Consider the following 57,671-nt stretch of genomic DNA (forward strand, 5'->3'; position numbering starts at 1 on the left):
GACCGACCGCTATCGCGAGCAGGCTCACTCCTACAAGTGTGCAGCGTCACGGCCTCTATTTGGTGCATGACATATTCTTCACGCACCAAAACCTTCCAGAATTCTCCCGCCTGTTGAAAGATCAAGCGCACGCCGACAGCCATTTCCTACGTCCCGTCGGATTGGCGCGGCCCTTGCTCTAGCCTGAGCATTGTCCATTGCCGGAAGCTTCCCGATGCTGGTGATTCACCGCAGAATCGACCCTCAACCCGTCTGGGCCGCCGAATTGCACCTGACCTTCGACGCGCGCAGCAAAAGCCGTTTGCGCTGTTTCAGTGCCGAGGGCGAAGACGTCGGGTTGTTTTTGGAGCGCGGTCAGCCGCCGCTGTATGACGGCGAGTGCCTGCAGGCCGAGGACGGCCGCATCGTCCGCGTCTGCGCGCGCCCTGAACAACTGTTGCACGTGACCTGCGTCAACGCGTTTGAACTGACTCGCGCGGCGTACCACCTGGGCAACCGTCACGTTGCCCTGCAAGTCGGTGACGGCTGGCTGCGGCTGCTCGACGATTACGTACTCAAGGCAATGCTTGAACAGCTCGGCGCACAGGCCGAAGCCATCGAGGCGCCCTTCCAGCCGGAACACGGCGCCTATGGGGGCGGCCATCATCATTCACGCCACGGCGACGAAGATTTCAATTACGCGCCGAAACTCCACCAGTTCGGCGTGCGCCTGTGAATCCGGCCTGGGCGCTGCTGCGTCTGGCCAGTCCACAGCTGCCGATTGGCGGCTACAGCTATTCCCAAGGTCTGGAAATGGCGGTGGATAACGGCCGGGTGAACAACCCGGACAGCGCGCGACGCTGGATCAGCGACCAACTGCTGCTGAATCTCGCGCGCTTCGAAGCACCGTTATTGCTGGCGCATTGTCAGGCGGCGGCGGACGAAGACTGGGCCGAACTGCGGCAACTCTGCGAGAGCCACCGTGCCAGCCGCGAAACCCGCGAATTGCATCTGGAGAGCCGCCAGATGGGCTATTCGTTGCAGCAGTTACTCAACGGTCTACCGGAACTCGACGCGCCCGCTCGCGACTTTCTCGAACAGATCATCGAACCGCATCTGGCCCTGTGCTGGGCCTTGGCCGCGCGCGCCTGGGGTATCAGCCCACAGGACGCTCTCGCCGCATGGCTGTGGAGCTGGCTGGAAAACCAGCTCGCCGTGCTGATGAAAACCCTGCCACTGGGCCAGCAAGCCGCTCAGCGCCTGACCAGCGAACTGCTGCCGCTGCTGCAACAGGCGCAGCAGGGCGCCACCCGAATCAATTCCGAACACATCGGCAGCGCCGCTTTCGGCCTGTCACTGGCGTGCATGGCCCATGAACGCCAATACAGCCGGCTCTTCCGCTCTTAGGCCCTTTATTTTGGAGAATAAAATGCACACCCAACCTCTGCGCGTCGGCATCGGCGGCCCGGTCGGTTCCGGCAAGACCGCATTAACCCTGGCTTTGTGCCTGGCACTGCGCGAGCGCTACAACCTTGCCGTGGTCACCAACGACATCTACACCCGCGAGGATGCCGACTTTCTAGTGCGCAACGAAGCCCTGGCGCCCGAGCGCATCATCGGCGTGGAAACCGGCGGCTGCCCGCACACGGCGATCCGCGAAGACGCCTCGATCAACCTCGAAGCGGTCGATCAACTGAACCGACGTTTTCCGGGGCTGGATCTGATTCTGGTGGAGTCGGGCGGTGACAATCTCTCGGCGACCTTCAGCCCGGAGTTGTCCGACCTGACCATTTACGTGATCGACGTTTCCGCCGGCGACAAGCTGCCGCGCAAGGGCGGGCCGGGCATCTGCAAATCCGACTTGCTGGTGATCAACAAGATCGACCTCGCGCCACTGGTGGGCGCCTCGCTGGAAATGATGGACAGCGACACCAAACGCATGCGCAACGGCAAGCCGTTCGTGTTCAGCAACCAGAAAACCGGTCAGGGCCTGGACGAGATCATTGCCTTCATCGAACGCCAGGGTCTGCTGACTGCGGCCTGATTTCAGTTATCAACAAGGAAGCTTAGCCATGACACTTAAACACCTTCTTGGCGCTGCGGCGCTGCTGCTGACACCGGCGCTGGCCTTTGCTCATCCGGGGCATGGCGACAGCGGTTTGATCGCCGGCATCAGCCACCCGATTGGCGGTCTCGACCATTTGCTGGCGATGCTGGCCGTCGGTTTATGGGCGGCGCAGCAACAAGGCGCGGCGCGCTGGGCGCTGCCGTGCACTTTTGTCGGCACCATGCTGCTGGGCGGCCTGCTCGGTTTTGAAGGGCTTGAGTTGCCGGCGCTGGAGAGCGGGATTGCCGCTTCGGTATTGGCGCTGGGCCTGGCCGTGGCACTGGCGGTGCGTCCGCCGCTGGTGATGGCGGTGGCGGCGACAGCGCTGTTTGCGCTGTTCCATGGCGTGGCGCACGGGCTGGAGTTGCCGCAGATGAGCAATCCGTGGGCGTATGCGGCCGGGTTTGTTGTGGCGACGGCGGTGTTGCATGCGGTCGGTTATGGCGTGGTGCGTGTTCTGCCCGTGGCCGCTGCACCGCTGGTGCGGTTGGCGGGTGCAGCTTCGGCGGCGACCGGCGTCTGGTTGTTGGCAGGATAATTTTTTAGCGCCTGCACTGGCCTCTTCGCGAGCAGGCTCGCTCCCACAGTGGATTTGTGGCGTATACAAAACCTGTGGGAGCGAGCCTGCTCGCGAAGGCGGTCTGACAGACACCGCGTCTCATCAGGCTGCCGCTCTGCTACCATGTCGCGCAATCGCCCCAGCCCGTGACGACGCCCGCCCATGCCCCACGCTTGCCGCTCCACCACCCAGCCCGAATTGACCGCCCTGTTCGGCGATGTGCAACAGCACTTCCTCAACGTGATCGTGCCGCTGTGGCAAGGCCCGGGCTGGAACGCCGACATGGCGCTACCGTACGAGGCACTGGACGCCACGCACCAACCATTGCCAGCGCAACGCTACCGGGCGATGGCCTGTGCGCGGCAGTTGTATCTGTTTTCCAGTCTGATCGGGGTTGTGGATAACGCTGACGTCCGTGCGGCGGCGTTGTTTCGGTCCTTGCAACGGCACTTCCACGATGCCGAGCACGGTGGCTGGTTCTACAGCATCGATGCCCAAGGCAAACCGTTGGACGTGCGCAAAGATCTCTATACCCACGCTTTCATCCTGTTTGCCTGCGCGCATTTCTGGCAGAAGTCCGGCGATCCGCTGGTCGAGTCGACGTTGAACGCCGCCCTTGAAATCATCGGTCGACGCTTCGCTACCGGCGATGGCCTGTACGAAGCATGCCTTGAGCGCGACTGGATCACCCTGCAGACCGGCCCGCTGCAAAACCCGTTGATGCACCTGGCCGAAGCCTTTCTGGCGACCCTCGCCGTGCGTGAAGACCCGCAGACGCAAAAGGCGCTGCTTGAGTTATGCACAGCCATGCACAAGCATTTCGTCGATCCGCAATATGGCGTGCTGATGGAGAAGCCGCTGGGCGCTGTGGATAACTGGTACGAGCCGGGGCATCAGTTCGAGTGGTATTTCCTGCTGCAATCGTCGGCGCTGTTGCGTGGCTCGAAACTGCATGGCGCGCTGGATCGAGCGTTTGCCTTTACCGAGCAGTATGGCGTGCTGCAATCGTGCGGCGCGGTGCGGGCGATGCTCGATCTGCAAAGCAATGGACGGCCGAGGGACTCGACGCAGCGGATCTGGGCCCAAGCCGAATACCTGCGCGCGCTGACGTTGCGCGCTGGCAGCGAAGCGGTGGTGTTGCGCCAGTTGCAGGCGTTGCGGCAGCGGTTTCTGCATGCTGGCGGGTGGCATGAATGCCGGGATGAGAACGGTGAGGTCAGTCGCAAGGACATGCCTTCGACCACGCCATATCACTTGGCGACTTGCTATAGCGGACTGGCTGAATATCTGCGCTGACCTGATGGCAAAGGGGATTTACTGTGGCGAGGGGATTTATCCACGCTGGGGCGCGCAGCCCAGCGGGGATAAATCCCCTCGCCACAACTGTGTTCTCAGCCGAAATCCGGGTCAGATCAGGCAATCCACTTCTTGTCGCCTGTGAAGCTGATGGTCAGCCACCGCGCCGCATCCGGCTTGCCCAACTGCGCCGAAATCTGCTCGCGCAACGCGTCCAGCTGCGTGACATTGCGCAGCGGATAATCCGCCGCCAACACCACATGAATTTCGATGAACCGCGCCCGACCGTGCTTTTGCACGTAGGACACATAATCGTCGAAACCATGCGTGACCTTCGCTGCGTCCATGACCTGACGCACCTGATCATCGAGGACGTCCGGGGCAATCCCCAGCACATCGCGTAACGCCGGGCCGAGGATCTTGAACGCCGGTGGCAACATGGTCAGCGCCAGTACGATCAGTATCAGCGGGTCGACATACACCGCCCACTCGCCGTAGCCCTGGGACTTGAGCAACAGCGCCGCAAGGAAACTGATCAACAACCCCACCGAAAGCATCGCGTCGACCAGCCAACTGATGTTGTCGAACTGGATCAGGCTGGATTTGAGTTGGCGATTACGGTGGCGCACGTAGAAGAAATAGGCGAACTCGACCACGGTAAACACCGCGGCATAAACGATCACCAGACCCAACTCGATCTCACGCCCTCCGTTGATGATGCCGAACACGCCGTTGAGAAACGCGTAGATGGCGATCAACAGCAGGAAACTGCCTTCGATCAGCAGCACCATCGGCTCCAGGTGCCAGAAACCGAACTGGAAGCGCTGATTGCTTTGTTTGGCGATCAACCTGGCGGTGATCAGCATCAGGACTTTGATGAAGGTTGCGATCAGCGAAAAAAAACCATCGAACAGGATGGATTGCGAACCTGAAACAAAACCGGTGACGATCCCGGCGATCGCCACGGCAAACATCAGAATGGTCGATTGTTTGAGCAGTGTCTGCTCACCTCGGTTACTCACTTTGACTCCTCGAAAAACCTGAAACACCGCAGGGTGCGGTGGGGTTGTTGCGAGGGGAGTTTACCTTATCAGCGGTTTTCGCCCGATTATGTGGCGAGGGAGCTTGCTCCCTCGCCACAGGATCAGGTATCAGGTCTTGTTACGTTCGATGGCAAACCCGGCCCAGGTCTGGCTCACCGGCATCAGCTCCAGGCTGTTGATGTTGATGTGCGCCGGGGTGTTCATCACCCAGAAAATCGTCTCGGCGATGTCCTGCGGCTGGATCGGCTCGGCACCGGCATAGGTCGCGTTATAGCGCTCCTGGTCACCGGCAAACCGTACCAGCGAGAACTCGCTTTCGCACAGGCCGGGCTCGATGTTGCTGACCCGCACGCCGGTGCCTTGCAGGTCGCAACGCAGGTTCAGCGAGAACTGTTTGACGAACGCTTTGGTCGCGCCATACACGTGGCTGCCCGGATACGGATAGTTGCCGGCGATGGAGCCGAGGTTGACGATACCGGCGCCACGCCCGTGAGCGATCAGGCGCGGCAGCAGCAGGCGGGTGGCGTACATCAGACCTTTGACGTTGGTATCGACCATGGTGTCCCAATCGTCCAGATCGCACTTCGGCGCCGGGTCCACGCCCAGCGCCAGGCCGGCGTTGTTGATCAGGCCGCGCATTTTGGCGAACGATGGCGGCAGGTTGGCAATCGCCTCCTCCATCGCCTTGCGATCACGTACGTCGAGAACCAGACCGTGCACTTCAGTCTGTTTCGACAGTTCGGCACACAGGGCATTGAGGCGTTCCTCACGACGACCGGTCAGCACCAGTTTCCAGCCGGCCTCGGCAAAACGACGGGCACAGGCTTCACCAAAACCGGAGGTCGCACCGGTAATAAACAGGGTGTTGGACATCGTGTTCTCCTTGCTTCGGCCACCGCGGCGGCCCTTGGAATAGAAAATCAGCAGGCAGCATGCCCGCCCGCGCATTCACGGGCAACACCTACAATCTGTACAAAAAACGACCAACCGCGCTAACGCCATAGCGACCGTGGCCTGTAGCCATGTGCACGCATGTTATCCACAGTCTGCTCCACAGTTTCCGGGGGCAAGTGCAACGGCGCCAAGCCGCGCCCCACAAGGCTTTGCGGGCGAAATGGAAAGTATTTTGCTTGACCCTGAGGCAATGGATGTGCGGGACATGGCATTTTGCACGACCGATGGCTCAACATCGTGATCGCGCGAGGCCAGCAATTACGGCGCTCAGCGCAGTCTTTCCAGAGTTTAATCACAGACTTATCCACAGGCTCGACTACGCGGGAGCGGGCCGGTCAGCCGGCCTATAAAAAGGTTGACAATGGCGCCTTACGCTTGTCTGAAAACGCCTGATCAAAAAACAACCACAACTCTGAAAGCCTCGCCCCATAAGGCCTGCGACCACATACACCCACGTTATTCACAGCCAGCTCCACAGCAAACGGGGAAAAGTCAAAACTGTGGAAAAACAGCCGTTTGCAGCGTCTATATGTCGCGCTTTGGCAGGTTGGGGAATTTGTTTTCCACAATTCTGAACTCGCGCAATTCCCTTGTAGGAGTGAGCCTGCTCGCGATAGCGGTAAATTGGCCAACATGTGAAGTGACTGACCCACCGCTATCGCGAGCAGGCTCACTCCTACAGGGGGTTGTGGCGAGCTTGGAGATAAAAAAGCCCCGGGACTTTCGTCGCCAGGGCTGTGTATAACCGCGGAAAAACTCAGTGCCCGCCCAGATAGGCGTTACGCACTTCCTCGTTCACCAACAGTTCCTGGCCGGTGCCGCTCAGACGAATCTCGCCGTTGACCATCACGTACGCCCGATCCGACAACTTCAGCGCATGGTTGGCGTTCTGCTCGACCAGAAAGATCGTCATGCCGGTTTTCGCCAGCTCGCGCAGTGTCGCAAAGATCTGCTTCACCACGATCGGTGCCAGCCCCAGGCTCGGCTCATCGAGCAGCAACAGCTTCGGCCGGCTCATCAACGCACGGGCGATGGCGAGCATTTGCTGCTCGCCACCGGACATGGTCATCGCCCGTTGCGTACGCCGTTCTTCGAGCCGTGGAAACAGCTCGAACATGCGCTGCATGTCCTCTTTGGCGTACTTGTCGCCAATCGGGATGGTGCCCATCAACAGGTTTTCCTCGACGGTCATGTCAGGGAACACCCGCCGTCCTTCCGGCGATTGCGCGATGCCGTTGGAGGCGATGTAGTGCGAGGACTTGTGGGTAATGTCGACGCCTTGATAAAGGATCTGCCCGCCCGCCGCCCGTGGCTGGCCGAAGATCGACATCAACAACGTCGATTTACCCGCGCCGTTGGAGCCGATCAGGCTGACGGTTTCGCCTTCGTTGATCTGCAGCGAAACGCCTTTGAGCGCCTGGATCGGGCCGTAGAACACATCGAGGTTTTTCAGTTCGAGGATCGCTTGGCTCATACCAGTTCCTCTTCGTCGGCGCCCAGATAGGCCGCAATCACTTTCGGGTCGTTGCGGATCGCTTCCGGCCCGCCCTCGGCGATGACGATACCGTGGTCGAGAACCACGATGTGATCGGAAATGCTCATGACCATGCCCATGTCGTGTTCAATCAGCACCACGGTCAGATCGTGCTCGTCGCGCAGCAGCCGGATCATCGCGCTCAGCGCTTCGGTTTCCTGGGGGTTGAGGCCGGCGGCCGGTTCGTCGAGGCAGATGATCTGCGGCCGTGTGCACATGGCCCGGGCGATTTCCAGGCGGCGTTGCTGACCGTAGGACAGCTCACCGGCCAGACGGTTGGCACAGTCCACCAGGTCGACCACTTCCAGCCAGTAGAACGCGCAATCCAGCGCGTCGCTTTCGGCCTTGCGGTAGCCCTTGGTGTTGAGGATGCCTGCGAGCATATTGCGGTTGACCCACATGTGCTGCGCCACCAGCAGATTTTCCAGCACCGACATTTCCTTGAACAGGCGAATGTTCTGGAACGTGCGAGCCAGACCGGCGCGGTTGACCAGATGGGTGCCGCCGAACATTTTGTAATACAGCCGGCTGAGGAAAGATTTCGGCGAGACGAAGTCGGTCGGTTTGAACGACTCGCCCAGCAACTGGATGACGTTAGTCTGCTGCCCGCGCACGTTGAGTTCGATCTTGCCGCCCGAGGCCTTGTAGAACCCGGTCAGGCAGTTGAACACCGTGGTCTTGCCGGCGCCGTTGGGGCCGATCAGGGCGAAGATCGAGTTGCGTTTGACCTTCAGGCTGACATCGCTCAAGGCCTTGATGCCACCGAAATGCATCATCAGTTTTTCAACAGAGAGTACGACTTCACTCATGGCGCAGTCCTCTCGTAGTGAATGGCACCTTTGCGTGGTTTGACCCCGGAACGGCTGATGCGGATCAGCCCGCGCGGTCGCCAGATCATCATCAACACCATCAGGATGCCGAACAGCAGCACGCGGTATTCAGCGAAGCCGCGCAGCAGTTCCGGAGCGACGGTGAGCACGAATGCAGCGATGACCACGCCGATGGTCGAGCCCATGCCGCCGAGCACGACGATGGCGAGGATCAGCGCCGATTCGAAGAAGGTAAACGAGGTCGGGTTGACGAAGCCTTGATAGGTTGCGAAAAACACCCCGGCCAGACCCGCCGTCGACGCACCGATGGTAAACGCCGAGAGTTTGACCAGAACGTGGTTGAGGCCCATCGAGCGACAGGCGATCTCGTCTTCACGCAGGGCTTCCCAAGCCCGGCCGACCGGCATTTTCACCAGGCGATGCTTGACGTACAGCACCGCCAGCACCACCAGGAACAACACCGCGTAAATAAAGTAGTACTTCACGTCGGGGTTGTAGGCGATGCCGAAGAACTCGTGAAACGGCACCCCGCCATCCTTGGCGCGCTTGCCGAACTCCAGACCGAAAAAGGTCGGCAGTGGCGCCGGCATGCCGTTCGGTCCGCCCGTCAGCGACAGCCAGTTGTTGAGCACCAGACGAATGATTTCACCGAAGCCCAGGGTCACGATTGCCAGATAGTCACCGTGCAGGCGCAACACCGGGAAACCCAGAATGCAACCGGCCAGGCCCGCCGTGATCGCTGCCAATGGCAGCACCGTCCAGAATCCCAGACCCAGATACTGGTAACCCAGCGCCAGACCGTAGGCGCCGATGGCGTAAAACGCCACGTACCCCAGATCGAGCAGGCCGGCCAGACCGACCACAATGTTCAGCCCCAGCCCCAGCAGCACGTAAATCAAACCGAGGATGACCACGCCGAGCAGGTAGGAGTTGGAAACAAACGGCACGATGATCGCCAGCACAATGATCAGCGGGATGATCCAGCGCAGCCGCGATTTGTAATCCGCCGGCAGCACGTGAACGCCGGAACCGCTGCTCTCGAATCCGTCGAGGATCTTCAGGCCCTTGGGCGTTTGCAGGAACAGGCTGAGGGCGAACCGACCAGCCATGACGATGGCAATGATCCAGGCCACGCGGGTCGGTTCGAGGCTGAAGCTGTAACCGTCAAGTACGACACCGACAATCGGCCCGAACACGATCAGCGCAATCAGGCCAGCCAGAATCGCCTCGACCAGGCTTTTTTTGATATCGATGGATTTTTCAGTGGTTGCAGACATCGCTTACACCTTCGACACAAGAGGACGGCCCAACAGGCCCTGCGGCCGGAAGACCAGTACGAGGACGAGCAGCGAGAAGCTGAACACGTCTTTGTAGTCGGAGTTGACCAGACCGGAGAACAGCGACTCGGAGATGCCGAGGATGATCCCGCCGAGCATCGCGCCGGGCAGTGAACCGATACCACCGAGTACCGCCGCGGTGAACGCCTTGATGCCGATGATGAAGCCGGCATAGAAGTCGAACGTGCCGTAGTTCATGGTGATCAGCACACCCGCCAGTGCCGCCATGGCTGCACCGATGATGAACACGTAGGAAATTACCCGATCGGTGTTTATCCCCAGGATCGAGGCCATCTTGCGGTCTTGCTGGGTCGCGCGGCACATGCGGCCGAGCTTGGTGTATTTGATGATGTAGGTCAGTAGTCCCATGCCGACGAACGCGGCGATCAGGATGAAGACTTTGGTGTAGGTCAGTTGCACGAAGCCGGTTCCGACTTCAACACGCCAGGCACCGGTCAGCAGCGTAGGCACGCCCTGTTGTTTGGCGCCCTGGGCGATCTGTGCGTAGTTCTGCAGGATCAGCGAGATACCGATGGCGCTGATCAGCGGCGCCAGCCGGGTGGAGTTGCGCAGGGGTTTGTAGGCGACTCGCTCGATGACCCAGCCATACACCGCCGTGACGACGATGGTGAAGATCAACGTGCCGAGCATCAGCAGCGGGAAGGATTCGATACCGAAGTACGCCAGCAGAGCCAGACTGATTGCCGCCAGGTAAGCGGAAATCATGTAAACCTCGCCGTGGGCGAAGTTGATCATGCCGATGATGCCGTAGACCATTGTGTAGCCGATGGCGATCAGGCCATAGACCGACCCGAGGGTCAGGCCATTGACCAGTTGCTGCAGGAAAATACCATCCATAACGCAATCTCACGCAGTGAGAACCTGCGCACCGGGGCGCGCGGTTCTTCTAGGAAAAATACAGATGTACGTCGGAGCAATGTCGGAGAGCGATCATCAGCCGCCACCGTCCCCTGTAGGAGTGAGCCTGCTCGCGATTGCGGACTGACAGGCAACACAGGTGTTGAATGCTCAACCGCGATCGCGAGCAGGCTCACTCCTACAAAGGAACCGTGGTGATCAGATGATCGCCTCAGCCCTTACTTCTGCTTTTCCAACTGGTGATATTTGCCATCCTTGTCCCACTGGTAAACCACGTAGTCGGAGACTTTCAGGTCGCCCTTGGCATCCCAGGTCTTCTCGCCCATTACGGTTTTCACCGGGTTGGCCTTGAGCCACTTGGCAGCCGCTTCGCCGTCGTTTTTCTTGGCACCGTTGAAGGCTGCCGCCAGGGTTTGCACCGAAGCGTAGGCGTACAGGGTGTAGCCCTCAGGCTCGGTACCGGCCTTGCGGAACGCGTCCACTACGGTTTTGCTGTCTGGCAGCAGGCGCGGGTCGGCGCCGAAGGTCATCAGCACGCCATCGGTGAATTGCGGGCCGCCAGCGGTGGTGACAAGTTCGTCGGTGACAATGCCGTCATCGGACATGAACTTGACGTCTTTGAGGCCTTGCTCACGCAGTTGACGAACCAGTGGACCGGCTTCCGGGTGCAGGCCACCGAAGTAGACGACATCGGCGCCAGCGCCACGGATCTTGGTGACGATGGTGCTGAAGTCTTTCTCGCCACGGGTCAGGCCTTCGTACAGCACCGGCTTGACGCCGCGTTTTTCCAGCTGTGCCTTGGTGGCGTCCGCCAGGCCTTGGCCGTAGGTGTCCTTGTCGTGCAGCACGACAACCTTTTTGCCTTTGAGCATGTCGACGATGTAGTCGCCGGCAACGATGCCTTGCTGGTCGTCACGCCCGCACATACGGAACATGGCGCTCAAGCCACGCTCGGTGACTTGCGGGTTGGTCGAGCCCGGGGTGATCGCGATGATCCCGGCCTCGTCGTAGATTTCCGACGCGGGAATGGTCGAGGAGGAGCAGAAGTGACCGACCACGCCGGCGACTTTCTGGTTGGTGAGGTCTTTGGCGACCGTCACCGCCTGCTTCGGTTCGCAGGCGTCATCGCCCTTGACCAGGACGATTTTTTCCCCGTTGACGCCACCTGCCGCGTTGACCGCGTCGGCCGCCGCCTGTGCACCCTTCATGTACTGCTCGCCAAATGCCGCGTTGGCACCGGTCATCGGACCCGCTACACCGATCTTGATATCAGCTTGAGCAAACGCCGAAACACCCAGCGCAGTAGCCACTGCGAGGGCCAGAAAGCCTTTCTTGTAAAACGTCTGGGACATGAGGTGGTGCTCCAAGGTTTTTTTTAGTTGGCACTGCGACTTCACTTCACTCAAAGCTCAGAGCAAGGCCCGTGCCATCGGTTTTTTATTCGGCAAAAAGTCGCTGTGTTGTTGTTATTTCGACTGTTTCGTTCCCATTTTCATTGGGCGTGCAACCGTCTAAACCGCGGAAGGTGAAACCATTTATTTTTTCAGGCGCAACCCGCACGCGCCATCATTGCAACCGCAGCGGCAAACGACGTGCAACCAGCCTGTAACAGCCCGCGTCACCGAACTGCACACTGCTGGTGCGAGACTGCTACAACCCGCACCATTACAGGCTAGTCGCTCGATGCAAAAGCGCTGCTTGCGGCAACAAATTTCAACACTCAAATGACAATGCGCAGGCACTGGCCCGCGTGATACAGCGAAAATCCGGCCTCGTACAGGCAACTGCGCAGGCCAACGCCCGCCAAGGGCTGCATCGGGGCGAAGGGAATCGGCAGTGCTTGTGGATCGCCGTTGCACAGGTAATCGGCGAAGGCCTTGCCAACCACGGTGCCGGTCGTCACGCCACGACCGTTATAACCGGTAACGGCCACCAGCCCCGGCGCCGGTTCGAACAGGCGCATCAGGTGGTCGGGAGTAAAGGCGATGCGCCCGGTCCAGGTGCATTCCCACTCGACCGGCTTCAGATTGGGGAAGTAATGTTGCTGCACCCGGTCGGCCCAGGCCTTGAGAAACCAGGTCGGTTTCTGGTTGCCATTGCCCAGACTGCCGAGTAACAGACGGCCGTCCTTGTCGCGACGAATGCTGCTCAGCACCTGACGGGTATCCCATGAGCCCTGCCCGCCGGGAAGAATTGCCTGCGCGGCGTCCTCGGTGAGCGGCACCGAGGCGACCTGATAGTAATAACCGGGGAAAAAATTGCGCTTGAGCTCGGTCCAGTCGCCTTCGGTGTAGGCATTGGAGGCGATGACCACTTGTTCGGCGAGCACCGAACCCTGCCCGGTCTGCACCGACCATTGCTGGCCGACGCGTTCGAGTCGAGTCACAGGAGAATGGTCGAACATCTGCCCGCCGAGACCGATGACCGCGTTCGCCAGGCCGGTGACATACGCCATCGGATTGAGCGTGCCGGCGCGGCGATCCAGCAGCGCGGCGGCGATCTTCTGCGTGCCGGTGGCTTGTTCGCAGGCCTTGCCGGTGAGTAATTCAACCGGCGCGCCACGGCGTTTCCATTGCTGCTCGCGACTGCGCAAGTCGGCCTCGCCCTTGGCGTTGTGCGCCATGTGCAAGGTGCCTTCGCGGCGCAACTGGCAATCGATGCCGTACTTGTCCACAAGGCTGAACACCAGCGCCGGCGCCGCGCCGAGCATGCGGTTGAGCTGACTGCCGACCGCCTCGCCAAAACCGGCTTCGATCTCGTCCGGTGGAATCCACATGCCGGCATTGACCAGCCCGACGTTGCGCCCGGAGCCGCCGTTCCCTGCGCGATGAGCCTCCAGCACGCAGACGCTTTTGCCTTTTTCCAACAGATGCAGCGCCGCCGACAACCCGGTGAACCCGGCGCCGATCACGCAGACATCGACCTTGACCTCGCCCCTGAGCGCCGAATTATCCGGCCGTTGTGGCGTGAGCTTTTCCCACAGACATTCTTCGCGTAACGGCATTGCCAGACTCCAACAGAAACCCAACAAACACACAAATCAATGTAGGAGTGAGCCTGCTCGCGATGACGTCGGCACATTCACATCAATGCTGACTGACAGATTGCTATCGCGAGCAGGCTCACTCCTACAGGGGGATCTTCACTTGTCAATCGAAGGTAATGCCCTGCGCCAACGGCAATTCCAGCGAGTAATTGACGGTGTTGGTCTGCCGGCGCATGTACGCGCGCCAGGCATCGGAGCCGGATTCGCGACCGCCGCCAGTCTCTTTCTCGCCACCAAACGCGCCGCCAATCTCGGCGCCGCTCGGGCCAATGTTGACGTTGGCAATCCCACAGTCGCTGCCGACCGCCGACATGAACTGCTCGGCCTCGCGCACGTCGGTGGTGAAGATGCACGACGACAGGCCTTGCGGTACGGCATTGTTCAGGCGCAGCGCTTCTTCAAAATCGCTGTAGCCGACCACGTAAAGAATCGGCGCGAACGTTTCGCTGCAGACCACGTCGCTCTGCTCGGGCATTTCGACGATGGCCGGCGAAACGTAATAGGCGTTGGGGAATTGATCTTCCAGTTGGCGCTTGCCGCCGAATACCCGTCCGCCTTCGCTCAGTGCCTGCTCCAGCGCATCCTGCATGTTTTCGAAGCTGTGCTTGTCAATCAGCGGGCCGACCAGATTGCCTTCCAGCGGATGGCCGATGCGCACTTTCGAATACGCCGCCTTGAGGCGCGTGAGGATTTCTTCCTTGACCGATTCGTGAGCGATCAGTCGACGCAAGGTCGTGCAGCGTTGCCCGGCGGTGCCGACAGCGCTGAATAGAATCGCGCGCACGGCCATGTCCAGATCGGCACTCGGAGCGAGAATCATCGCGTTATTGCCGCCCAGTTCGAGAATGCTGCGGGCGAAGCGCGCGGCGACTTTCGGCGCCACTTCGCGGCCCATGCGGGTGCTGCCAGTGGCGCTGATCAGGGCGACACGCGGATCATCGACCAGTGCCTCGCCGGCATCGCGACCGCCAATCACTACCTGGCAAAGGCTCGCCGGTGCATCGCTGAAATTCTTCACTACGCGGTCGAACAGCGCCTGACAGGCCAGCGCGGTCAGCGGGGTTTTCTCCGAGGGTTTCCACACCACCGGGTTGCCGCAGACCAGCGCCAGTGCGGTGTTCCACGCCCACACCGCGACCGGAAAGTTAAACGCGCTGATCACCCCGACCACGCCGAGCGGATGCCAGGTCTCACGCATGTGGTGGCCCGGTCGCTCGGAGGCGATGGTCAGACCGTACAACTGGCGCGACAGGCCGACGGCGAAGTCGCAGATGTCGATCATCTCCTGCACTTCACCCAGACCTTCCTGGGTGATCTTGCCGGCCTCCCAGGAAACCAGCTCGCCCAGATCGTTCTTGTATTCGCGCAGCACTTCACCGAATTGACGCACCAGCTCGCCGCGACGCGGTGCCGGTACCTTGCGCCACTGCTCGAATGCATGATCGGCGCGACTGATGTGCTGCTCGACTTCGGCGGCGCCTTCCCAGTTCACCGAGGCAATACAGCTGCCGTCGACAGGCGAATGCACCGGCACTTTGCCGTTCTGGTACAGGGCCGGGTTTACCCCCAGACGATCAAGCAATGCGGCAACCATGGGTCTCTCCTTACGCAAAAACAGTAGGTGTGCGGCCATTCTTTCCATGGCCGGGCAGGCCTTTAGTTGTAGCGTCACTAGGGCAATGCAACAAACGACCTTTACGCCAGATATCATTCCGTTTATTCATGCTGCGTGTAGAAAGACAATAAAAAGGACTGGCCATGCTGAACAAACGCCACTTGCCCTCAATCACTGCGTTGCAGTGCTTCGAAGCGGTGACCCGGCACCTGAGTTTCACCCGCGCCGCCGAAGAGCTGAACCTGACCCAGAGTGCGGTGAGCAAGCAGGTCGCACAGCTTGAAGAATTGTTGCAGCACTTGTTGTTCCGCCGCGTGCGTCGCCGCTTGCAAATGACGCCGGCCGGGGATTTGTACTTGGTGGAAGTCAGGAAAATCCTTTCTCAGGTGGAAATGTCGACCCATTACCTGCGTTCCTACGGCGGCGAGACCGAAGTCCTGCGCGTCTCCACGCCATCGACCTTCGGCGCGCGCTGGCTGGTGCCGCGTCTGAAGGGCTGGCGACTGCGCCACCCGTCGATTCATCTGGATTTGTGCAACGAGCAGGAAGCGGATGATCTGTTACAGGGGCGCAGCGATCTGGCGTTCTATTTCGGCCAGGCATCGCGACCGGGCACGGAATGCCTGAAACTGTTCGGAGAAGAACTGGTGCCGGTCTGCGCACCCGGTAGCCTGCCCGACACGCCTTTCACTGACCCGACGCAACTCACCGATCTGGTGCTGCTGCAAAATGCCTCGCGCCCCCAGGCCTGGCACGACTGGTTCGACAGTCAGGGCTACCACACCGAACACAGCTACCACGGGCCGCGTTTCGAGACCTTTTATATGTGCATTCGGGCCGCACAAGTCGGCTGTGGCGTGGCGCTGTTGCCACGATTTCTGGTGGAAGAGGAATTGGCTGAGGGCAAACTGGTCATACCCTGGCAACACGCCATGCCCAGCAGCGACGCCTATTACCTGGCCTACCCGGAACACGCGGCGGAAGTGCCGAAGGTGCGCGACTTCGTCAAATGGATGCTGGAGCAAATCGATAGCCCCTGACCACATGGGGAACTTTGTGGCGAGGGGATTTATCCCCGATGGGTTGCGCAGCGGCCCCAAAAATCTGAAGAGCGACGACTGCTTCGCAGCCGATCGGGGATAAATCCCCTCGCCACAGTTGAACTCACGCGCGACAGAAAATGCTGGCAATCCCCACCGCTGATATGCGCCACTAGCGCCATCGATATAGACCGCGCAACGCGCGGCGCAACTGGAGACCCGTTTATGAGCGAGAGTGTGTTTGCCGATCGCATCGTGCAGAACCTGCTCGACACCGACTTCTACAAGCTGACGATGATGCAGGCGGTGCTGCACAACTACCCCAACGTCGAAGTCGAATGGGAGTTTCGCTGCCGCAACGCCGAGGACCTGCGCCCGTATCTGGCCGAGATCCGTTTCCAGATCGAGCGCCTGGCCGAACTGAGCCTGAGCGCCGATCAACTGAGCTTTCTCGAACGCATCACCTTCCTGAAGCCGGATTTCCTGCGTTTTCTCGGTCTGTTCCGCTTCAACCTGCGTTACCTGCACACCGGTATCGAGAACGGCGAGCTGTTCATCCGCCTGCGCGGTCCGTGGCTGCATGTGATTCTCTACGAAGTGCCGCTGCTGGCCATCGTCAGCGAAGTGCGCAACCGCTATCGCTACCGCGACACGTCTCTGGAGCAGGCACGCGAACAGCTTTATCGCAAGTTCGACTGGCTGACCGCTAACGCCTCGGCCGATGAACTGTCGCAACTGCAAGTTGCCGATTTCGGCACGCGTCGGCGCTTTTCCTTTGGTGTGCAGGCGGAAGTGGTCAACGTGCTAAAGCACGATTTCCCGGGGCGTTTCGTCGGCACCAGCAACGTACATCTGTCCCGCGAGCTGGACATGAAACCGCTGGGCACCATGGCTCACGAGTGGATCATGGCCCATCAGCAACTCGGCCCGCGGCTGATCGACAGCCAGATTGCCGCCCTCGATTGCTGGGTTCGCGAGTACCGTGGGCTACTGGGCATCGCCCTTACCGACTGCATCACCACCGATGCCTTTCTCGGCGACTTCGATTTGTTCTTCGCCAAGCTCTTTGACGGCCTGCGTCATGACTCCGGGGACCCGGTGGCCTGGGGCGAGAAGTGCATCGCGCACTATCACAAGCTCGGCATCGACCCGATGAGCAAGACCCTGGTGTTCTCCGACAGTCTGACGTTGCCAAAATCCCTGGAGATTTTCCGCGCGTTGCACGGTCGCATCAATGTGAGCTTCGGCATCGGTACCAACCTGACCTGCGACATTCCGGGTGTCGAACCGATGAGCATCGTGCTTAAAATGACCGCCTGCAACGGCCAGCCGGTGGCGAAGATCTCCGACGAGCCAGGCAAGACCCACTGTAAAGATCCGAATTTCGTCGCCTATTTGCGACACGTGTTCCAGGTTCCTGCCGAATCCAGTCTATCTAGCAAGGAGTGAATTCATGCAAGCCGTACAGCGTGAGATTGCTGAGCAGCTCAAGGTGCAACCGCCATTCGCCGACGACCAGGCCCTACAGGCCGAAGTGGCCCGGCGCATCACCTTCATCCAGGATTGCCTGGTCAATTCCGGACTCAAGGCCTTGGTGCTGGGCATCAGCGGCGGCGTCGATTCGCTGACCGCAGGCCTTTTGGCCCAACGCGCAATGCGTGAGCTGCGCGAGAAAACCGGCGACGACCGCTACAAATTCATCGCCGTGCGCCTGCCCTACGAAACCCAGTTCGACGAGCACGACGCCAAGGCTTCGCTCGATTGCATCGGCCCTGACGAGATCCACACAGTCAATATCGGCCCGGCAGTCAAAGCGCTGGCTGCTCAGGTCTCCGCTTTCGAAGGCAAACCGGCGGCGTCGGTGGATTTTGTGCTCGGCAATACCAAGGCGCGGATGCGCATGGTTGCGCAGTACACGATTGCCGGCGCGGCTGGCGGCTTGGTGATTGGCACTGACCATGCGGCGGAAGCGGTGATGGGCTTCTTCACCAAGTTCGGCGACGGCGCCTGCGACCTCGCCCCGCTCAGCGGCCTGGTGAAAAATCAGGTTCGCGCGATTGCCCGCAGCTTCGGTGCGCCGGAGTCGTTGGTGGAGAAAGTGCCGACTGCCGACCTTGAAGATCTGTCGCCGGGCAAACCGGACGAAGCGGCGCATGGCGTGACGTATGCCGAGATCGATGCGTTTCTGCATGGTAAAACGGTGCGTGACGAGGCGGCGAAGATCATTGTCGATACGTACAACAAGACCCATCACAAGCGGGTCATGCCGTTTGCTCCTTGAGTAGGTAAATAACGGCAAAAGCTGCCGCAGGCGGCGATCCGGCTTTCGAGTATGAAAGTCGAATTATCGCTGTCTGCGACAGCTTCGGCCGCGGTACGCGGAGATTTTCGATCAGCGCTCCTGCCGTGCTTCAGGATTTTCGGGGGCTTTGACCGTAATCGTGATCGGTGCAGATTCGCTCCCGAAACGTGCCACTGCCTTGAACACGCATACACCGGGCTCCAGCAACGAAGCTGTTGCTTGCCAGCTACTATCCAAGTCAACGTAAAATGGCATCACAGTTGTCTCACCATTGCGTAACGTTCCTACGAAATGTCCCGCAGCCTTACCCGTGAACGAAAGAGTCGTCACCGTAGTCTCGTCGCCATCCTGCAGATCTTTGCCGTCTCCGCCGATTTCCTGAATTCGCGTGATTTCAGGCTGTTTCGCTTCGCCGACATAGAACTCTATGCGCTGCCCCGGAACGCCCGTCGGTGACTTGGCAGCCAATATATGTCTTGTGTCACTTGAGAAAGCGAGCTCGCCTTCCCAGTTACCATTGAGCACGTCAATGGTCTTGATCACTCCACCTATATCCATCACCTCTACCTTGCTTGAGCTAGCTGTACCGGTAATCGTAAGCTCGGTGTCCGTCGTAACCGTCAGGTGAAATACCCTTCCAGATTCGCCTGTCAGAGCAGTAATAGAAACCCTATCTCCAGGCGCCTCGCTGATAATCACGGTGTAGACCTCAGACTCTTGGCCGTCATCCGCTTGGGCTTTGAGCGCATAGGTCTGGCCATCTGCTAGCTCGAGCTCGCCGCTCCAGCTGCCATCCATCACCATATACGTGTCAATCGGTTCCAAGTCGCCATCTGTCAGCAACGTGATATAGCCGTCCTCTGCCGATCCCATAATCTTCAGCTTGGTGTCTGCGGTAGTTCCCTTGTCCGGTACCAGCGTCCCTTCGGAATCTTCAATCCGGATAATCTTGACTTCGCCTCCGGGCGTTTTGCTGACAATCACGGTGTAGGTGCCAGACTCTTCGCCACCCTCCGCCTGGGCTTTCAGCACGTAAGTTTTGCCAGCTGCGAGCTCAAAATCGCCACCCCAGACGCCATCCGCCGCCGTAAACGTGGCAACCGGCTCCGTGTTGTCTCCTTCCAGCAGTTTGATCTCACCGTCCCCTGCCGAACCGCTGATCTTCAGTTTGGTGTCTGCGGTAGTTTCACCGTCTGCTATGTCGGTCCCTGCCGAATCCTTCAGTGAAGCAATCTTGACCTCGTTTTCGGACACCTTCCCGACTGTAACGGTGTAGATGTCGGAGTCCTTCCTGTCATCCGCCCTTGCTTTGAGTGAGTAGACTTGCCCCGATGTCAGATTGAGATTGCCGCCCCAACTGCGGTCACGCTCCACCTCAAATGTAGCGATCGGTTCAACGTCAGCACCATTGAGGATCTTTATCTGCCCTTCCTTCGCGAAGCCTTTGATCTGCAGATCCGTCTCTTCAGTCTGGCCTCCGTTTTCTACCGGCCCGCTGGTATCTTCCAGCGTTTGGATGAAGGGTTTCGTTACAACCGAAGTCAACGCAAAGGGATCGGAGGGCTCATCCTCCTCATGGGCCAGCCGATACTCGTGCAGTCCTTCAGGAAGGTTATCTACCAGAAAAAATCCGTCGCCAGCCGCGTTTGTCTGGCTGTTATGTTTGGCGACACCATCGATAAGGAGCTGCAGGATAGCGTTCCCCGGCCCGGTGATGGTGAAGTTGGCTCTTGGGTAAAAAATCACGCTGCCATCGAAAACTTCCTTCCCACCCGCAATCACCTTAGTGATTTTCAGATCCGCAAAGGTCGATTTCCTGCTGTTGCCATCCATGTGGTGAATCCTCTTCGTAATCGCCAAGAACGAGGATTCATCTAACCGCGCCCTTGAAAGAGCGGTCTACTGTTAGAAATAACAGGTATGGGCGCCATTTAGACGAACGGTAAAGATTCGTACACACCACGCCAGACGCAAAAACGCCGCTGGCGGTCATCGCGCAGCGGCGTGTCTGGTGTAAGCGCTGGCCCCAAAATTACTTCAGGGTGACAGTGCCTTTCATCATCGAAATGTGGCCCGGGAACGAGCAGAAGAAACCGTATTTTTCAGCGGCATTCAGCTTCGACACATCGAAGGTCACCGAATCGGTTTCCTTCGCGCCAATGATCTTGGTATGCGCAATGACGCGCGCGTCTCCATCCTTCAGGTAGTTCTTGTCGATACCGGCTGCCAGGCCGTCGGTAGCGATCGGCTGCATGTCAGCTTCTTTGCTGATCACCAGGTTATGGCCCATGACGTTCTTCGGCAGGCTGCCGGAGTGGGTCAGTTCGACGGTGAAGGTCTTGCAGCTCTTGTCGATCACGATTTCCTTGGTGTTGAAGGACATCTGATCGGTGGAGTCAACGGTGGTTTTGCACTCGGCAGCCATCAATTGGCTGCTGGCCAGCGCCAGCAGGGATACCGCAACAACTTTGGAAAACATGGTGAATCTCCAAGGCAGGGTTAACAAAACACGAGTGGTGGAAAGACTGCCTGAAATCTTCGCAAGTTCCTATGACTTGTGTCAAAAATTGTATACAACTTTCAGGCTATGACACTCATCGACACAATCTAACGGCCAGATGACCGGGCCAGCCTTATGATCGGCCCATCCATTGAGACGGAGTGCCTGTCATGTTTTTTAACGGTCTGTTATGCAGCTTGCTCGCCGCTTACGCCTGTGGCGCCAGCGGCAGCTTTGAATCGCCCGAACGCGAAGTTTAGCCCTTGGATCGAAGCTCGCCAGCCATTACCCTGTGACGGATTGACCCAGGAGTAAGGCATGTCTTTGAAGTCCGTGTGTGTTTTTTGTGGTGCCAACGCCGGCAGCGTTGCGGCGTACACCGAAGCGGCTGTCGCCCTCGGCCGGGCGCTGGCCGAACGTCGTTTGACGCTGGTTTACGGCGGTGGCGCCGTGGGTTTGATGGGCGTTGTCGCTGACGCCGCACTGGCCGCCGGCGGCGAAGTGATCGGCATCATCCCGCAGAGCCTGATGGACAAGGAAATCGGCCACAAAAGCCTGACGCGTCTGGAAGTGGTCGATGGCATGCACGCGCGCAAGGCGCGGATGGCCGAACTCAGCGATGCGTTTATCGCCCTGCCCGGCGGTCTCGGCACACTGGAAGAGCTGTTCGAAGTCTGGACGTGGGGTCAGCTCGGCTATCATGGCAAGCCGCTGGGTCTGCTGGAAGTAAACGGTTTCTACAGCAAACTCACGGCTTTTCTCGACCATATCGTCGGCGAAGGCTTCGTTCGTGCGCCACACCGTGACATGCTGCAAGTGAGCGAATCGCCAGATACCCTGCTTGATGCGCTCGATCAATGGCAGCCGACCGTCACGCCCAAGTGGGTCGATCAAAAACCCGGTTAACCCCCGGACGCCGATACAGGGCAGAATACGCGCCGCTCAACCTCACCTTCGACCTAGAGGATCGCCCATGGCCAAACCCAATTACTCCTTCGCCAAACGTCAACGAGACCTGGCAAAGGAACAGAAGAAAGAGGAAAAGCTTCAGCGCAAGAAACAAACCGCTGAGGAAGCGGCACTGAACCCCGACGGTGAAGTGGCGACGGATGAAGATGTTGATGCACCCGATGCACCGAAAGAGCAGGCGCCCGACGCCTGAGCCCCACCGGGTTTGATGATCGAATCAGACCCTGCGGATTTGTGACAGGGCTGGCGGTTTTGCCGCCGGCCCTCACAGCCCTCCTCAAAACACCCCATTTCCCTTGTAGGAGTGAGCCTGCTCGCGATAGCGGTGTGTCAGGTAAAACATTCGCTGCTGACACACCGCTATCGCGAGCAGGCTCACTCCTACAGTTTAATCTGCGTTATTCCAGTGGCATCACCGTAACCCGCACTTCCGGGTCGTGATTACCCCCACCGAGAATCACCCCGCGCAACGGCGACACATCAGAAAAATCCCTCCCCCACGCCAACGTGATGTGCTCCAGCGCCGGCTGCACATTGTTGGTCGGATCAAAATCCACCCACCCGAGCACCGGACAAAACACCGAAACCCAGGCATGGGACGCATCGGCGCCGATCAGGCGTGGCTGCCCCGGTGGTGGCTGGGTCAGCAGGTAGCCGCTGACATAACGCGCCGCCAGCCCGCGCGAGCGCACGCAAGCCAGCATCAAGTGCGCGAAGTCTTGGCACACGCCACGCCGCCGCTCCAGCACTTCCACCAGCGGCGTCGCCACCTGGGTGGCTTCGGCATCGAAGGTGAATTCGCTGAAAATCTTCTGCATCAAGTCCTGCACACCCAGCAGCAGCGGACGTCCAGCCGGGAAACAGCTTTGTGAAAACTCGACGAAGCTGCGCTTCAAGAGCACATAGGGCGACTGGAACCGGTAGCGACAGGCTTCAAGCAAGTCGGCAGATAACGGCTGGCTACTGTAGGTGAGCGCATCACGGGTCTGCTCCCACGCCGACGACCGATTGAAATCCAGCGCAGGACGCGCCAGCACTTCAACGGTGAGCCGCGCGTTGACCTGCAACTGATCATGCGGCCGTTCGAACGCCAGCCGGGTCAGCGGATTGCCAAACACGTCCAGCTCATCACGCCGCACCGTCGGCTCCGGACTGATCAGCAGTTGCTGTTCGGTGCAGCGTTGCCAGTTGCACTCACGTGGCCACAGATGCGCCAGTTGCTGCGCGAGGGATACCGGGCTGTCGTAGTGATAGCTGGTGTCGTGAAAGATCTGGTAATGGGCGCTCATCAGACGGACACCGTACGCTGGCTGACATCATCGACATGGGCGAAATGGCGCAGGGCCAACCGATACGAGACTTGTCCGCTGGCCTCGGCAATGTCTTGCAGCAGATCCGCCAGGCCGTCGAGCGCGGCACGCACGCTGGACTTGCCGAACAACGGGTTTTCCAGGCAACCCAGCTCAAACCGCGACAGGCGTTCGACCAGCTGCGGCAATCCGGTTTCGCGGGGAGCGCCGAAATCGTCGTTCAAGCGTTTCAACGTGCGGGTGACCAGTTTCAACTGAAACAACACCGCGTGCGGGTTCTGATCATCCAGCAGCAACAGATCGAGGACCGGAATCAATTGCGCCACCGCCAGATATCGCGAGCGGTAGGTGATGCTGCTGTTACCCAGTTCGAGCAGCCATTCCAGCCCCGCTTGATCGAACGCACCCGCGCCGCGCAGAAACGCGGCCAGACTGGCGCTGAGAAACTGCAGGCGCTCGATGCGCCGGCCGATCATCAGAAAGCGCCAGCCTTCGTCGCGGGTCATGTCATCCAGCGCAAACCCCGACAGCGCCGCCAGCGACATCACCAGACGGTTGAGGAAATCCAGCAGTTCGCCAAAATCCGGCTGGTCGGTGTCCAGCTCCATGGCTTCACGCTGCAATTCAACCAGCGCTTGCCAGTTCTCCCGGGAGAGCTTGCCGCGCACCTGCGAGGCGGCCCACTGCAAGCGTTGCAGGTTGGCGCGCAGGCTGAACGACCAGTCCTCGCCCAGCAGCGCAGCGAGCAAGCGTTCCGGCAGCTCACCCTCGTCCGGCAGCAACGCCAGCCGTTCGCCAAGATCGACCGCCGCCTGCAACGCCTGCGGATCATCGCCATCGACGTAGCGCGCCAGCATGATGCGCAGCAGCCGCGCGCTGTCATCGCAGCGTTCACAATAACGGCCGAACCAGAACAAGTTCTCCACCACCCGCGAGGGCAGGTAAGGATCCCGACGCACCAGATCGTGCACACCAATATTGCGCTGCGCCTTCCACTGCTCGCCACTCGGCGCACGGTCGCCCAGCACCCAGGTGTCCTTGCTCGCACCGCCACGCTGCATCGACACCACTTCGGCATCGGCGTCGGCCGCCACACGGGTCAGCCCACCGGGCAGCACACGGTAGCCGTCGTGACTGGCCACTGCGTACATGCGCATGCCGATTGCCCGGGGTTGCACATGGCCTTCTTCAGCTTGCCAGACCGGCGCCTGTGAGAGCTGCGCCAGTTCCTGGGCGACATAGGCATAGGGCCGCGCCTGCATGCGCTCCGCCAGTTCGTGGCGCTGTGTTTCATTAAGGTCCCGGCCAAAAACCGGGGCGAAGCTTTGCGAAGGGAACGCTGGTTTGATCAACAGCTCCGGGAGTTTTTCCAGTGCCTGCGCCAGCACCGGCGCTTCACCGCACCACCAGGTCGCGATGGACGGCAGGATCAGGTCTTCGCCGAACAGGTACTGATTGATCTTCGGTAGAAACCCCAGCAGCCCCGGCGATTCCAGGACTCCGCTGCCCAGCGCGTTGGCGACCAGCACCCGCCCCTGACGCACCGCCTCGAGCAGACCGGGGACGCCCAGCGCCGAATCGGTCCGCAGCTCCAGCGGATCGCAGAAATCATCGTCGAGGCGGCGCATGATCGCGTGCACCCGGCGCAGACCGCTGAGGGTTTTCAGGTACACCGTGGCATTGCGCACGGTCAGATCACCGCCTTCGACCAGTGGATAGCCAAGCTGGCGGGCGAGGTACAGATGCTCGAAGTAGCTTTCGTTGAAACGCCCCGGCGTCAGCAGAACCACCAGCGGCGTGTCGTCCTCGCCGGGCGCCTGTCGCGCCAGGGTTTCCTGCAACGTGCGGAAGAACCCGGCCAGGTGCTGAACCTTCAGATCGCGGTACAGCTCGGGGAAGGCACGTGAAACGATGGTGCGGTTTTCCAGCGCATAACCCGCGCCGGACGGCGCCTGGGTGCGATCGGCGGTGACCCACCAGCGACCGTCCGGCGTGCGCGCCAGATCCACGGCGTACAGGTGCAGGAAGGCCGACTCCGGTGGAGCGATGCCCTGACAGGGCCAGAGAAAATTGTTGTGGCCGAACACCAGTTCTGCCGGCAGCAGGCCTTCGCTGATCAGCCGTTGCGGGCCGTACAGATCCGCCAGCACGGCATTGAGCAGCCGTGCGCGTTGCGCGATGCCGGCCGCCAGGTGTTGCCATTCATCGGCAGCGATTACATGGGGCAACAGATCCAGCTCCCACGGTCGATCAGCCCCTTTCGGATCGGCATAGACGTTGTAAGTGACGCCGTTCTCCTGAATCTGCCGCGTCAGCAAGGCCTGCCGCTGCACCAGTTGCGCGGGACTGCTGCGCTGTAACTGATCGAACAGCCGCTGCCAATGCGGACGCACCGCGCCGCTGCCGTCGAGCAGTTCGTGATAAGTACCCACGCTCAGCGGGTAGCGGTCTAGCAGGTCAGGCATGGAAAGCTCGGCAGACAGCAGGGAACGGTCAGACTAACGCAGGCACATGACGTGCGGATAGATGAAAAATCCGCATGAAATGTACGACTCAGAAACGGCGCAGATCGATTGTCATCGGCAACTCGTCACTGATTTCCACTTTCGGTATCGGAAGTTTCCCTGGCGTGTGGCCCAGACGAAAAAACCGCGCCATGCGCCGGCTTTCCGCTTCATTGGCATTGACCGGTAACGTCTCGTAATTGCGCCCGCCTGGGTGGGCGACATGATATTGGCAACCGCCCAGCGAGCGGCCCATCCAGGTGTCGAGCAGGTCGAATACCAGCGGTGCGTGCACCGGGATGGTCGGGTGCAGGCAGTTGGCCGGCTGCCAGGCGCGATAACGCACCCCAGCGACAAACTCCCCCACCCGCCCGGTCGGGTGCAACGGTACCGCGACACCATTACAGGTCAGCAGATACCGCTGCGGCGCCAGGCCGTTGAGCTTGACCTGCAAGCGCTCCAGCGACGAATCGACGTAGCGCACCGTACCGCCCGCCGAGCCCTCCTCGCCCAGTACATGCCAAGGCTCGAGGGCCTGGCGCAATTCAAGCTCGATGCCATTGACGGCGTAATCGCCGACCTTGGGAAAACGAAATTCCAGATGCGCGGCGAACCACTCCGCGCGCAACGGATAACCGGCGTTGTTGAGGTCGACAATGACGTCGGTGAAATCCTGCTCGATAAAGTGCGGCAGCAGGAAGCGATCGTGCAGCTCGGTGCCCCAGCGCGCCAGTTTCGGCGGTGCGTAAGGCTCGCGCCAGAAGCGTGCGACCAAGGCTCGCAGCAACAACTGTTGAGCCAGACTCATGCGCGCATGCGGCGGCATTTCAAAGGCGCGCAGTTCCAGCAAGCCGAGACGCCCGGTGGCGCCGTCTGGCGAATAAAGTTTATCGATGCAGAATTCGGCACGATGAGTATTGCCGGTGACGTCGATCAGCAAATGGCGCAACAACCGATCCACCAGCCATGGCGCGCACTCCTCGCCCGGTTCGGGCATTTGTGCGAAAGCGATTTCCAGCTCGTACAAAGCATCATTACGCGCCTCATCGACCCGTGGCGCCTGGGACGTCGGGCCGATAAACAGTCCGGAAAACAGATACGACAACGAGGGATGGTTGTGCCAGTAACTGATCAGACTGCGCAACAGATCGGGCCGACGCAAAAACGGCGAATCCGCCGGCGTCGCGCCGCCCAGAACGAAGTGATTGCCGCCACCGGTGCCGGTGTGGCGTCCGTCGATCATGAATTTCTCGGTGGTCAGGCGGGTTTGCCGCGCTTGTTCATAGAGGAATTCAGTGCGCTCGACCAACTCGTCCCAAGTCGCCGACGGCTGCACATTGACCTCGATCACGCCAGGGTCCGGAGTGATGCGGAAATTATTCAGACGTGGATCGCTCGGCGGCTCGTAGCCCTCCAACAGCACCGGGCAGCGCAGCTCCGCAGCGGTGGCTTCGATGGCTGCGACCAGTTCCAGATAATCCTCGACCCGTTCCAGCGGCGGCATGAACAGATAGAGCCGTCCCTCGCGGGCCTCGGCACAGAATGCGGTGCGGGTCAGCCAGTCGGCGGACTCATCGATTTTCGGCACGCGCTCATCCACCGCAGCAGATTCGCCGTGAACACCAAGCTGCGCGGGATCCGGCAGTTCAGCAAAGTCCTGATTCGGATCGTTGGGATGGATGAACGGATATTGCGCCGCCTTCACCCACGGCTGCGACGCCAGCGGCAGGCGATACCCCAGCGGCGAATCCCCCGGCACCAGACGACAGTGCTCATCGCGCAAATACCAGCGTCCGCTTTGCCATTGATCGCCCTTGGCAGTACGCGCCAGCGGCAGCACCTGGCCGATGACCTTGTCGAGTCCCTGAGTGAACACCTTGCGCAGGCGCGCGCGCTCCAGCGGATCGTCCAGACGCGAATCTTCGGCGCTGACGTTGCCGGGCAAGGTGCCTTCGCGCCAGAGGTAATAGAAATTGTCCTCGTAGGCAGGGAAGACAAAACGTGCGGGTAATTTCAGCCGCTCGGCGACGCTCGCCAGAAAGCGTCCGGCCAAATCGCCATCGGCACCATAGTCCTCCTGCTCGTCAGCGATCAGCGCAGCGTTTTGCCAGATTGGCACGCCATCGCGGCGCCAGTAACAATTGAGCGACCAGCGCGGCAATTGCTCACCGGGATACCACTTGCCCTGGCCGAAATGCACCAGCCCCTGCGGCGCGTACTGCTTGCGCATGCGCTGGAACAGCTCGGCGCTGAGGCGGCGTTTGTCCGGCCCCAGCGCGGCGGTGTTCCACTCGGCGCCGTCGGGATCGTCGATGGACACAAAGGTCGGCTCGCCGCCCATGGTCAGGCGCACATCGCCTTCGAGCAGATCGGCGTCGATCTGCTTGCCCAATGCCTGGATCGCCAGCCATTGCTCATCGGTGTAGGGCCTGGTGACGCGGGGCGCCTCCCAGATTCGCTCCACTGACATGTCGTGGCTGAACTGACACTCACACGGTTCGACCAGACCACTGATCGGCGCCGCCGAGGACGGATCGGGACTGCAGGCCAACGGAATATGTCCTTCGCCGGCGAACAGCCCGGAGGTGGCGTCAAGGCCGATCCAGCCCGCACCCGGCAGGTACACCTCGCACCAGGCGTGCAGGTCGGTGAAATCGACGTCGGTGCCGGACGGGCCGTCGAGGCTCTTCACATCGGCGGTCAGTTGAATCAGGTAGCCGGAGACAAACCGTGCGGCCAGCCCAAGATTGCGCAACAGCTGCACCAATAGCCACGCGGAGTCGCGGCAAGAGCCAGAGGCCTGTTCGAGGGTGTGCTCCGGGGTTTGTACACCCGGCTCCATGCGAATCAGATAACCGATGTCTTCGCTCAGCCGCTGATTGAGCGCGACCAGAAAATCCACTGCCGGCAGCGGCGTGCGGTCGATACCGTCCAGATAGGCCTTGAACGCCGGCGTCAGCGGCAGGGTTTCGAGGTACGGCGCCAGTTCCTTGCGCTCGTCGGTGGCATACGTGAAAGGAATTTTCTCGGCGTAGGGTTCGAGGAAGAAGTCGAAGGGGTTGAACACCGCCATCTCGGCCAGCAGGTCGACTTCAATGCGCAACTCACTGGTTTTCTCGGGGAATACCAGACGCGCGAGGTAGTTGCCCTGAGGGTCCTGCTGCCAGTTGATGAAGTGCTGCTCGGGCGAGACTTTCAGCGCATAGGACAGAATCCGCGTGCGGCTGTGAGCAGCCGGGCGCAGGCGTACGATCTGCGGGCCGAGTTCGACAGCGCGGTCGTAGCGGTAATGCGTGACGTGATGCAATGCGACATGAATCGACACGGCGTGCCTCCTGCGAGCCTGGGCGTATGGGAAAGCGCGCAAGACTTATGCCATGCACAGGTCCGGGCGATTTCGCGAAATGCTCAAGGCAGTACAGCACCAAAACCGGGCGATGCGGGGAAATGCTTTGCTGAGTTTGCTTCTATTTGTGGCAGGCATGGGATGCAGCCTGCCTGTGCAGGCCTCTTCGCGAGCAGGCTCGCTCCCACATTTGCAATGCAGCCCCCTGTGGGAGCGAGCCTGCTCGCGAAGAGGCCAGTGGCTTCGATACTCTTTTTCTTCTCGCTCCCACGCTCTGCGCGGGAGTGCAACCCGTGACGCTCTGCGTCACAGCATCGCTCGAACTGACACCGGGTGTAGGCGGAACGCGGAGCGTCCCAAGAGGCATTCCCACGCAGAGCGTGGGAACGATCAGCAAAACGCCAACCCGAAGGTTGGCGTTCTGTTTAGCGTGGCACTACCGGCTTGCGCGTCGGCTTCGGCCCTTTGCCTTTGGCCGCATCCTTGCGCTCCTTGGCCGCCTGTTGATTGCGGGCGAACGCGGCGGCCTTGGCCTGTTCACGCTTGTCCCAGGGATTGCCGCCATCACTGGCACGCGGCGGCAGGCCGGTGTGCTGGGTGAGGATCTTGGTGGTCTTCTCTTTCGCGACCTTGTGGCTGCCGGCCGGGGTCGAGTTCTTGCGACGGGCGCTCTGGTAGCTGTCAGTCGCTGGCTGATGCGCAGGGATCAGTTGATCCTTGCCCGGCCCGATCAGATCGGCGCGGCCCATGCGCACCAGCGCTTCACGCAGCATCGGCCACCCTTTCGGGTCGTGATAACGCAAGAACGCCTTGTGCAGACGGCGCTGCTCTTCGCTCTTGACGATGGTCACGCCGTCGCTCTTGTACGTCACCTTGCGCAACGGATTCTTGCCCGAGTGGTACATGGCGGTGGCGGTCGCCATCGGCGACGGGTAGAACGCCTGCACCTGGTCGGCGCGGAAGCCGTTGCCCTTGAGCCACAAGGCGAGGTTCATCATGTCTTCGTCGGTGGTGCCCGGGTGCGCGGCGATGAAGTATGGAATCAGGTACTGCTCCTTGCCCGCTTCCTTGGTGTACTTCTCGAACATGCGCTTGAACTTGTCATAGCTGCCGATGCCCGGTTTCATCATCTGGTTGAGCGGACCTTCCTCGGTGTGTTCCGGGGCGATCTTCAGATAACCGCCGACGTGGTGGGTCACCAGCTCCTTGACGTATTCCGGCGACTCGACCGCGAGGTCGTAACGCAGGCCGGATGCGATCAGGATCTTCTTCACGCCAGGCAACGCACGGGCACTGCGATACAGCTGAATCAGCGACGAGTGGTCGGTGTTCAGGTTCGGACAGATCCCCGGGAACACGCAGGAAGGCTTGCGGCACGCGGATTCGATTTCCGGACTCTTGCAGGCGATGCGATACATGTTCGCGGTCGGGCCGCCGAGATCGGAAATCACACCGGTGAAGCCCGGGACCTTGTCGCGGATCTCTTCGATTTCACGAATGATCGACTCTTCGGAACGGTTCTGGATGATCCGACCTTCATGCTCGGTAATCGAGCAGAAAGTGCAGCCGCCGAAGCAGCCGCGCATGATGTTCACAGAGAAACGGATCATGTCGTAGGCCGGGATCTTTTCCTTGCCGTACGCCGGGTGCGGAACGCGGGCGTAAGGCATGCCGAACACGTAGTCCATTTCTTCGGTGGTCATCGGAATCGGCGGCGGGTTGAACCAGACATCGACCTCGCCATGCTTCTGCACCAGCGCGCGGGCGTTGCCCGGGTTGGTTTCCAGGTGCAGCACTCGGTTGGCGTGAGCATACAGAACCGGGTCGTTGCGGACCTTTTCCATCGACGGCAGCCGGATAACGGTCTTGTCGCGGGTCATGCGCGGGCTGGCCAGGATCTGCACAACCTTGGCTTCCTGCGGATCTTCGACCGGCCCCTTTTCCTGCTCGATGGCGCAGGCCTGGGTGTCTTGCGTGTTGACGTACGGGTTGATGATCTTGTCGACCTTGCCCGGACGGTCGATGCGCGTCGAGTCGACTTCGTACCAGCCTTGCGGCGTGTCACGACGGATGAACGCGGTGCCGCGCACATCGGTAATGTCTTCGATCTTGTGGCCCCACGACAGACGCTGGGCCACTTCGACGATGGCGCGCTCGGCGTTGCCGTACAGCAGAATGTCGGCGCTGGCGTCGATCAGGATCGAGTTACGCACGCGATCCTGCCAATAGTCATAGTGAGCGATGCGGCGCAGCGAAGCTTCGATGCCGCCAAGCACGATCGGCACGTGCTTGTACGCTTCTTTGCAGCGCTGGCTGTAGACCAGGCTCGCGCGGTCCGGACGCTTGCCGGCCATGCCACCCGGGGTGTAGGCATCATCGGAGCGGATTTTCTTGTCCGCGGTGTAGCGGTTGATCATCGAGTCCATGTTGCCGGCCGCGACGCCGAAGAACAGGTTCGGCTCGCCGAGCTTCATGAAATCGTCTTTGGACTGCCAGTTGGGCTGGGCAATGATCCCGACGCGGAAGCCTTGCGACTCCAGCAGCCGGCCGATGATTGCCATGCCGAACGACGGATGATCGACGTAGGCATCTCCGGTAACAATGATGATGTCACACGAATCCCAGCCAAGCTGATCCATCTCCTCCCTGCTCATCGGCAGGAATGGCGCTGGCCCGAAACATTCGGCCCAATATTTTGGATAGTCAAATAACGGCTTGGCTGCTTGCATGTCGACGACCGGTGTTGAAGTGAAAAATCGCGGGCGCGGAATATAGCACAAATTTTGACCAATTCCGACGGTAATGGTCGGTTTCTCGATGAAGCCGTCCGCCACGTCAAACTGCCCGGAAGATGACACGTTTTACCGGAACGCACGACACACAGAACGGCAAGGAAGCCGACCACCCGTCGAGATCCGTTCGTGCGGATATCACGGCGTGAACGTTAAAGGATGACAGGCAATGCCACTCAAGCCGCCCGCTCGGGGCAAAACCACTGTCGAGGTGCACGTCCAGCCCAGGCCCGGTCCCGACAGCCCGACAATCCGGCCCGATTATCCGTCGCCTCACGGCGGCGGGTCGGTGCACTGGATTCCCACACGGACGTCGACAGGCGGCCGGACAACCGCGGGCACAGACCTTGACGCCATCACGCCTGCGCCTGCGCCTGCGCGGGTGACGGTCAACGCCACAACCGAACCCGGGCCTGCACCTGCGATGGTTGCACGTCCGTTGAAGGATTACTGGATACACCCCTCGATCGTGCTGCCGGCCCCGAATGCCGACGGTATTTCGGTTTACAGGGGACGCCACTACGTGAACGTGCCAGAAAATGGCGCCGTACAGGTGGCTCTGGACCCTGTCTCCGGCCTCTACCAGGCGAAGCTGCCCAACGAGCTGAACCCTTCCGGGCCGAAGCTGCAATCCGATCCCGAAAGCAGAGTCTGGCGACCGGTCGAACAATTGTCGCCCGCGACCTACCCGTTATCTGCGGCACGCTTGCAGCGATTTCGCAGCGACCTCGATGTCAGCGACCTGGCACCGGACAGTAATGGCCTGTATTCCACCAACGGGAAACTTTACGCGGTTATCGAGAACCACACCTATCAAATGCTGCACGATCTTGACGCGTCGTCGCCGCACACGACAGTGATGCGCATCGTCCGCCCGGAAGACCCGATCGCCACGCACGAGCACAATGTGTATGTCGCAACACGTGACGGCAGCTCGGAGCCGGTCGTTTTCGACTCTCGCCACGGTTGGCAGGGCATTGTTGTGCCAGGTGCCGCCGGAATGCGGCGCAGTGCAGCGCCCGAACAATTAATAGTTCAGCGCCTGGAAGTGGCGAGCAAGCTTGAACAATTCACCGAGACCATCAATAAAGATCACGATGAAAATCAGCGACTGATAGCTGCATGGATGACCGCAAGGGATTCACAAGGCAATCGAGCCGACATCGTCAAAAACGAAAAACAGGCACTGCGTGAGCGCAAATCACACAATAAGCAAGAGCTGGCGAGGCTTGATGAGGCCTATAACTACTACACAGACAACAAGTCCGTCATAAAGGCTCTCATTACAGAAGCCGTCTACAACCAGAGCGTCATTGCGCTGCAAAAAAGGCAAATGCTCGCCTATCAACAACTGGTCGAATGCAGCCTGACGCGCCGGGCACTCGAGGGCCCTTTGCTCGACGTCCACCCAGACAGGCTCCAGGGGACCATAGACTTCCTGACCCGGATAATCAGCCGGATGAAGGCGCGACAAAGGATTGCCGATAATCTGATTAAAAAATGGCGGCTCTCGCCTGACGACTTGAGTGGCGACATCCTTTCACCCATGGATACTCATAACGTCGTCGCTTCGTGGGTCCTGGCCAAAAGCCTGACGCTGGACAACCCCCAATCGACCGGTACCGCCCCGCAGGCTTCTGAGCTGGCGGCGCAGTTTGGTCAGGCAACGTTTATATATGGCGCACTCGACAGGATTCCAGACGGCTCGCGCCCTGCCGTTCTGAGCGAGCTGTCGGGGCAATGCGCCGCCATCCGTGACTGGTACGAGCGACTGGACCTGGCACCTGGCCCGCTACAACTCGCCTCACGCGATGAAATTATCACGCAACTTAACCTGTTCGAAGAAACGCTCGCGCGTCGCCTGAAACGCTATCACGAGAAACAGACTGAGCGTCCAGCGCTGCCCTTCCACGAACAACCAATTGATTTCGACTTCATCCCGCCACAAGACAGAAGCGGCACCGCCCCCCGGCCCAGGCGTATTTTTCGAGCCAAAAAGCACGGCGTCTACAAGATCAATGTCGGCGAATCACGACACACTGCGCAGGGCGCAGAGATTATTGAGGTCCGTAATCCCCTTAACCCCGATCAGCCTATACAGACCTATGAACGAAGGGCCGGCGAATGGCAACCGGTGCGGACGCCCCCGCAAAAGGAGCTGCCCAGGCTTATCCAGGAAGCCCGCCAGCATCTGGCGCAATCGGACGCGCATGTACAGGCGGCCCTGAACGAAGAGCGCCGGAAAAACAATCCGGACAACATCGTCGAAATGCTCGAGAGCAAAGCTAATGTGCTGGATGACCTTGTCCTGGAGCTTCAGCTTTTTGAGCAGACCGACCCTAATGCCGGCGACCTGATAAAAAGCTTGAAGGGAGACGGTGAGCGCCTGCGCCAGGAAGGCGAAAACATTCGCCTGCGGATCTACAAGGACAAAAACTTTTTGAGCGCCGAACGGCTGATTTATCTGATCGACAAGGGACAGGTTCGTGTAGTTGAAAACCACCACCGGTCACCACGAGGCAAGGGCCAGAGCAAAGAGTTTCTCGACATCTACTCAATCCACGATGTCACCGATGGAAAAGTGCTCTGGCACGCGCATTTTCACTACGCGACCGAGCAAGCCCCAAAGTCGGACTTCAACGTGCGCGGCGCCCACCTGAAAACCCTTGAGCAGAGTCAGAAAGGGCGTTTATCACAACGCAAAGAAGAAATGGAAGGCCGCAAACACACCGCCATCTGGCGCGAACAACTCGACGGACGCACCGCGCAAAGAATTTTCGAGCTGGAGGTGCGTTCCCGAGCCGGTGCAGCCTCCACCTCCTCGCAAACGACACACTAACCCACGCGGTCCAGTCGCCGATTGAACGGCGCTGATGCAATCATTGTTTCAAGGATGAACAACACATGGCAGTAAAGCCCTCCACCCGAGTCAATGTCTCGGTCGATGTCCACGCGCCACCGAAGAACCCGGTCGACGGGCATCTGTCCGACACGCCGGTCCGCACCGGCCCTGGCCTGACCACGACGACACGCAATCCGCCACGCACGGACAGCCCGACCGGAACCGCTGACCTGGATGCCATCCTGCCCGCACCCGCAGTAACGGTCAGCGAGCAGCCCCTGACCGTTACGCCTACGACATCCCCGACGGCGCCGCTGGAGCAATACACACTCAGTGCAAACGCTGCGTTGCCGAACGCCGATGTCGAGGGCTTCAGGATTTTCAAGGGACGCCGCTACGTCGACCTGAACGACGGCCGTGTCGTGCAAGTAGCACAAGACCCGGACACGGGGCTGTACCGGGCCAGACTGCCGAGCGAACTGACGCCTTCGGGACCGACGCTGATTCGCGACCGTGACAGCAGGCGCTGGAGATCAATGAATGACAACGATGCCATCGCACCATTGACCGGTACACGTCTGCAGGCCTTCGGCACGGATCTGGATTTCAGCACTGCCACTGCCGACGGCGACGGCGTGTTCCACCATGACGGCAAGCTTTACGTGGTTATCGACAACCGCGGTTATCAGGTCTTGCAGGATCTCGATGCGTCCACGCCGGCGCAAAAAGTCTGGCGTATCGCCCGGTCCCCAGATCCGGTCGCGGCCGACAGTAGCAACGTCTATCACGCCAGTCGCATTGGCCAAACGCTGGCCATTACGCGCAATCCGGCCCACATCTGGGTCGCTGCCCACCCCGGACTCAGCGGTGGCATGCGGCGTAATCCACAACCGCAAGTGAGCGTCGCCGAGCTGCAGATCATGTACACGGCCATGGCCGCGGCCCACGGTGACTTGAAGCACTCGGCGGCCCGGTACAACACGCTCTTCGCCGAGTCACGGCAACAGGCCGAGGGCAGTGACGCGAAGACCGCCGCGCTGGTCGCCGTCGAGATACAGCTGATCAGGCACGTCAAGCTCCAGACGGCCTTCGTACAGTCGTTTATCGACAACAAGGACGGCCTGATCCGCGTTAAAACCAGAGCCCTCTACAACGAAGAATTGCACACCTTCCAGCTGGAGCGAGTCGAGTACCTCAACCGGTTGATGGCGGTGATGGATTTGAGGATCAGGCCCACGGTCACGGCACTGACCGCTGACAACTTCAAGAAAATCATCACACACATGAACAAGAAGCTGAAGCTGCTCGAAGACCGCCAAGGGGTCATCGATCAGCTGAGCAAAGCCGCCCCGCGCACCAGTTTTCAGTTCGACGAAGATTTCAACGCTGTTCCGGACTTCGACCTGGTCAACCGTAACAAGCTGACCGCCTATCTTTGTCTACTCTCGGACAATCCCGGGAACCCGCCGGCAAAAGGCATGCAAACCTTGCTGGCGATTGACCTGTTCGCCAACGATCTGAACAACATTGCCGAACCGCAACAGCCAATGGCACTGATGCTGGCCGACAGTCAGATCAGGGCGGAAAAACAGCACTTTGCGTCACTGTTGTCCTCCGCCAGCCCTGAGAACGCGGGGTATCTCAAAGAAATCATCAGTCTTATCGAGCCGTTCGAGCAGCGCATCGACAGCAAACTGAGCGATATCTTCGCCACGTTCCGCCGTCGTGGCGAGCCACTCAGCCTCGATCAGGATATCGATTTCGACTTTGTTCCCAAGCAGACGCTCAGCACCGAAACGGCGACGCCCGCCCCTGCGCGCAAAGTCTTTCGCACGCGCCAGCACGGTCTTTACAAAGTGCTGGTGGGTGAAAAGGAAGTCGCTGCGGATGGCAACATCACCGTTAAAGTGGCGGATCCGTTCCGCCCCGATGGCAAGCCGCAACGCTACGAAAAACGTCAGGGCGAATGGCTGCCGGTGCGTCCGCAGACTGCCGAAACGCCCAAGCCCCTGCTTGTTGCGCAGGCGCACCGTTTGCTCAGCGACGTCGCCGGCCACCTTGCCGAGGCCAAGACTCGGGAATCGCGACATGACAATCCCACAGACATTCTCGAATACCTGGGCAAGGCCGCCGACCGGCTCAGTGAGCATGCTCATCAGTTAGCCCATCACCCGGAGGCCGCCGCTGACGCTGAGCTCACGAGCCTCACCGATCGTCTGCGCAGCGCAGGCGATTCGCTGAGCGCCGAAGGCCAACGGGTTCTGGTGCGCATGTACAAAAACCGGGACGTGCTGGACATCATGCGCCTGAACTATTTACTCGATCATGCAGCACTCAGCGTGACCCGCACCGTAGAGCGCAAACAAATCGGCAAAGGCCGCGACAAGTCGTTCCTGGACGTTTATTCCATCAGCGACCGCGCCGATGACGCGCCACTGTGGGAGGCGCATTTCCACTATGACAAACACGACAGCCTGGCCCTCAACTTCACGGTCAAGGGCGGTCACCTCAAAACGCTTGAACAGGCCGGACGGGGCACATCCTCCCAGCGCCGGGATGAGCAGGCCGGTCTGCCCCATGTGGCGATCTGGCGCGAAACGATCGACGGTCGCACGGCCCGCAAAATATTCGATCTGGCGACATGAAGTCGCCAGGCATGTAACCAGCCGATTCAGCCCTGCAGTGCTGACGTCGAACATCAGGCAATGACGCCGAATGTCCCTTCAGTGCGCCACTCGCGCAACTGACGGGACCATCTTTTCAAGGACATGAAAGTGAAAAACAAACCACCCGTCAGAGAGACCACCACAGTCGAAGTCAGCCCGGGGGTGACGACACGACCCACTCCCCATTCGCGAGAATTCGACCCCCACGCGCGGACAGACACGGGTTCACTTGCCATTTCACGCGAGAATCTGCCGACATCGACAAGGACCGCTAACGAGGCCGAGCTGGATGCCATCCTTCCCGCGCCGCGAGTGACCGTCAACGAATTCGATCTGCCCGCACAACCGCCTGCCACGCCTGCACCACAACCTCTTGAACACTACCGGGTACCTGCCACCGCACGGCTTCCAGCTCCCGACGAACGAGGCCTGCGGACATTCAAGGGACGCCACTATGTCGACTTGCCCGACGGCTTGGTCGTACAGGTCGCGACGGACGCGCAAACGGGTCTGGTACGCGCCACCCTGGCCAACGAACGACTACCCTCCGGCCCGGAGCTGGTGCGCGATGCCATCAGCGGACGCTGGGAAGTGCGCAGCGACCTGGAGCCGATCCTCTTCCCGCTGTCCGAAGGTCGGCTGGAAGCGTTCCGGACTGCACTGGATTTTACCGGCGTCGAACCTGGCGGCGACGGTACGTTTCACCACGATAACAAGCTCTATGTGGTCATCGGTGAGCACGCCTATCAGGTTCTGCACGATGCTGACTCGTCATCACCGTCAGTACCGGTGCTGCGGATCGTGCGCACTGAAGATCCGGTTGCCCATGACGAAGGCAACCGGTACGTGGCCTCCCGCCCGGGTCGCTCGCAAGCGATCGTTCGCGACCCTCGCGACGGCTGGGTCGGCGTCAACGTGGCTGGGGCAGGCGGCATGCGCCGTGGCGAACCGCAACGAACGCTGTCGCAACGACTGGCGGACCGGTTTGCCACGCTTGCCAACCGCCTGCACAGCCCGGAGTCGCGCGTGCGAAAGCTGTTTCCGACGTTTGACGAGCAGCAGATCGCTGCCTTTGTGCGTTCGCTGGGGGACGATGTCACAGGTGCACTGACGCGGCGTGAAGCCGATTACAAAACCCTGAAAAACGCTCTGCAGGACTGGACCGATACCAACGCGCAATCGCCGGCCATCAAGGCGTGGGCGCAACGGGTTGCCCTGGAGATCAAACGCTGCTGGCGCCATGAGACCGGCGCGATCCTGAAGCTGACTGGCGCCAGCGCGACGCTGCCGGCACTGACAGCAGATTTCAGCCACGTGCGCACGCTGGAGCTGAACGGGATCCTTTGGTCAGGCACTGGCGAAACGTTTCTTAACGGTTTTTCCGGCCTGCAACGCCTGTCCATCACCGACTGTGGACTGGATAAGCTGCCCGCAGCCATGACCCGAATGCCCGATCTGCAGACCCTGGATCTGCATGCCAATCGCCTGGAGTTCGACGAACAATCCGCCGCCGCCCTGGGCACGATGGTGACTCTGGAGCACATCGACCTGTCCGCTAACCCGTTGGGCAGACACCCTGACTTCAGCGGCATGTCGCGACTCAAGACACTGAATCTGCGTAGCACGCAATTGGAGCAATGGCCCATCGGCCTGACGCAGCACAGCGGCCTCGAGCGGCTCGACCTCCGCGACAATCTACTGCGCGAGGTGCCTGACGCACTCGTCGCGCCGGCTGCTGATCAGTTTGAACGGATCTACCGGATCAACGCCGTCACGCTGATCGAACGCAACGATTTTCCTGCCGGTTACTGGAAAACGCTGGAAGCATTCTGGCAACGCGTGGCAGCCGCCCCGTCGCATCCGGGCATCGCCCCCCTGCCGGGCGCGTTCAGACTCGACAGTGACATTCCCGAAGTGGCGATGGTGCAACGGCTGTATCCGGATAAAACCCCGCAAGAGGCCAGAGCCTACTTAATCGCCTTGGGCGACGATGCAGATACGCTCCTGGCGCAACGGATCGAACAACTGGATTTGCTCGAATCTCAGTTGCAAGGTTATGTCGCGGCCCAAGAGACCGGCACGGCCAGCGGCAGCACGGGCGAAACATCGGCACGACGCGTCGCCCGGATCATCAAGGCATGCTGGCTCGACGATTCCGTGCAAACGTTGAGGATCACCGCAGGTAGCGGTCCGCTCCCGGCGTTGACGCTGGACTTCAGCCATGTAAAGCGACTCGACCTCTTGTCCATCACCTGGTCGGATGACGCCGACACTTTTCTCGGCAACTTTCCCAATCTGGAGCAGCTGTCCATCAACCAGTGCGGGCTGAAGACGTTACCCGCCGTGGTGGGTGGAATGCACTCTCTGCGCCGCCTGGACCTGAGCGCCAACCGCATTGAACTGGATGAGCCAGGCGCGGCCACACTCAGCGCGCTGAGCCGTCTGACGATCATTGATCTGTCCCATAACCCGTCACTCAGTCTGAGTCCGGACTTCAGCGCGATGGCTGGCTTGATTTCGGTGAACATGAACAACACCGGCATCCGTCATTGGCCGACCGGGCTGGAGGACAAATCTGCCCTGACGGGCCTGGACCTGCGCAATAACCGCTTGCGGGAGGTGCCAGGCCATCTGCTTGAGCCGACGCTTGAAAAAATGCCAGGCATCGCCCGGATAAACGGCGCGACACTGCTGCTGGGCAACGATTTCCCGTCCGACTACTGGCGCCACTTCGACGCCTACTGGCGCCAACTGAGCGACGCCTATCCGGAGCTGATGGACCCTCTACGTCCTGATGCCTTCGACAGTGAAAACTCGCTGGCGCAGCGCTATAAAAAACTGTTCCCGGCTAAAAGCATCAAGGCCTGCCGGGAGTTCCTCTGGAATCTGGAAGCGGATAGCGTCAACGGGCGGCTGGAGGCTCTGGAACAGGAGTTCGGCCAGTTGAAAAGTCAGCTCGATGATTGGGTATTTTCCGGAGGCGGCAATCGCCAGCGCTACGTTCGCGCCAATCAGTTACAGATCAACGCTCAGACCCGCAACGACCGTACAGCGGCACGGGATCGCATCATCGCCTGCTGGCGCCGGGAAACCGCGCAAAAGCACGCCGTCGATGGCACGCCGATTGGCCTGGAGCTGGACCTCAGCGGTCTGATACTGCCGACCCTGCCGGACCTGAGCATCGACTTCAGCCACGTCGGCTCACTCAATCTGGCCCGAATGAACCTGGCTGAATCCCCGGAAGGTTTTCTGACGCGCTTTCGGCATCTGCGCTGGCTGGACATGTCGAACAACCGGCTCAGGGAACTGCCGCCGGCCGTTGGGGAAATGCATGCAATGACGCGCCTGTTTCTCCACGGCAACCAGCTCCAGCTGACCGATGAGACGGCCGCGATCCTCGCCGGGCGGGTTACGCTCAGGGCGCTTTGGCTCAACAACAACCCGCAATTGGGCGTCTTGCCGGATTTCAGCCAGATAACGGACATGCGTTCGATCGATCTGTCGACCACGGGCATTTCCAGCTGGCCCAGGGGGCTGTTCGACCAGCCACTGCTGGACTCCATCAACCTGAGCCACAACCGGATCACCACCATTCCGGACTTCGTCACCGCGCCGCCTGCCGATCGCCTGGCGCAATCGGTGCGGGCCAACAACAGCACGCGGGTGACCAATAACCCGCTCGTCGACACCACTGCCGCCCAACTGGCAGGCTATGTTCAACGGCTCAGAGACGCAGGGCTGGCATTGAACCGTGGCCCCAACCTGGTCACGTCCTCACAGCTCGTGGCACGCCAACCCGATCGCAATCCTCTGGAGCTGCGTGAGCAATGGATTAGCGGACTCTCCGCCGACGAGGTCGCCGCACGGCGAGCGCAATGGCGGATGTTGCGCGAGCTGGAAGGGTCTGACGGTTTTTTCAACATTATCGAAAGCCGTTCCGGTCATGCTGACTTTCGACGTCAGGTCTGGGAAGTGATCGATGTCATGACCGACAACGATGCGCAATCACGGGCGCTGCGCAGAGAGCTGTTTGATCGAGCTTGCGAAGCGGGTTGTACCGACCTCGCGGCAGCGACCTTTACCGATTTGCAAATCCTCGCGGTAACCCACAAGGCACGTATGCAGGCCCGCCAGGATAAGAACGGAGCGCCACTGGTGACATTGTCCAGAGGGTTGTTCCGCCTGAAACAGGTGGATGACATCGCCGCCGCGCACGTCGCCTCCAGCCGGTTAATTATCAACGATCCGGCAACATCCGAGGCACAGCGCAACGTTCATCGTCGCCGCATACGCGATCAGCATGAAGTGACCATGGCGTATCGCTTCGGCCTGAAGGACCGGCTGCAATTACCGTTTCAGCCACAGTCACTGACTTTTATCCTGATGGCCGAGGTGACGCCGGGCATGCTTGAGGCCGCCTATAACAAGGTGATAGTTCTGAATGATTCACCTGAGGAATTTCAGGCGTTGGTGTCCATGGACTTCTGGCAGGATTTCGTCATTTACAAATACCAGACGCAATTCGAAGCCAGTCGGCAGCCCTTTCAGGACCGGCAAGCCGCACTGGACAGCCAGTATGCTCAGGAGCAACTGACCGAAGCCCAGTACATTGCACAGACCAACGATGGGCAGGCACAACTGGCGATTGCCGAAGCGGCGCTGATTCAGGAACTGACCCGGCAAGAGCTGCAACCTCGTACCACCGTCGAGACATCGCCTGCCGATGAATCGGCGGCTCAGACGTCTGCCTGAGCCGGCGGTATCAGGCAACGAGACGGCTGGCCGAATGTCTTCGGCCAGCCGTCACTCGTCGTCGTCGAAGTTGTAGCTGCCCGGGGCGAGGTTTTCGAAGCGCGTGTATTTGCCGATGAAGGCCAGGCGAATAAAACCGATCGGGCCGTTCCGCTGTTTGCCGATGATGATTTCGGCGATGCCCTTGTGTTCGGTCTCCGGGTGATACACCTCGTCGCGGTAGACGAACATGATCACGTCGGCGTCCTGCTCGATCGCTCCGGATTCACGCAAGTCGGAGTTCACCGGGCGCTTGTTCGGGCGCTGTTCGAGGGAACGGTTGAGCTGCGACAGGGCAACCACCGGGCAGTTGAATTCCTTGGCCAGGGCTTTCAGGGAACGGGAAATCTCGGAAATTTCGTTGGTCCGGTTGTCACCGCTCGAACCGGGGATCTGCATCAGTTGCAGGTAGTCGATCATGATCAGGCCGACATCGCCGTGTTCACGCACCAGACGTCGGGTCCGCGCGCGCATTTCCGAGGGACTGATACCGGCGGTGTCGTCGATGAACAGTTTGCGATCGTTGAGCAGATTGACTGCGGAAGTCAGGCGTGGCCAATCGTCATCTTCCAGTTGACCGGAACGCACCTTGGTCTGGTCGATACGGCCGAGCGAAGACAGCATACGCATGATCAGCGATTCGCCTGGCATCTCGAGGGAGTACACGAGGACGGCTTTTTCGCTGCGCAGCACGGCGTTTTCCACCAGGTTCATCGCGAACGTCGTTTTGCCCATCGATGGACGGCCGGCGACGATGATCAGGTCGGACGGTTGCAGGCCGCTGGTTTTCTCGTCGAGGTCGGTGTAACCGGTAGACAGGCCGGTAATGGCGTTGTCGGTGTTGAACAGGGTGTCGATGCGGTCGATAGCCTTGGTCAACAACTCGTTGACGCCGACCGGGCCGCCGGTCTTCGGTCGCGCTTCGGCGATCTGGAATATCTGCCGTTCGGCTTCGTCGAGGATCTCTTCGGCGGTGCGGCCTTCAGGGTTGAACGCGCTGTCGGCGATCTCGGTGCTGATACCGATCAACTGACGCAAGGTCGCCCGCTGGCGGACGATCTGCGCATAGGCCTTGATGTTGGCGACAGACGGCGTGTTTTTCGCCAGTTCGCCCAGGTAACCGAGACCGCCGACTTGCGAGGTCTGGCCTTCCTTGTCCAGTTGCTCGGCGAGGGTCACGACGTCGATCGGCGAGTTCTGATCGGCCAGTTTGGCGATCGCACGGAAGATCAGACGGTGGTCATGCCGGTAGAAGTCGCCGTCGGAGACTTGATCGAGCACACGTTCCCAGGCGTTGTTGTCCAGCATCAGACCACCGAGTACGGCCTGTTCGGCCTCGATGGAATGCGGCGGCACCTTCAGGGCAGCGGTTTGCAGATCGTATTGCTCGGGAGCGGAGATATCGTTCATGGCCACTTGAGAATTAGGTAAAAAGCAGGAGTTTCAGAAAGACAAAGGGCACGACCTGTAAACAGGATCGTGCCCGATGTTAACCGTCTGACGGGCAAGCCGCCAGCCGATCCGTGTTGCTTAAGCTGCTACCACGACAACGCGTACGGTGGCTTCAACTTCGGCGTGCAGGTGCACGGCCACGTCGAATTCACCCACGTTGCGGATGGTGCCGTTCGGCAGACGAACTTCGCTCTTCGCAACTTCAACGCCGGAGGCGGTCAGTGCGTCAGCGATGTCGTGAGTACCGATCGAACCGAACAGCTTGCCTTCGTCGCCAGCGGTGGCAGTGATAGTCACTTCCAGCTCGGCCAGTTGGGCAGCACGGCTTTCAGCCGATGCTTTACGGTCTGCGGCAGCTTTTTCCAGCTCGGCGCGACGCTCTTCGAACGCAGCCAGGTTGGCAGCGGTCGCAGCGGTAGCCTTGCCGAAAGGCAGCAGGTAGTTACGGCCGTAACCGGCCTTAACGTTTACTTTGTCGCCCAGGTTGCCCAGGTTGGCGATTTTTTCCAGAAGGATCAGTTGCATGTGAAAATCCTCTAACTTTTAACCTTCACCGTTCGCGCTGTCGGTGTCTTTCGACACGTGACGACCGCGAAAATCAATCAGGCTGTCGACAATGGCCAGAACCACGAGCAACGGATAGATCAGCTGCATGAACAACAGCAGCGTGACGTACAACCCCACCAGCCAGAAACCGGCCAGTCGCTTCTGCCCGACCAGCCCGTGAATCAGGGCGAGTCCGGCGAACACCAGCGGTACACTGCACAACGGCGTCAACATGGCCATCTGTGCACCGAGATTCGGGCCCAGAAGCATCAACGCCAGCAGCAACATCGCCGGCCCCAGCGGGATCCGGATGGCGCGAAACTCACGACCAAAACCACCCGGGTTGTACAACAACGCCTGCCAATGCCGCCCGACAATCAGGCTCAGCACGCTGACGATCTGCAACAAAGCCGCAATCAGTCCGGTCAGGACCGGTGCAATCAGGGACGCGAAACGCGCTTGCTCATCGACCGACAATTGCTTGTAGGTCTCACCGAGAAGCGCTGGCATGACCTTTATAAGGGCCTGCGCGAGCATCTCGATCTGGGCCGCAAACGCGACGCCGAGCACCACTGAAAACACCACCCCGATCGCCACGCTGACCAGCAGCGTACGGACCCAGGATTCGCTTGCGCGCAAAACCAACGCAAGCCCCGAAGAACCCAGCAGCACCAGAAGTGCCCGTGGGTCATCGGCATACAGCCACCAGATCAATGCCGGCAGCAGTCCCAGGGACAGAACGCCGAGGGCGTCCGTCAATCCGCGCCGCAGCAGCACAAGGCTCCCGGCGGCGGCACCCAACCAATACAACAACGGCAATGTTGCACACCCGGCCACTACGAGAGTGGCCTGCAGGCGGCCGCGCATGATGAACTCAGCTAAGGCACGCATGCATTCAATCCTTTGCTACTTGTCGACTGCCCGGTCTCAGCGGCCGTGGCTGTCGGTGTAGGCCAGCAGGGCCAGGAAGCGGGCGCGCTTGATAGCGGTGGCCAGCTGACGCTGATAACGAGCTTTGGTACCGGTGATGCGGCTTGGAACGATTTTGCCGGTCTCGGATACGTAAGCTTTCAGAGTGTTGAGATCTTTGTAATCGATCTCTTTCACGTCTTCAGCGGTGAAGCGGCAGAATTTACGACGACGGAAGAAACGTGCCATTTGATAGGCTCCTTAATAAGGTCCGTGGATTACTCGTCAGCGTTATCGCTGTCGTTCTCTTCGCCTTCAGCGCTTTCAGCGCCTTCGTGCTCAGGACGATCGCGACGCTCACGGCGCTCACTGCGGTTTTCTTCAGCCTTGAGCATCTCGGACTGGCCGGTAACGGCTTCGTCGCGACGGATGACCAGGTTACGGATCACTGCATCGTTGTAGCGGAAGTTGTCTTCCAGCTCGGCCAGGGCCTTGCCAGTGCACTCAACGTTCAGCATCACGTAGTGAGCCTTGTGAACATTGTTGATTGCGTAGGCCAGTTGACGACGGCCCCAGTCTTCCAGACGGTGGATTTTGCCGCCGTCTTCTTCGATCAGCTTGGTGTAACGCTCAACCATGCCGCCGACTTGCTCGCTCTGATCCGGGTGGACCAGAAAGATGATTTCGTAATGACGCATGAATGCTCCTTACGGGTTGTAGCCTGCCGCTCAAAAACGGTCAGACAAGGAGTGAATGACACTTATGGACTTGCTGGCGCGGGGCACATGCGTGCCTGCCGTCACAGCAAGGGGCGCAATTGTAGAGAAGGGACTGCGGGGGCGCAAGGCAATTGGTGATTATTTGAACAACCACCGATCTTCCAGACACCGTGAACGAATGTGGGAGCGAGCCTGCTCGCGAATGCGGTCTGTCAGACAACAAATATATCGACTGACACCACCTCTTCGCGAGCAGGCTCGCTCCCACAGTTCTTGCGTGAAGCTTATTTCTTCGCGGCAGCCTTGGCCTTCGCGCCACGCTGGCGCTGGGCTTCGAACAGGCATACGCCGGTTGCGACCGAGACATTGAGGCTGCTGACGCTACCGGCCATCGGCAGGTTGACGAGGTAGTCGCAATGTTCGCGAGTCAGGCGCCGCATACCTTTGCCTTCAGCGCCCATGATCAGGATGGTCGGGCCGGTCAGGTCCTGGTCATAAATGCTGACTTCAGCTTCACCGGCCGTGCCCACTATCCACAGGCCACGTTGCTGGAGCTTTTCCAGGGTACGTGCCAGATTGGTCACCGCAACCAGCGGAATCACTTCCGCCGCGCCGCAGGCCACCTTACGAACCACCGGCGTCAAAGTGGCCGACTTGTCTTTCGGCACGATCACCGCCAGCGCGCCGGCCGCATCGGCCGAACGCAGGCAGGCACCGAGGTTGTGCGGATCGGTTACGCCATCAAGTACCAGCAACAGCGGCGCGCGCTCGGTGCGATCAAGCAGCTCGTCGAGCATCGCCTCGCCCCAGACCTGACTCGGGCTGACTTCCGCCACCACGCCCTGATGAACGCCTTCAACCCAGGCGTCCATTTCACGGCGTTCGGCCTGGCCGACCTGAACCCGGTTTTGGTTGGCCAGTTCCACCAGCGTCTGCACGCGCGGATCGTTGCGGCTTTCCGCCAGCCAGATCTGCTTGACGCGTTTAGGGTGGTGACGCAGCAACGCCTCTACCGCGTGAACGCCGTAGATTTTTTCCAACTGACTCATGACTTCGCCTTCGGCTTACGCGCCCCGCCACTTTTGGCTGGAGCAGAACCCGCTTTCGGCGGGCCTTTACGATGTTTGCTCGGTTTGGCTGGCTTGCCGCCGGTCGCCTCAGGCGCCGACCGCCCGGTCTTTCCCCCGGACGCCGCTTTACCACCGTTTTTCGCGTCGGCCAGCAAGGCCTTTTTCAATTCACGGCTTTTACGCAGTTCCGCGTTTTTCGCCACGGCATCGCTTGGGCGATAGGCTTCGGCAACCTTTTCCTTGGCCGGACGACGGCTGGCGGTTTTCGCTGGAGCCTTTTCCTCCGCAGACTTGGCAGCAGGCGCGGCGGTTTCGGCGCCACGTTTTTTGCGACCGATCGGCGCGCTGATGGTTTTTTCGGCCATCTCGAAGTCGATCTTGCGCTCGTCGAGGTCGACGCGCATGACGCGTACTTCAACGGTGTCGCCAAGACGGAAGCTGCGACCGGTGCGCTCGCCCGCCAGGCGGTGATGCACAGGATCGAAGTGGTAGTAATCGCCCGGCAGCGCGGTGACGTGCACCAGGCCTTCGACGTAGATATCGGTCAGTTCGACGAACAGACCAAAACCGGTCACGGCGGTGATCACACCCGGGAACGACTCGCCGACGCGATCCTTCATGAACTCGCACTTGAGCCAGTTCGTTACGTCACGGGTCGCTTCGTCGGCACGGCGCTCGCTCATCGAGCACTGCTCGCCGAGCTGCTCCAGCGCCGCTTCGTCGTACGGATAGATGCGTGCCTTCGGAATGGTCATCGCACCGGCACGGCGAACGTGCGGGGTGTCTTGTTTCGAATGGATCACGCTGCGGATCGCGCGGTGCGTGAGCAGATCCGGATAACGACGGATCGGCGAGGTGAAGTGGGTATAGGCTTCGTAATTCAGGCCAAAGTGACCATCGTTTTCAGCGCTGTACACCGCCTGACTCAACGAACGCAGCATAACCGTCTGGATCAGGTGAAAATCCGGACGATCCTTGATGCTCGCGAGCAGGGCTTGATAATCCTTCGGCGACGGACCGTCCTTGCCTTTGTGCAAAGACAGGCCGAGCTCACCGAGGAAGGCGCGCAGCTTTTCCAGACGCTCTGGCGGCGGACCGGCGTGAACGCGGTACAGTGCAGGAATCTCGTGTTTCTTGAGGAATTCGGCGGTGGCCACGTTGGCGGCCAGCATGCACTCCTCGATCAACTTGTGCGCATCGTTGCGGACGGTCGGACGGATTTCGGCAATCTTGCGCTCGGAACCGAAGATGATCCGGGTTTCCTGCGTCTCGAAATCGATCGCGCCACGTACGTGACGAGCGGCCAGCAGCACTTTGTACAGCGCGTAGAGCTGCTTGAGGTGCGGCACGACGTCGGTGTACTCGCCGCGCAATTTGCGCGCCTCGGTAGCCTTCGGCGTTTCCAGCATCGCACTGACCTTGTTGTAGGTCAGACGGGCGTGGGAATGGATCACCGCTTCGTAGAAGCAGTAGTCGGTCATTTCGCCAGACTTGGAGATGGTCATCTCACAAACCATGGCCAGACGATCGACCTGCGGGTTCAGCGAGCACAGGCCGTTGGACAACTGCTCGGGCAGCATCGGGATCACGCGCTCGGGGAAATACACCGAGTTGCCGCGCACCTGGGCTTCGTTGTCCAGCGCCGAGCCGATCTTCACGTAACTGGAAACGTCGGCAATCGCCACGTACAACTTCCAGCCGCCGGAGAACAGACGCAGCTTGCCCGGCTTGGCTTCGCAGTAAACCGCGTCGTCGAAATCGCGGGCATCTTCGCCGTCGATGGTGACGAACGGCAGATGGCGCAGGTCGATGCGCTTCTCTTTGTCTTTTTCTTCAACTTCAGGCTTGAGCTTCGCCGCTTCTTTCAGAACCGCTTCAGGCCAGACGTGCGGAATGTCGTAGGTACGCAGCGCGACATCGATTTCCATGCCCGGCGCCATGTAGTTGCCGACCACTTCGACCACATCGCCTTGCGGCTGAAAGCGCGGCGTCGGCCAGTGGGTGATTTTCACCTCGACGAACTGACCGATCTGCGCGTTGGCGTTACGGCCCGGGGTGACCAACACTTCCTGCTGGATCTTCGGATTATCCGCAACGACGAAGCCGATGCCGCCCTCTTCGAAGTAGCGACCCACGATGGTTTCGTGCGCGCGGGACACCACTTCGACGATCACGCCTTCGCGACGACCGCGACGGTCGAGACCGGAAACACGGGCCAGCGCACGGTCGCCGTCGAACACCAGACGCATTTGCGCCGGGCTCATGAACAGATCGTCGCTGCCATCGTCCGGCACCAGGAAGCCAAAGCCGTCACGGTGACCGCTGATGCGACCGAGGATCAGATCGAGCTTGTCTACCGGCGCGTAGGTGCCGCGTCGGGTATAGATGAGTTGCGCATCGCGCTCCATGGCGCGCAAACGGCGGCGCAGGGCTTCGATCTGGTCTTCTGTGGTCAGACCAAACTCTTCGACCAGTTGCTCGCGGGCAGCAGGCGAACCCCGATCGGCGAGGTGCGCCAGGATCAGTTCGCGGCTGGGAATAGGGTTTTCGTATTTTTCCGCTTCACGAGCGGCCTCGGGATCGAGGGACTGCCAATCGGCCATTAGAGAGTTTTCACCTTGTCTATATGCGGGTTAGTTTGGCATAGGCGCCGTGAAACGGGAAATTTCCGACTCTACAAGAGCCGTACAAGGCCCTGTATCGACGCTCTGATACCGATTTGAACGCCGCTGGTAAAAAAATTCAGTTTTTTCTGCGGCAGGGGTTTACAGTTAAAAAGCTGCTCCGTATAGTGCGCGCCATCGACGACGCACAAGCGCTTTCGATGATGCCCAGGTGGTGAAATTGGTAGACACGCCAGCTTCAGGTGCTGGTGACCTTACGGTCGTGGAAGTTCGAGTCTTCTCCTGGGCACCAATTTCGAGTTTGAGACTAGATCAGTTTCAAGACTCACACAAAACCCGCGAAAGCGGGTTTTTTGCATTTCAGGGAAAGGATTTGTTAAAACCGGTTTATTAAAATTAAATCAGGGGTTTACAGATCAAAAAGCGCTCCGTATAGTGCGCCACATCAACAGCGGCAACGCTTGCGATGAATGCCCAGATGGTGAAATTGGTAGACACGCCAGCTTCAGGTGCTGGTGACCTTACGGTCGTGGAAGTTCGAGTCTTCTTCTGGGCACCAATTCAAATTCAAGGTTCAGGCCTTGAATTTCACAGAAACCCGCGAAAGCGGGTTTTTGCGTTTCTGCCTTCCTGAAATTTCCAGATCACCTGTGGCGAGGGAGCTTGCTCCCGCCCGGCTGCGCAGCAGTCGCAAATCTGCACGCACCGTGCAACCAGACAAACACGAGCGCTGCTGCGTACCCCAGCGGGAGCAAGCTCCCTCGCCACAATGTTTTTCAGCCACCGTTGAATTCGTGCGACCGCTACAAGGCGCACTTGAGAAACAATATCGTTTATCATTGTTGCAAGTTTTTGCAATGCGACAGTGAGGAACCCTGCGAATGATGTTTCGAAATACCCTGCGCCGAGGCCTGACCTTCACCCTCCTCGGCCTGGCGCTCGCCACTCCCCTCACCCAGGCATCCGATGCGGTGTCCCTGACTCTTTACAACGGCCAGCACAAGGAAGTCGGCGACGCGATTGCCAAGGCGTTCGAAGCCAAGACCGGTATTCACGTCAACGTACGCAAAGGCAGCAGCAACCAGCTCGCCAGTCAGGTCATCGAAGAAGGCGACCGCTCGCCTGCCGACGTGATCTACACGGAAGAATCACCGCCCCTGAACAACCTGGGCGAACAAGGCCTGCTGGCCAAGACCGATGACGCGACACTGGCCGTTCTGCCAAAAGAGTACGTCGCCAGCAACGGCACCTGGATCGGGGTGACTGCGCGGGTGCGCGTGGTTGCCTTCAACCCGAAACTGATCGATGAAAAAGACCTGCCGAAATCAGTCATGGAGTTTTCCGATCCGAAATGGCAAGGCAAGGTCGGCTTCGTCCCGACCAGTGGCGCCTTCCAGGAGCAGGCCGTCGCGATCATCAAGCTGCACGGTCGCGACGCCGCCGAAGAATGGCTGACCGGTCTGCGCGCGTTCGGCAAGACCTACAGCAATAACATGGTCGCGCTCAAAGCCGTGGAAAACGGCGAAGTCGCCACGGTCCTGGTGAACAACTACTACTGGTTCGCCCTGCAGCGCGAAAAAGGCCAGCTCGACTCCAAACTGCATTATTTCACCGGTGGCGATGTCGGCGGCTTGATCACCGTGTCCAGCGCTGCGGTATTGAAGTCCAGCAAACATCCAAAAGAAGCCCAGCAATTTCTGGCCTACATGGCCAGCGAAGAAGGCCAGCGCGTGATCACCCAGACCACCGCCGAATATCCGCTGCACAAAGGCATGGAATCGGACCGCGGACTCAAGCCGTTCAGTGAACTGCAAGCGCCGAATGTCACCCCCGCCGATCTGGGCAATGCTGAAGAAGCGCTGGAGCTGGAACGTGAAGTTGGCTTGAACTGATGGCCGCATCGTTATCCGCCCCCGCCGCGCGCGGGGGTTATGTACCAAAACGCAAACGACCGTCGATCTGGCTGGTGCTGCCGGTCTTGCTGCTGGTGGTGCTGAGCCTGTTGCCGCTGGCGTATGTCGGGCTTAAAGCCTGGCAGGCCGGCTGGGCCGAAGCGCTGCATTTGTTATGGCGCCCGTACGTGTTCGGGCTACTGCGCAATACCCTCGCGTTGATGGTTGGGGTGACCATCACTTGTGCCATGGTCGGTTTGTCGCTGGCGTGGTTGCTGGAGCGCAGCAATCTGCCGGGGCGGCGCCTGTGGGGCGTGATTCTGTGCCTGCCGTTTGCCGTACCGGCGTTCGTCAGCAGTTTCACCTGGGTTTCTCTGAGCGCCCAATTCGAAGGCCTGGGCGGGGCAATCCTGGTGATGAGCCTGTCGAAGTATCCGCTGATCTTTTTGCCGGTGGCGGCGACCCTGCGCAATCTTGACCCCTCCCTTGAAGAATCGGCCCGCACCCTTGGGCAGAATCGCTGGGGCGTATTTTTTCGTGTCACCTTGCCGCTGCTGTGGCCATCGCTGCTGGCCGGCTCGCTGCTGATTGCCTTGCACATGCTGGTGGAGTTCGGCGCGCTGTCGATCATCGGCCTGCAAACCTTCACCACGGCGATCTACCAGCAATTCGAGCTGGAATTCAGCAACGCCAATGCAGCGATGCTGTCGGCCGTGTTGCTGGCGCTGTGTCTGCTGCTGTTATGGCTGGAGCTGCGGGTACGCGGCAAGGGCCGGCATGTGCGCACCGGGCAGGGCGCGGCGCGTCAGGCCGGACAGGTTCGTCTCGGCCCGTGGGCAGCGGTCGGTCAGCTGTATTGCCTTTCGCTGGCGATTGTCGGCAGCGGGATTCCGCTGGGGATGTTGGCGTACTGGTTGGCGGTCGGTTCATCTGCTGCCTTTCCGGCGGCGGCGATTGGCGAGGCGCTGTTGTCGTCGCTTGCATTGTCGTTGGGCGGCGCAGCGTTATGTCTGCTGCTGGCAGTGCCAATCGGGCTGTTGGTGGTGCGCCACAAAGGCCGACTCACGATCTGGGCCGAGCGCCTGCCGTATCTGCTGCATGCGCTGCCAGGCTTGGTGATTGCATTGACGCTGGTGTATTTCGCCCTGCACTACGTGCCAGTGCTGTACCAGACCTCGGGGTTGCTGCTGATCGCCTATGCGCTGCTGTTTTTGCCGCTGGCTCAGGCGCCGATTCGTACCGCCCTGAACAAGGCTGCGCCACAGTTGGAAGAGGCGGCGCGTACGCTGGGGGCTTCGTCGTTCACGGCTTTTTGTCGAGTGACGTTGCCGATTATCTTCCCGGCATTGGGCGCGGCGTTTGCACTGGTATTTCTTGATGCAATGAAGGAACTGACGGCGACGCTGCTGCTGAGCCCGACCGGGCTTAATACGCTGGCGACCGAAGTGTGGGCGCATACCGCGAATGTTGAGTTCGCAGCGGCGGCGCCCTATGCGGCGTTATTGATTGTGGTGTCGGGGTTGCCGGTTTATTTGCTGACGACGCGGATGTATCTGAGTCGCTGAAATAGCTATCGCGAGCAGGCTCACTCCTACAGGGGAACGCATTCCAAATGTGGGAGTGAGCCGGCTCGCGAAGAGGCCCGCGCGGTTAGCATCAAGCCCTGAACTGCCCCAGGCTCGCCTTCAACTGCGCCGCCAGGCCATCCAGCACTTTGCCACTGGCCGTGGTCTCCACCACCGCCTGCGCCGCTTTCTCGGCCTGCGCATGAATGGTCTCGACGCGCCCACGAACAGCCTGCGCCCCTTGCGCCTGATGCGCTGCCGCTTGCGTCGCCAGACCGATCGCCGCGTGCACTTGTTCCACCGAGGCCTGCACCGACTGTTGCAGCCGCGCGCTGTCTCGCAGCACCAGCAGGCCTTCGCTGGCCTGACGCCCGGCCTGACCGATTGCTTCGACCGCTTCACGTGCACCTTGCTGCAGCGCGACGATGTGCGCCTGAATATCGCCTGTGGAGCTTTGTGTCTTGCTCGCCAACGCACGCACCTCGTCGGCGACCACCGCGAAACCGCGACCGGTCTCACCCGCCCGCGCGGCCTCGATGGCCGCGTTCAAAGCCAGCAAGTTGGTCTGCTCAGCGATGCCGTGAATCACCGTCAGCACCACTTCGATCTGCTCGCTCTGCTGCGCCAGGCGTTCGATGACCTTCGCCCCGGTGTCGACCTGCCCGGCCAGCGCTTCAATCAGGCTACCGACCTTGGCCGAAGTCCGAGTGTTTTCATCGGTGGCCTGACGAATATCGACAACCTGCTTTAGCGCCGCCTGCATCGCCTGGCTTTCCGACTGCGCCTCGTCAGCCATTTGCGACAGCGCACGCAAGCTTTCCGCGACCTCGTCACGCTGCATCCCGGCAGCCGCATCGGCGCCAGCGTTGCGCAGGGTCATGGCGCCAATTTCCACGCCAGTGCGCTGAGCGACATCACCTGCCTCGCGCACGATCGGCTGCAACTTATCCACAAAGCGATTGACCGCCGACGCCATGTCGCCGATTTCATCCTTGCTGTTGATCTGCACGCGCTTGGTCAGATCGCCCTCGCCCGCTGCCAGATCATCCATCGCCGCGTTGAGCATCTTCAGGCGATTGACCACGCGATGACCAAGCACCACTGCCAGCAACAGCAGCACGCCGCAACCGACCAGCGCCAGCCCCATGCCTATTCGCCAGCGCAGGGTCGCAGCCGCTTCCTGGACAGTATTGGCCGTGTTGGTTTTCATCTCGGTCGCCGTGGCCTGCGCCGATTGCAGGCGCGCCTGCATGGCCTTGGCGCTGTCCGCCGCAGCCCCTTTGAGACTGTCGCCGACCAACTGATCGCTGCTGGCAATCAGCGCTAAGAAACGCGAGTCGAGTGCAGCCAGATCAGTTTCCACCGAGGCCGTGGACACGCCCATCAGCACCTTGCCGATTTCCACGCCATTAGGGTTGATCGAGGCTTCGAGGTAATACACCGATGGATCGTTCTTCGCTGCATCCAACACTTTATCCAGCGCGCGCTCGCCCTGGCCTTTTTCCAGCAAGGCCTTGTTGATCGGGTTTTCGCGATTGAGATAGCGCGTCAGGTGTTGACCAGTGGCATCGTCGTATACCACGAACAGCACGTTGGGATTGCGCTGGGCACGACGGGCGAACTCCGACAATGTCGGCACATCGCTGTCCCACATGGCGCGAGGCGCGACGGACGCCAGCAACTGCGCCATGTCATTGGCCGAATCCTTGAGATCCTTTTCCAGAGTTGCCCGCAGTTGCGCCTGCTCTTCCTTGAGGCGCGATGACAGGCCGGCGGTCAGCCGCTGACGCGTGCTGGCTGATAGCGCATCGAGGCTCGACGTCACTTCACGCCCCGCCTGCTCCAGCTCCCCGGAGAGTTTCTGGCTGTCGGCGCCAAGGCGCACAGCCAAATCAGCTTCGAGCGCCGTGACCGTGCTCCGCGTCAGGGCAACCGCCACCAACACCTGCACCAAAAGGGCGATACCCAAGGTAACGAACACCGGCCGCAACAAACGGCTTTGTAACAGTGAGAGAACGGCTGACACTTTAAATCCCTCTACTTCTGACGCCATTAATTTGATGGCACTCTTGTAGACAGATTCACAGCAAAGGTCATGCCGTCCAACAGGCATAAACGACAAAGGCCCCGATTAAGGGGCCTTTGTTTTTTACATCAACGACTTATCAAGCAAACGGATGACGCAGAACGATGGTTTCGTTGCGGTCCGGGCCCGTCGAAATAATGTCGATCGGCGCACCGATCAACTCTTCAACGCGTTTGATGTAGGCACGAGCGTTAGCCGGCAGCTCTTCCAGGGTCTTGGCACCCACGGTCGATTCGGTCCAGCCCGGCACTTCTTCGTACACAGGTTGCAGGCCTACATAGCTGTCAGCGTCGGTCGGAGCAACGGCATTACCCTGCGCATCTTTGTAGCCGATGCAGATGTTGATGGTTTCCAGACCGTCAAGTACGTCCAGCTTGGTCAGGCAGATGCCCGAGATGCTGTTCACATCGATAGCGCGACGCAGGATAACGGCGTCGAACCAGCCGCAACGACGAGCACGACCGGTGGTCGCGCCGAACTCGTGACCTTGCTTGGCCAGGTGCGCCCCCACGTCATCGAACAGCTCAGTCGGGAATGGACCCGAACCGACGCGAGTGGTGTAAGCCTTGGTGATGCCCAGAATGTAATCGAGGAACATCGGGCCAACGCCCGAACCGGTCGCCACGCCACCGGCGGTGGTGTTGGAGCTGGTCACGTACGGGTAGGTACCGTGGTCGATGTCGAGCAACGAACCCTGAGCACCTTCAAACATGATGTCTTTGCCGGCACGACGCAGGTCATGCAGCTCAGCGGTTACGTCGAGCATCAGCGGCTTGAGCAGCTCAGCGTATTCCTTGCACTCGGCCAGAGTCTTTTCGAACTCGATGGCCGGCTCCTTGTAGTAACCGACCAGCATGAAGTTGTGGTAATCCACCAGCTCACGCAGCTTGTCTTCGAAGCGCGGCATGTTGAGCAGATCGCCAACACGCAGGCCGCGTCGGGCCACCTTGTCTTCATAGGCTGGGCCGATGCCGCGACCGGTGGTGCCGATCTTCAGCTCGCCACGCGCCTTTTCACGGGCCTGGTCCAGCGCCACGTGGAAGGACAGGATCAGCGGGCAGGACGGGCTGATACGCAGGCGCTCGCGCACCGGTACGCCTTTCTCTTCCAGCTTGGTGATCTCGCGCAGCAGGGCGTCAGGTGCAACCACCACGCCGTTGCCGATCAGGCACTGCACGCCTTCGCGCAGCACGCCCGAGGGAATCAGGTGCAAGACGGTTTTTTCGCCGTCGATCACCAGGGTGTGACCAGCGTTGTGGCCACCTTGGTAGCGCACTACGGCGGCAGCATGTTCGGTCAGCAGATCAACGATCTTGCCTTTGCCCTCATCACCCCACTGGGTGCCCAGGACTACGACATTCTTACCCATAACACTTGTCCTCATTCGCGCAAACTTGGTGCCGGCGAAGGCCGGCAGGAAAACTCAAGAAGCCAGTGGCGATACTTGCCAAAGCCCGTTCTGCTGAATCAATTGCCGGTCGCAGTCCGCATCACGGGCGGCGGCCAAAGGTTGCCCAGGCAACGCCTGAACGACACGCTGACCCTCACTGCGCAACTGGCAAACCTGCTGCCAGAGTGCCGCATCCGTACTGTCAGGCATCCAGATACCGCCAGACGGTAACTCGATCTCAGCACGCCCCAGGGTCACCAGGGTTTTCAAATCGGTAGAGAAGCCGGTCGCCGGACGGGCCCGACCGAAGTCGGCACCGATGTCGTCATAACGACCGCCTTGCGCGATGGACTGACCAACGCCAGGCACAAACACCGCGAACACTACACCGGTGTGGTAGTGATAGCCGCGCAACTCGCCCAGGTCGAAATACAGCGGCAACTGCGGGAAGCGCACCGAGAGACGCTCGGCGATGGCCAGCAAGTCTTCCAGCGCCGCCAATACTGGCGCCGGCGCATTCGCCAGTCGCTCGCGAGCAGCGGCCAATACTTCACGGCCGCCGCACAGATCGACCAGCGCGCGCAGCATGCCGGAAAGATCGGCCGGCAGGCCTTCGGTCAGAATGATGACTTCGTCGATGGCCTTGCGCTGCAGGGCATCGAACAACTGCTGCTCGACCTCACCGGACAAACCGGCGGCGCGCGCCAGACCACGATAAATGCCGACATGGCCGAGGTCCATGTGCACGTCCGGCACGTCGGCCAGTTGCAGCATGGCCAGCATCAGGCTGATCACTTCAACGTCACTGCTCGGGCTGGCGTCGCCGTACAGCTCGGCACCCAGCTGGATCGGGCTGCGCGAGGACGACAGCGCACGCGGCTGGGCATGCAGCACGCTGCCCGCGTAGCACAGACGGCTCGGGCCTTCGCGACGCAGAGTGTGCGCATCGATGCGCGCCACTTGCGGCGTAATGTCGGCACGGAAACCCATCTGCCGGCCCGATTGCGGGTCGATGACCTTGAAGGTACGCAGATCCAGGTCCTGGCCCGCGCCGGTCAGCAGGGATTCCAGGTACTCGATATGGGGAGTCACGACAAATTCGTAACCCCAGCTCTGGAACAGATCCAACACCTGGCGACGCGCCACTTCGATGCGCGCCGCTTCTGGTGGCAGTACT

General features: G+C 60.2%; 40 protein-coding genes and 2 tRNA genes (1 of these 42 running past the window's edge). 17 read left to right on the forward strand and 25 right to left on the reverse strand.

What is annotated here, in order from left to right; genetic code table 11:
* The first annotated feature begins 214 nt into the window (after positions 1-214).
* From ureE to HU765_RS16080, 5 genes are all read left to right on the forward strand, one after another.
* Positions 215-715 (forward strand): urease accessory protein UreE, encoded by a 501-nt coding sequence (ureE, locus tag HU765_RS16060; RefSeq protein WP_186621654.1) that lies wholly within the window; start codon positions 215-217, stop codon positions 713-715.
* Complete coding sequence (locus HU765_RS16065; RefSeq protein WP_186621655.1) at positions 712-1,386, forward strand: urease accessory protein UreF; 675 nt, start codon at positions 712-714, stop codon at positions 1,384-1,386. Before ureE ends, HU765_RS16065 begins: the two co-directional genes overlap by 4 nt.
* A 22-nt stretch (positions 1,387-1,408) precedes the next feature.
* A complete protein-coding gene (gene ureG / locus HU765_RS16070; RefSeq protein WP_186621656.1) occupies positions 1,409-2,023 on the forward strand; it encodes an urease accessory protein UreG in 615 nt (204 codons plus the stop codon).
* 28 nt (positions 2,024-2,051) lie between these two features.
* Positions 2,052-2,624, forward strand: a complete 573-nt coding sequence (locus HU765_RS16075) for a HupE/UreJ family protein (protein WP_186621657.1) — start codon at positions 2,052-2,054, stop codon at positions 2,622-2,624.
* Between the two features lie 183 nt (positions 2,625-2,807).
* Positions 2,808-3,941 (forward strand): AGE family epimerase/isomerase, encoded by a 1,134-nt coding sequence (locus tag HU765_RS16080; protein ID WP_186621659.1) that lies wholly within the window; start codon positions 2,808-2,810, stop codon positions 3,939-3,941.
* 116 nt (positions 3,942-4,057) lie between these two features.
* Here HU765_RS16080 and HU765_RS16085 read toward each other — a convergent pair whose 3' ends face one another.
* The 9 genes from HU765_RS16085 to HU765_RS16125 form a co-directional block, all read right to left on the reverse strand.
* Positions 4,058-4,963: a cation diffusion facilitator family transporter gene (locus HU765_RS16085; protein ID WP_186621660.1), complete on the reverse strand. Its 906-nt coding sequence runs from the start codon at positions 4,961-4,963 to the stop codon at positions 4,058-4,060.
* A gap of 129 nt (positions 4,964-5,092) precedes the next feature.
* The gene (locus HU765_RS16090) at positions 5,093-5,857 is read right to left on the reverse strand and encodes an SDR family oxidoreductase (RefSeq protein ID WP_186621661.1); all 765 of its coding nucleotides are present in this window, start codon (positions 5,855-5,857) and stop codon (positions 5,093-5,095) included.
* A gap of 838 nt (positions 5,858-6,695) precedes the next feature.
* A complete protein-coding gene (locus HU765_RS16095) occupies positions 6,696-7,412 on the reverse strand; it encodes an ABC transporter ATP-binding protein (RefSeq protein WP_186621662.1) in 717 nt (238 codons plus the stop codon).
* Positions 7,409-8,281 (reverse strand): ATP-binding cassette domain-containing protein, encoded by an 873-nt coding sequence (locus HU765_RS16100; protein ID WP_007967487.1) that lies wholly within the window; start codon positions 8,279-8,281, stop codon positions 7,409-7,411. The genes HU765_RS16095 and HU765_RS16100 overlap by 4 nt, the downstream gene beginning before the upstream one ends.
* Positions 8,278-9,579, reverse strand: a complete 1,302-nt coding sequence (livM, locus tag HU765_RS16105) for a high-affinity branched-chain amino acid ABC transporter permease LivM (RefSeq protein WP_186621663.1) — start codon at positions 9,577-9,579, stop codon at positions 8,278-8,280. Before livM ends, HU765_RS16100 begins: the two co-directional genes overlap by 4 nt.
* 3 nt (positions 9,580-9,582) lie before the next feature.
* Positions 9,583-10,497: a branched-chain amino acid ABC transporter permease gene (locus tag HU765_RS16110; protein ID WP_041480712.1), complete on the reverse strand. Its 915-nt coding sequence runs from the start codon at positions 10,495-10,497 to the stop codon at positions 9,583-9,585.
* Positions 10,498-10,736: 239 nt separating this feature from the next.
* Positions 10,737-11,870 carry an ABC transporter substrate-binding protein gene (locus HU765_RS16115; protein WP_186547601.1) on the reverse strand — a complete coding sequence of 378 codons (1,134 nt, stop codon included), beginning with the start codon at positions 11,868-11,870 and terminating at the stop codon, positions 10,737-10,739.
* Between the two features lie 368 nt (positions 11,871-12,238).
* Positions 12,239-13,522, reverse strand: a complete 1,284-nt coding sequence (locus HU765_RS16120; protein ID WP_186621664.1) for an FAD-binding oxidoreductase — start codon at positions 13,520-13,522, stop codon at positions 12,239-12,241.
* 145 nt (positions 13,523-13,667) lie between these two features.
* Entirely contained in the window at positions 13,668-15,158 is a 1,491-nt protein-coding gene (locus HU765_RS16125) for an aldehyde dehydrogenase family protein (RefSeq protein WP_186621665.1), read from the reverse strand.
* A gap of 164 nt (positions 15,159-15,322) precedes the next feature.
* On the opposite strand from HU765_RS16125, the gene HU765_RS16130 reads away from it, so the two are divergent.
* The 3 genes from HU765_RS16130 to nadE all read left to right on the forward strand — a co-directional run bounded on the left by HU765_RS16130 (position 15,323) and on the right by nadE (position 18,500).
* Positions 15,323-16,219 (forward strand): LysR family transcriptional regulator, encoded by an 897-nt coding sequence (locus tag HU765_RS16130; RefSeq protein ID WP_186621666.1) that lies wholly within the window; start codon positions 15,323-15,325, stop codon positions 16,217-16,219.
* A gap of 225 nt (positions 16,220-16,444) precedes the next feature.
* Positions 16,445-17,668: a nicotinate phosphoribosyltransferase gene (gene pncB, locus HU765_RS16135; RefSeq protein WP_186621668.1), complete on the forward strand. Its 1,224-nt coding sequence runs from the start codon at positions 16,445-16,447 to the stop codon at positions 17,666-17,668.
* 4 nt (positions 17,669-17,672) lie between these two features.
* Positions 17,673-18,500 (forward strand): ammonia-dependent NAD(+) synthetase, encoded by an 828-nt coding sequence (gene nadE / locus HU765_RS16140; protein WP_186621669.1) that lies wholly within the window; start codon positions 17,673-17,675, stop codon positions 18,498-18,500.
* A gap of 111 nt (positions 18,501-18,611) precedes the next feature.
* Here the strand turns inward: nadE and HU765_RS16145 are convergent, their stop codons facing one another.
* Together HU765_RS16145 and azu are read right to left on the reverse strand one after the other, a co-directional pair.
* The gene (locus HU765_RS16145) at positions 18,612-20,354 is read right to left on the reverse strand and encodes a hypothetical protein (protein ID WP_186621670.1); all 1,743 of its coding nucleotides are present in this window, start codon (positions 20,352-20,354) and stop codon (positions 18,612-18,614) included.
* 199 nt (positions 20,355-20,553) lie between these two features.
* Positions 20,554-21,000 (reverse strand): azurin, encoded by a 447-nt coding sequence (gene azu / locus HU765_RS16150; protein ID WP_186621671.1) that lies wholly within the window; start codon positions 20,998-21,000, stop codon positions 20,554-20,556.
* A gap of 339 nt (positions 21,001-21,339) precedes the next feature.
* Here azu and HU765_RS16155 point away from each other — a divergent pair, with 339 nt between their 5' ends.
* Entirely contained in the window at positions 21,340-21,927 is a 588-nt protein-coding gene (locus HU765_RS16155) for a TIGR00730 family Rossman fold protein (protein WP_186621672.1), read from the forward strand.
* A 67-nt stretch (positions 21,928-21,994) separates the two neighbouring features.
* Positions 21,995-22,183: a hypothetical protein gene (locus HU765_RS16160; RefSeq protein WP_186621673.1), complete on the forward strand. Its 189-nt coding sequence runs from the start codon at positions 21,995-21,997 to the stop codon at positions 22,181-22,183.
* A 205-nt stretch (positions 22,184-22,388) separates the two neighbouring features.
* Here HU765_RS16160 and HU765_RS16165 read toward each other — a convergent pair whose 3' ends face one another.
* The 4 genes from HU765_RS16165 to HU765_RS16180 all read right to left on the reverse strand — a co-directional run bounded on the left by HU765_RS16165 (position 22,389) and on the right by HU765_RS16180 (position 31,879).
* Positions 22,389-23,279 carry a transglutaminase family protein gene (locus HU765_RS16165; protein WP_186621674.1) on the reverse strand — a complete coding sequence of 297 codons (891 nt, stop codon included), beginning with the start codon at positions 23,277-23,279 and terminating at the stop codon, positions 22,389-22,391.
* Complete coding sequence (locus HU765_RS16170; RefSeq protein ID WP_186621676.1) at positions 23,279-25,765, reverse strand: circularly permuted type 2 ATP-grasp protein; 2,487 nt, start codon at positions 25,763-25,765, stop codon at positions 23,279-23,281. The genes HU765_RS16165 and HU765_RS16170 overlap by 1 nt, the downstream gene beginning before the upstream one ends.
* Before the next feature lie 88 nt (positions 25,766-25,853).
* Complete coding sequence (locus tag HU765_RS16175) at positions 25,854-29,129, reverse strand: transglutaminase family protein (RefSeq protein WP_186621678.1); 3,276 nt, start codon at positions 29,127-29,129, stop codon at positions 25,854-25,856.
* Positions 29,130-29,575: 446 nt separating this feature from the next.
* On the reverse strand, positions 29,576-31,879 hold the full coding sequence (locus HU765_RS16180) for a YgiQ family radical SAM protein (RefSeq protein WP_186621680.1): 2,304 nt from the start codon (positions 31,877-31,879) through the stop codon (positions 29,576-29,578).
* A 232-nt stretch (positions 31,880-32,111) separates the two neighbouring features.
* Between HU765_RS16180 and HU765_RS16185 the strand changes: the two genes are divergently transcribed.
* From HU765_RS16185 to HU765_RS16195, 3 genes are all read left to right on the forward strand, one after another.
* Positions 32,112-34,781 carry a hypothetical protein gene (locus HU765_RS16185; protein WP_186621682.1) on the forward strand — a complete coding sequence of 890 codons (2,670 nt, stop codon included), beginning with the start codon at positions 32,112-32,114 and terminating at the stop codon, positions 34,779-34,781.
* A gap of 65 nt (positions 34,782-34,846) precedes the next feature.
* The gene (locus HU765_RS16190; protein ID WP_238344713.1) at positions 34,847-37,429 is read left to right on the forward strand and encodes a hypothetical protein; all 2,583 of its coding nucleotides are present in this window, start codon (positions 34,847-34,849) and stop codon (positions 37,427-37,429) included.
* 333 nt (positions 37,430-37,762) lie between these two features.
* Positions 37,763-42,202 carry an NEL-type E3 ubiquitin ligase domain-containing protein gene (locus tag HU765_RS16195; protein ID WP_346727532.1) on the forward strand — a complete coding sequence of 1,480 codons (4,440 nt, stop codon included), beginning with the start codon at positions 37,763-37,765 and terminating at the stop codon, positions 42,200-42,202.
* Between the two features lie 51 nt (positions 42,203-42,253).
* Here HU765_RS16195 and dnaB read toward each other — a convergent pair whose 3' ends face one another.
* The 7 genes from dnaB to rnr form a co-directional block, all read right to left on the reverse strand.
* Positions 42,254-43,651: a replicative DNA helicase gene (dnaB, locus tag HU765_RS16200; protein WP_186547633.1), complete on the reverse strand. Its 1,398-nt coding sequence runs from the start codon at positions 43,649-43,651 to the stop codon at positions 42,254-42,256.
* A 120-nt stretch (positions 43,652-43,771) separates the two neighbouring features.
* Positions 43,772-44,218: a 50S ribosomal protein L9 gene (rplI, locus tag HU765_RS16205; protein WP_003186385.1), complete on the reverse strand. Its 447-nt coding sequence runs from the start codon at positions 44,216-44,218 to the stop codon at positions 43,772-43,774.
* Between the two features lie 18 nt (positions 44,219-44,236).
* Complete coding sequence (locus HU765_RS16210; RefSeq protein WP_186547635.1) at positions 44,237-45,130, reverse strand: hypothetical protein; 894 nt, start codon at positions 45,128-45,130, stop codon at positions 44,237-44,239.
* 36 nt (positions 45,131-45,166) lie between these two features.
* A complete protein-coding gene (rpsR, locus tag HU765_RS16215) occupies positions 45,167-45,397 on the reverse strand; it encodes a 30S ribosomal protein S18 (RefSeq protein WP_002551829.1) in 231 nt (76 codons plus the stop codon).
* Positions 45,398-45,426: 29 nt separating this feature from the next.
* The gene (gene rpsF, locus HU765_RS16220; protein WP_007915844.1) at positions 45,427-45,846 is read right to left on the reverse strand and encodes a 30S ribosomal protein S6; all 420 of its coding nucleotides are present in this window, start codon (positions 45,844-45,846) and stop codon (positions 45,427-45,429) included.
* Between the two features lie 305 nt (positions 45,847-46,151).
* Entirely contained in the window at positions 46,152-46,916 is a 765-nt protein-coding gene (gene rlmB / locus HU765_RS16225; protein WP_186621686.1) for a 23S rRNA (guanosine(2251)-2'-O)-methyltransferase RlmB, read from the reverse strand.
* Complete coding sequence (gene rnr / locus HU765_RS16230; RefSeq protein ID WP_186621688.1) at positions 46,913-49,540, reverse strand: ribonuclease R; 2,628 nt, start codon at positions 49,538-49,540, stop codon at positions 46,913-46,915. Before rnr ends, rlmB begins: the two co-directional genes overlap by 4 nt.
* A 226-nt stretch (positions 49,541-49,766) precedes the next feature.
* Here rnr and HU765_RS16235 point away from each other — a divergent pair.
* The 4 genes from HU765_RS16235 (at position 49,767) to HU765_RS16250 (ending at position 53,018) form a co-directional block, all read left to right on the forward strand.
* A tRNA-Leu gene (locus HU765_RS16235) sits at positions 49,767-49,853 on the forward strand.
* A gap of 180 nt (positions 49,854-50,033) precedes the next feature.
* Positions 50,034-50,120 (forward strand) — tRNA-Leu (locus HU765_RS16240).
* Between the two features lie 322 nt (positions 50,121-50,442).
* Positions 50,443-51,453 carry an extracellular solute-binding protein gene (locus HU765_RS16245; protein WP_186621690.1) on the forward strand — a complete coding sequence of 337 codons (1,011 nt, stop codon included), beginning with the start codon at positions 50,443-50,445 and terminating at the stop codon, positions 51,451-51,453.
* Positions 51,453-53,018 carry an iron ABC transporter permease gene (locus HU765_RS16250; RefSeq protein WP_186621692.1) on the forward strand — a complete coding sequence of 522 codons (1,566 nt, stop codon included), beginning with the start codon at positions 51,453-51,455 and terminating at the stop codon, positions 53,016-53,018. Before HU765_RS16245 ends, HU765_RS16250 begins: the two co-directional genes overlap by 1 nt.
* Positions 53,019-53,109: 91 nt before the next feature.
* On the opposite strand, the gene HU765_RS16255 is transcribed toward HU765_RS16250, so the two are convergent.
* The 3 genes from HU765_RS16255 to HU765_RS16265 all read right to left on the reverse strand — a co-directional run.
* Positions 53,110-55,044, reverse strand: coding sequence for a methyl-accepting chemotaxis protein (locus HU765_RS16255; protein ID WP_186547647.1), 1,935 nt, complete (start codon positions 55,042-55,044; stop codon positions 53,110-53,112).
* Between the two features lie 139 nt (positions 55,045-55,183).
* Entirely contained in the window at positions 55,184-56,473 is a 1,290-nt protein-coding gene (locus HU765_RS16260; RefSeq protein ID WP_186621694.1) for an adenylosuccinate synthase, read from the reverse strand.
* 54 nt (positions 56,474-56,527) lie between these two features.
* A protein-coding gene (locus HU765_RS16265) for an ATP phosphoribosyltransferase regulatory subunit (RefSeq protein WP_186547651.1) crosses the window boundary here: on the reverse strand, positions 56,528-57,671 show its 3' portion. The gene runs 44 nt beyond the window's last position; the window shows 1,144 of its 1,188 coding nt (coding positions 45-1,188); the start codon falls outside the window, past its right edge; the stop codon is at positions 56,528-56,530.

Origin of the sequence: Pseudomonas sp. SWRI81 (assembly GCF_014268545.1) — a bacterium.
Taxonomy (GTDB): domain Bacteria; phylum Pseudomonadota; class Gammaproteobacteria; order Pseudomonadales; family Pseudomonadaceae; genus Aquipseudomonas; species Aquipseudomonas hamedanensis.

Coding starts and splice junctions, on each gene's coding strand:
- ureE (WP_186621654.1), top strand. CDS start 215: ATGCTGGTGATTCACCGCAGAATCGACCCTCAACCCGTCTGGGCCGCC.
- ureG (WP_186621656.1), top strand. CDS start 1,409: ATGCACACCCAACCTCTGCGCGTCGGCATCGGCGGCCCGGTCGGTTCC.
- HU765_RS16075 (WP_186621657.1), top strand. CDS start 2,052: ATGACACTTAAACACCTTCTTGGCGCTGCGGCGCTGCTGCTGACACCG.
- HU765_RS16080 (WP_186621659.1), top strand. CDS start 2,808: ATGCCCCACGCTTGCCGCTCCACCACCCAGCCCGAATTGACCGCCCTG.
- HU765_RS16090 (WP_186621661.1), bottom strand. CDS start 5,857: ATGTCCAACACCCTGTTTATTACCGGTGCGACCTCCGGTTTTGGTGAA.
- HU765_RS16095 (WP_186621662.1), bottom strand. CDS start 7,412: ATGAGCCAAGCGATCCTCGAACTGAAAAACCTCGATGTGTTCTACGGC.
- HU765_RS16100 (WP_007967487.1), bottom strand. CDS start 8,281: ATGAGTGAAGTCGTACTCTCTGTTGAAAAACTGATGATGCATTTCGGT.
- livM (WP_186621663.1), bottom strand. CDS start 9,579: ATGTCTGCAACCACTGAAAAATCCATCGATATCAAAAAAAGCCTGGTC.
- HU765_RS16110 (WP_041480712.1), bottom strand. CDS start 10,497: ATGGATGGTATTTTCCTGCAGCAACTGGTCAATGGCCTGACCCTCGGG.
- HU765_RS16115 (WP_186547601.1), bottom strand. CDS start 11,870: ATGTCCCAGACGTTTTACAAGAAAGGCTTTCTGGCCCTCGCAGTGGCT.
- HU765_RS16120 (WP_186621664.1), bottom strand. CDS start 13,522: ATGCCGTTACGCGAAGAATGTCTGTGGGAAAAGCTCACGCCACAACGG.
- HU765_RS16125 (WP_186621665.1), bottom strand. CDS start 15,158: ATGGTTGCCGCATTGCTTGATCGTCTGGGGGTAAACCCGGCCCTGTAC.
- HU765_RS16130 (WP_186621666.1), top strand. CDS start 15,323: ATGCTGAACAAACGCCACTTGCCCTCAATCACTGCGTTGCAGTGCTTC.
- pncB (WP_186621668.1), top strand. CDS start 16,445: ATGAGCGAGAGTGTGTTTGCCGATCGCATCGTGCAGAACCTGCTCGAC.
- nadE (WP_186621669.1), top strand. CDS start 17,673: ATGCAAGCCGTACAGCGTGAGATTGCTGAGCAGCTCAAGGTGCAACCG.
- HU765_RS16145 (WP_186621670.1), bottom strand. CDS start 20,354: ATGGATGGCAACAGCAGGAAATCGACCTTTGCGGATCTGAAAATCACT.
- azu (WP_186621671.1), bottom strand. CDS start 21,000: ATGTTTTCCAAAGTTGTTGCGGTATCCCTGCTGGCGCTGGCCAGCAGC.
- HU765_RS16155 (WP_186621672.1), top strand. CDS start 21,340: ATGTCTTTGAAGTCCGTGTGTGTTTTTTGTGGTGCCAACGCCGGCAGC.
- HU765_RS16160 (WP_186621673.1), top strand. CDS start 21,995: ATGGCCAAACCCAATTACTCCTTCGCCAAACGTCAACGAGACCTGGCA.
- HU765_RS16165 (WP_186621674.1), bottom strand. CDS start 23,279: ATGAGCGCCCATTACCAGATCTTTCACGACACCAGCTATCACTACGAC.
- HU765_RS16170 (WP_186621676.1), bottom strand. CDS start 25,765: ATGCCTGACCTGCTAGACCGCTACCCGCTGAGCGTGGGTACTTATCAC.
- HU765_RS16180 (WP_186621680.1), bottom strand. CDS start 31,879: ATGCAAGCAGCCAAGCCGTTATTTGACTATCCAAAATATTGGGCCGAA.
- HU765_RS16185 (WP_186621682.1), top strand. CDS start 32,112: ATGCCACTCAAGCCGCCCGCTCGGGGCAAAACCACTGTCGAGGTGCAC.
- HU765_RS16190 (WP_238344713.1), top strand. CDS start 34,847: ATGGCAGTAAAGCCCTCCACCCGAGTCAATGTCTCGGTCGATGTCCAC.
- dnaB (WP_186547633.1), bottom strand. CDS start 43,651: ATGAACGATATCTCCGCTCCCGAGCAATACGATCTGCAAACCGCTGCC.
- rplI (WP_003186385.1), bottom strand. CDS start 44,218: ATGCAACTGATCCTTCTGGAAAAAATCGCCAACCTGGGCAACCTGGGC.
- HU765_RS16210 (WP_186547635.1), bottom strand. CDS start 45,130: ATGCGTGCCTTAGCTGAGTTCATCATGCGCGGCCGCCTGCAGGCCACT.
- rpsR (WP_002551829.1), bottom strand. CDS start 45,397: ATGGCACGTTTCTTCCGTCGTCGTAAATTCTGCCGCTTCACCGCTGAA.
- rpsF (WP_007915844.1), bottom strand. CDS start 45,846: ATGCGTCATTACGAAATCATCTTTCTGGTCCACCCGGATCAGAGCGAG.
- rlmB (WP_186621686.1), bottom strand. CDS start 46,916: ATGAGTCAGTTGGAAAAAATCTACGGCGTTCACGCGGTAGAGGCGTTG.
- rnr (WP_186621688.1), bottom strand. CDS start 49,540: ATGGCCGATTGGCAGTCCCTCGATCCCGAGGCCGCTCGTGAAGCGGAA.
- HU765_RS16245 (WP_186621690.1), top strand. CDS start 50,443: ATGATGTTTCGAAATACCCTGCGCCGAGGCCTGACCTTCACCCTCCTC.
- HU765_RS16250 (WP_186621692.1), top strand. CDS start 51,453: ATGGCCGCATCGTTATCCGCCCCCGCCGCGCGCGGGGGTTATGTACCA.
- HU765_RS16260 (WP_186621694.1), bottom strand. CDS start 56,473: ATGGGTAAGAATGTCGTAGTCCTGGGCACCCAGTGGGGTGATGAGGGC.